General features: G+C 64.6%; 53 protein-coding genes (1 of these 53 running past the window's edge). 37 read left to right on the top strand and 16 right to left on the bottom strand.

Translation table 11 applies throughout. The annotated features are described in order from the left end of the window. The 8 genes from dnaE to ispD all read left to right on the top strand — a co-directional run. On the top strand, positions 1 to 1,003 hold the 3' portion of the coding sequence (gene dnaE / locus BZL41_RS24400) for a DNA polymerase III subunit alpha (RefSeq protein WP_095601654.1). The gene continues 2,519 nt to the left of window position 1, outside the view; 1,003 of the gene's 3,522 nt are visible here — the last part of the coding sequence; its start codon lies off the left edge, out of view; the stop codon is at positions 1,001 to 1,003. A gap of 127 nt (positions 1,004 to 1,130) precedes the next feature. Next, positions 1,131 to 2,081: an acetyl-CoA carboxylase carboxyltransferase subunit alpha gene (locus BZL41_RS24395; protein ID WP_095601653.1), complete on the top strand. Its 951-nt coding sequence runs from the start codon at positions 1,131 to 1,133 to the stop codon at positions 2,079 to 2,081. Between the two features lie 100 nt (positions 2,082 to 2,181). After that, entirely contained in the window at positions 2,182 to 3,498 is a 1,317-nt protein-coding gene (gene tilS, locus BZL41_RS24390) for a tRNA lysidine(34) synthetase TilS (RefSeq protein ID WP_095601652.1), read from the top strand. A 158-nt stretch (positions 3,499 to 3,656) separates the two neighbouring features. Then, positions 3,657 to 5,288: a CTP synthase gene (locus BZL41_RS24385; RefSeq protein WP_095601651.1), complete on the top strand. Its 1,632-nt coding sequence runs from the start codon at positions 3,657 to 3,659 to the stop codon at positions 5,286 to 5,288. Beyond that, a complete protein-coding gene (gene kdsA, locus BZL41_RS24380; RefSeq protein ID WP_095601650.1) occupies positions 5,285 to 6,130 on the top strand; it encodes a 3-deoxy-8-phosphooctulonate synthase in 846 nt (281 codons plus the stop codon). Before BZL41_RS24385 ends, kdsA begins: the two co-directional genes overlap by 4 nt. A 153-nt stretch (positions 6,131 to 6,283) precedes the next feature. Continuing rightward, positions 6,284 to 7,573, top strand: coding sequence for a phosphopyruvate hydratase (gene eno, locus BZL41_RS24375; protein WP_095601649.1), 1,290 nt, complete (start codon positions 6,284 to 6,286; stop codon positions 7,571 to 7,573). 139 nt (positions 7,574 to 7,712) lie between these two features. Beyond that, positions 7,713 to 7,994, top strand: a complete 282-nt coding sequence (gene ftsB, locus BZL41_RS24370; RefSeq protein WP_095601648.1) for a cell division protein FtsB — start codon at positions 7,713 to 7,715, stop codon at positions 7,992 to 7,994. Beyond that, positions 7,991 to 8,698: a 2-C-methyl-D-erythritol 4-phosphate cytidylyltransferase gene (gene ispD, locus BZL41_RS24365; RefSeq protein WP_095601647.1), complete on the top strand. Its 708-nt coding sequence runs from the start codon at positions 7,991 to 7,993 to the stop codon at positions 8,696 to 8,698. The genes ftsB and ispD overlap by 4 nt, the downstream gene beginning before the upstream one ends. Before the next feature lie 14 nt (positions 8,699 to 8,712). On the opposite strand, the gene BZL41_RS24360 is transcribed toward ispD, so the two are convergent. The 3 genes from BZL41_RS24360 to BZL41_RS24350 form a co-directional block, all read right to left on the bottom strand. After that, entirely contained in the window at positions 8,713 to 9,873 is a 1,161-nt protein-coding gene (locus BZL41_RS24360) for a hypothetical protein (protein WP_095601646.1), read from the bottom strand. A gap of 55 nt (positions 9,874 to 9,928) precedes the next feature. Continuing rightward, positions 9,929 to 10,243, bottom strand: a complete 315-nt coding sequence (locus tag BZL41_RS24355; protein WP_095601645.1) for an HPF/RaiA family ribosome-associated protein — start codon at positions 10,241 to 10,243, stop codon at positions 9,929 to 9,931. Positions 10,244 to 10,358: 115 nt separating this feature from the next. After that, complete coding sequence (locus tag BZL41_RS24350; RefSeq protein ID WP_095601715.1) at positions 10,359 to 11,246, bottom strand: LysR family transcriptional regulator; 888 nt, start codon at positions 11,244 to 11,246, stop codon at positions 10,359 to 10,361. 107 nt (positions 11,247 to 11,353) lie between these two features. Between BZL41_RS24350 and BZL41_RS24345 the strand changes: the two genes are divergently transcribed. From BZL41_RS24345 to rpoS, 9 genes are all read left to right on the top strand, one after another. Continuing rightward, positions 11,354 to 12,466, top strand: a complete 1,113-nt coding sequence (locus tag BZL41_RS24345) for an S-(hydroxymethyl)glutathione dehydrogenase/class III alcohol dehydrogenase (RefSeq protein WP_095601644.1) — start codon at positions 11,354 to 11,356, stop codon at positions 12,464 to 12,466. A 78-nt stretch (positions 12,467 to 12,544) separates the two neighbouring features. Then, positions 12,545 to 13,393 carry an S-formylglutathione hydrolase gene (fghA, locus tag BZL41_RS24340; RefSeq protein ID WP_095601643.1) on the top strand — a complete coding sequence of 283 codons (849 nt, stop codon included), beginning with the start codon at positions 12,545 to 12,547 and terminating at the stop codon, positions 13,391 to 13,393. A 122-nt stretch (positions 13,394 to 13,515) separates the two neighbouring features. Then, positions 13,516 to 13,989 carry a 2-C-methyl-D-erythritol 2,4-cyclodiphosphate synthase gene (ispF, locus tag BZL41_RS24335; protein WP_095601642.1) on the top strand — a complete coding sequence of 158 codons (474 nt, stop codon included), beginning with the start codon at positions 13,516 to 13,518 and terminating at the stop codon, positions 13,987 to 13,989. Then, a complete protein-coding gene (truD, locus tag BZL41_RS24330; RefSeq protein ID WP_095601641.1) occupies positions 13,986 to 15,044 on the top strand; it encodes a tRNA pseudouridine(13) synthase TruD in 1,059 nt (352 codons plus the stop codon). The genes ispF and truD overlap by 4 nt, the downstream gene beginning before the upstream one ends. Next, positions 15,032 to 15,781, top strand: a complete 750-nt coding sequence (surE, locus tag BZL41_RS24325; protein ID WP_095601640.1) for a 5'/3'-nucleotidase SurE — start codon at positions 15,032 to 15,034, stop codon at positions 15,779 to 15,781. The genes truD and surE overlap by 13 nt, the downstream gene beginning before the upstream one ends. Positions 15,782 to 15,822: 41 nt before the next feature. Next, positions 15,823 to 16,458 (top strand): protein-L-isoaspartate(D-aspartate) O-methyltransferase, encoded by a 636-nt coding sequence (locus BZL41_RS24320; RefSeq protein ID WP_174706205.1) that lies wholly within the window; start codon positions 15,823 to 15,825, stop codon positions 16,456 to 16,458. An 18-nt stretch (positions 16,459 to 16,476) separates the two neighbouring features. Further along, the gene (locus BZL41_RS24315) at positions 16,477 to 17,415 is read left to right on the top strand and encodes a DUF368 domain-containing protein (protein ID WP_095601638.1); all 939 of its coding nucleotides are present in this window, start codon (positions 16,477 to 16,479) and stop codon (positions 17,413 to 17,415) included. Positions 17,416 to 17,447: 32 nt separating this feature from the next. After that, the gene (locus BZL41_RS24310) at positions 17,448 to 18,305 is read left to right on the top strand and encodes a peptidoglycan DD-metalloendopeptidase family protein (protein ID WP_256578237.1); all 858 of its coding nucleotides are present in this window, start codon (positions 17,448 to 17,450) and stop codon (positions 18,303 to 18,305) included. A gap of 102 nt (positions 18,306 to 18,407) precedes the next feature. Beyond that, entirely contained in the window at positions 18,408 to 19,412 is a 1,005-nt protein-coding gene (gene rpoS, locus BZL41_RS24305) for an RNA polymerase sigma factor RpoS (protein ID WP_095601637.1), read from the top strand. Between the two features lie 724 nt (positions 19,413 to 20,136). On the opposite strand, the gene fdxA is transcribed toward rpoS, so the two are convergent. Together fdxA and mutS are read right to left on the bottom strand one after the other, a co-directional pair. Continuing rightward, complete coding sequence (fdxA, locus tag BZL41_RS24300; protein WP_084337039.1) at positions 20,137 to 20,460, bottom strand: ferredoxin FdxA; 324 nt, start codon at positions 20,458 to 20,460, stop codon at positions 20,137 to 20,139. Between the two features lie 139 nt (positions 20,461 to 20,599). Further along, on the bottom strand, positions 20,600 to 23,173 hold the full coding sequence (gene mutS, locus BZL41_RS24295; protein WP_174706204.1) for a DNA mismatch repair protein MutS: 2,574 nt from the start codon (positions 23,171 to 23,173) through the stop codon (positions 20,600 to 20,602). 118 nt (positions 23,174 to 23,291) lie between these two features. Here mutS and BZL41_RS24290 point away from each other — a divergent pair, with 118 nt between their 5' ends. From BZL41_RS24290 to nahK, 12 genes are all read left to right on the top strand, one after another. Further along, the gene (locus BZL41_RS24290) at positions 23,292 to 23,795 is read left to right on the top strand and encodes a CinA family protein (protein ID WP_095601635.1); all 504 of its coding nucleotides are present in this window, start codon (positions 23,292 to 23,294) and stop codon (positions 23,793 to 23,795) included. Between the two features lie 86 nt (positions 23,796 to 23,881). Further along, positions 23,882 to 24,925, top strand: a complete 1,044-nt coding sequence (recA, locus tag BZL41_RS24285; RefSeq protein WP_095601634.1) for a recombinase RecA — start codon at positions 23,882 to 23,884, stop codon at positions 24,923 to 24,925. An 8-nt stretch (positions 24,926 to 24,933) separates the two neighbouring features. Beyond that, on the top strand, positions 24,934 to 25,404 hold the full coding sequence (gene recX, locus BZL41_RS24280) for a recombination regulator RecX (protein WP_095601633.1): 471 nt from the start codon (positions 24,934 to 24,936) through the stop codon (positions 25,402 to 25,404). Positions 25,405 to 25,740: 336 nt separating this feature from the next. After that, positions 25,741 to 26,736, top strand: a complete 996-nt coding sequence (locus tag BZL41_RS24275; RefSeq protein ID WP_084335012.1) for a peptidase U32 family protein — start codon at positions 25,741 to 25,743, stop codon at positions 26,734 to 26,736. Positions 26,737 to 26,746: 10 nt separating this feature from the next. After that, positions 26,747 to 27,637, top strand: a complete 891-nt coding sequence (locus BZL41_RS24270; RefSeq protein ID WP_095601632.1) for a U32 family peptidase — start codon at positions 26,747 to 26,749, stop codon at positions 27,635 to 27,637. Continuing rightward, positions 27,631 to 28,104, top strand: a complete 474-nt coding sequence (locus BZL41_RS24265; RefSeq protein ID WP_095601631.1) for an SCP2 domain-containing protein — start codon at positions 27,631 to 27,633, stop codon at positions 28,102 to 28,104. Before BZL41_RS24270 ends, BZL41_RS24265 begins: the two co-directional genes overlap by 7 nt. Positions 28,105 to 28,194: 90 nt before the next feature. Beyond that, positions 28,195 to 28,809 carry a DUF2238 domain-containing protein gene (locus BZL41_RS24260; RefSeq protein WP_256578236.1) on the top strand — a complete coding sequence of 205 codons (615 nt, stop codon included), beginning with the start codon at positions 28,195 to 28,197 and terminating at the stop codon, positions 28,807 to 28,809. A gap of 19 nt (positions 28,810 to 28,828) precedes the next feature. Continuing rightward, positions 28,829 to 29,812 (top strand): magnesium transporter, encoded by a 984-nt coding sequence (locus BZL41_RS24255; RefSeq protein WP_095601630.1) that lies wholly within the window; start codon positions 28,829 to 28,831, stop codon positions 29,810 to 29,812. Positions 29,813 to 29,898: 86 nt separating this feature from the next. After that, positions 29,899 to 32,433, top strand: a complete 2,535-nt coding sequence (gene pqqF, locus BZL41_RS24250) for a pyrroloquinoline quinone biosynthesis protein PqqF (protein ID WP_168191065.1) — start codon at positions 29,899 to 29,901, stop codon at positions 32,431 to 32,433. Between the two features lie 539 nt (positions 32,434 to 32,972). Then, the gene (locus BZL41_RS24245; RefSeq protein ID WP_084335004.1) at positions 32,973 to 34,151 is read left to right on the top strand and encodes a porin; all 1,179 of its coding nucleotides are present in this window, start codon (positions 32,973 to 32,975) and stop codon (positions 34,149 to 34,151) included. 370 nt (positions 34,152 to 34,521) lie between these two features. Then, positions 34,522 to 35,685, top strand: coding sequence for a nitric oxide-sensing protein NosP (nosP, locus tag BZL41_RS24240; protein ID WP_095601628.1), 1,164 nt, complete (start codon positions 34,522 to 34,524; stop codon positions 35,683 to 35,685). Continuing rightward, positions 35,615 to 38,254, top strand: coding sequence for a hybrid sensor histidine kinase/response regulator NahK/ErcS' (nahK, locus tag BZL41_RS24235; RefSeq protein WP_095601627.1), 2,640 nt, complete (start codon positions 35,615 to 35,617; stop codon positions 38,252 to 38,254). Before nosP ends, nahK begins: the two co-directional genes overlap by 71 nt. A 93-nt stretch (positions 38,255 to 38,347) precedes the next feature. Here nahK and agmR read toward each other — a convergent pair whose 3' ends face one another. The 6 genes from agmR to BZL41_RS24205 form a co-directional block, all read right to left on the bottom strand. Further along, positions 38,348 to 39,013, bottom strand: a complete 666-nt coding sequence (gene agmR, locus BZL41_RS24230; RefSeq protein WP_095601626.1) for a response regulator AgmR — start codon at positions 39,011 to 39,013, stop codon at positions 38,348 to 38,350. Positions 39,014 to 39,123: 110 nt separating this feature from the next. Next, positions 39,124 to 39,669, bottom strand: a complete 546-nt coding sequence (locus BZL41_RS24225; protein WP_095601712.1) for a PQQ-dependent catabolism-associated CXXCW motif protein — start codon at positions 39,667 to 39,669, stop codon at positions 39,124 to 39,126. 317 nt (positions 39,670 to 39,986) lie between these two features. Continuing rightward, positions 39,987 to 40,823, bottom strand: coding sequence for an ABC transporter permease (locus BZL41_RS24220; protein ID WP_095601625.1), 837 nt, complete (start codon positions 40,821 to 40,823; stop codon positions 39,987 to 39,989). Continuing rightward, positions 40,820 to 41,539 carry an ABC transporter ATP-binding protein gene (locus BZL41_RS24215; protein ID WP_095601624.1) on the bottom strand — a complete coding sequence of 240 codons (720 nt, stop codon included), beginning with the start codon at positions 41,537 to 41,539 and terminating at the stop codon, positions 40,820 to 40,822. Before BZL41_RS24215 ends, BZL41_RS24220 begins: the two co-directional genes overlap by 4 nt. Continuing rightward, the gene (locus BZL41_RS24210; RefSeq protein WP_095601623.1) at positions 41,536 to 42,507 is read right to left on the bottom strand and encodes a YVTN family beta-propeller repeat protein; all 972 of its coding nucleotides are present in this window, start codon (positions 42,505 to 42,507) and stop codon (positions 41,536 to 41,538) included. Before BZL41_RS24210 ends, BZL41_RS24215 begins: the two co-directional genes overlap by 4 nt. A gap of 31 nt (positions 42,508 to 42,538) precedes the next feature. Next, the gene (locus tag BZL41_RS24205) at positions 42,539 to 43,735 is read right to left on the bottom strand and encodes an ABC transporter substrate-binding protein (RefSeq protein ID WP_095601622.1); all 1,197 of its coding nucleotides are present in this window, start codon (positions 43,733 to 43,735) and stop codon (positions 42,539 to 42,541) included. A gap of 158 nt (positions 43,736 to 43,893) precedes the next feature. On the opposite strand from BZL41_RS24205, the gene BZL41_RS24200 reads away from it, so the two are divergent. From BZL41_RS24200 to BZL41_RS24190, 3 genes are read left to right on the top strand one after another with little or no spacing between them, the layout of a single operon-like run. Next, positions 43,894 to 44,331, top strand: a complete 438-nt coding sequence (locus tag BZL41_RS24200; RefSeq protein WP_095601621.1) for a copper-binding protein — start codon at positions 43,894 to 43,896, stop codon at positions 44,329 to 44,331. A gap of 11 nt (positions 44,332 to 44,342) precedes the next feature. Next, entirely contained in the window at positions 44,343 to 45,599 is a 1,257-nt protein-coding gene (locus BZL41_RS24195; protein WP_095601620.1) for a HAMP domain-containing sensor histidine kinase, read from the top strand. Beyond that, complete coding sequence (locus tag BZL41_RS24190) at positions 45,596 to 46,258, top strand: response regulator transcription factor (protein ID WP_095601619.1); 663 nt, start codon at positions 45,596 to 45,598, stop codon at positions 46,256 to 46,258. Before BZL41_RS24195 ends, BZL41_RS24190 begins: the two co-directional genes overlap by 4 nt. A gap of 53 nt (positions 46,259 to 46,311) precedes the next feature. Here BZL41_RS24190 and BZL41_RS24185 read toward each other — a convergent pair whose 3' ends face one another. Both BZL41_RS24185 and exaA read right to left on the bottom strand, forming a co-directional pair. Beyond that, positions 46,312 to 46,950 (bottom strand): pentapeptide repeat-containing protein, encoded by a 639-nt coding sequence (locus BZL41_RS24185; RefSeq protein WP_095601618.1) that lies wholly within the window; start codon positions 46,948 to 46,950, stop codon positions 46,312 to 46,314. A 65-nt stretch (positions 46,951 to 47,015) separates the two neighbouring features. Next, positions 47,016 to 48,887 carry a quinoprotein ethanol dehydrogenase gene (exaA, locus tag BZL41_RS24180; protein WP_095601617.1) on the bottom strand — a complete coding sequence of 624 codons (1,872 nt, stop codon included), beginning with the start codon at positions 48,885 to 48,887 and terminating at the stop codon, positions 47,016 to 47,018. 282 nt (positions 48,888 to 49,169) lie between these two features. Between exaA and pedF the strand changes: the two genes are divergently transcribed. The 4 genes from pedF (at position 49,170) to BZL41_RS24160 (ending at position 52,367) form a co-directional block, all read left to right on the top strand. Further along, on the top strand, positions 49,170 to 49,607 hold the full coding sequence (pedF, locus tag BZL41_RS24175) for a cytochrome c-550 PedF (RefSeq protein WP_095601616.1): 438 nt from the start codon (positions 49,170 to 49,172) through the stop codon (positions 49,605 to 49,607). Between the two features lie 4 nt (positions 49,608 to 49,611). Further along, a complete protein-coding gene (locus tag BZL41_RS24170) occupies positions 49,612 to 50,493 on the top strand; it encodes an ABC transporter substrate-binding protein (RefSeq protein WP_095601615.1) in 882 nt (293 codons plus the stop codon). Positions 50,494 to 50,555: 62 nt separating this feature from the next. Beyond that, the gene (locus BZL41_RS24165; protein WP_095601614.1) at positions 50,556 to 51,305 is read left to right on the top strand and encodes a quinoprotein dehydrogenase-associated SoxYZ-like carrier; all 750 of its coding nucleotides are present in this window, start codon (positions 50,556 to 50,558) and stop codon (positions 51,303 to 51,305) included. Between the two features lie 132 nt (positions 51,306 to 51,437). Next, positions 51,438 to 52,367 (top strand): quinoprotein relay system zinc metallohydrolase 1, encoded by a 930-nt coding sequence (locus tag BZL41_RS24160; RefSeq protein ID WP_095601613.1) that lies wholly within the window; start codon positions 51,438 to 51,440, stop codon positions 52,365 to 52,367. Between the two features lie 9 nt (positions 52,368 to 52,376). Here BZL41_RS24160 and BZL41_RS24155 read toward each other — a convergent pair whose 3' ends face one another. Both BZL41_RS24155 and BZL41_RS24150 read right to left on the bottom strand, forming a co-directional pair. Then, positions 52,377 to 52,724, bottom strand: coding sequence for a YciI family protein (locus BZL41_RS24155; protein ID WP_095601612.1), 348 nt, complete (start codon positions 52,722 to 52,724; stop codon positions 52,377 to 52,379). Between the two features lie 62 nt (positions 52,725 to 52,786). Continuing rightward, complete coding sequence (locus tag BZL41_RS24150; RefSeq protein WP_095601611.1) at positions 52,787 to 54,019, bottom strand: ABC transporter substrate-binding protein; 1,233 nt, start codon at positions 54,017 to 54,019, stop codon at positions 52,787 to 52,789. A 280-nt stretch (positions 54,020 to 54,299) separates the two neighbouring features. Here BZL41_RS24150 and BZL41_RS24145 point away from each other — a divergent pair, with 280 nt between their 5' ends. Next, positions 54,300 to 56,075: a PQQ-dependent methanol/ethanol family dehydrogenase gene (locus BZL41_RS24145; protein ID WP_095601610.1), complete on the top strand. Its 1,776-nt coding sequence runs from the start codon at positions 54,300 to 54,302 to the stop codon at positions 56,073 to 56,075. Between the two features lie 165 nt (positions 56,076 to 56,240). Here the strand turns inward: BZL41_RS24145 and BZL41_RS28705 are convergent. Continuing rightward, on the bottom strand, positions 56,241 to 56,462 hold a 222-nt coding region (locus BZL41_RS28705; RefSeq protein WP_095601609.1), incomplete at its 5' end, for a hypothetical protein.

Here is a 56,462-nt window from a genome sequence, read left to right as displayed (position 1 = left end):
GGGGGTGGGCGAGGGGCCGGTCGAGGCCATCGTCGAATGCCGTGCCGAAGGCGGGCCGTTCAAGGATCTGTTCGATTTCTGCAATCGCGTCGACCTCAAACGCATCAACAAACGCACCCTGGAAGCGCTGATCCGCGGCGGCGCGCTCGACCGCCTCGGCCCGTACTTCTCCGACGAAGCCAAGGCCTACCAGGCCAACATCGACCGTAACCGCGCGGTGCTGCTGGCGGCCATGGAAGAGGCGATCCAGGCGGCGGAACAGACCGCCCGCAGCCACGACAGCGGCCATATGGACCTGTTCGGTGGCCTGTTCGCCGAGCCGGAGGCCGATGTCTACGCCAACCACCGCAACGCCAAGGAGCTGTCGCTCAAAGAACGCCTCAAGGGCGAGAAGGACACCCTGGGGCTCTACCTCACGGGCCATCCCATCGACGAATACGAAGGCGAGGTGAGGCGTTTCGCCCGGCAGCGCATCGTCGAACTCAAGCCGGCGCGCGATACCCAGACGGTCGCCGGGCTGATCGTCAACCTGCGGGTGATGAGGAACAAGAAGGGCGACAAGATGGGCTTCATTACTCTGGACGACCGCTCCGGGCGTATCGAGGCCTCGCTGTTCGCCGATGCCTTTGCCAGTGCCCAGGCTCTCTTGCAGAACGATGCCCTGGTGGTGGTCGAGGGCGAAGTCAGCAACGACGATTTCTCCGGTGGCTTGCGTCTGCGCGCGAAGCGCGTGATGAGTCTGGAGGAGGCGCGTACCGGCTTGGCCGAGAGCCTGCGCCTGAAGGTCGCCAGCGAAGCGCTGAAGGGCGACCGTCTGCGTTGGCTGGCCGATCTGTGCAGCCGCCATCGCGGTGCCTGTCCGATCACGCTGGACTACACCGGCCCCGATGCGCGGGCCTTGTTGCAGTTCGGCGAAAGCTGGCGGATCGACCCGGCCGACAACCTGATTCAGGCGTTGCGTGACCAGTTCGGGCGAGACAACGTCTTTTTGCACTACCGCTAGCGACCAGTCCGAGACAGGACTTCGCCCAGCATATTTTTGTTCGACCTGAACGCGCCTCTCCCGTAAGGTAAGGCGCAAATGGAAACAGCCGCCCGGCCACTTGGCCGTCGACGCAAGACGGATGCCTATGAACCCGAATTTTCTGGACTTCGAACAGCCGATCGCCGACCTGCAAGCCAAGATCGAAGAGTTGCGCCTGGTCGGCAACGACAATGCGCTGAACATCAGCGACGAGATTGCCCGCTTGCAGGAGAAGAGCAAGTCTCTGACCGAAAGCATCTTCGGCAACCTGACCAGCTGGCAGATCGCCCAGATGGCGCGCCATCCGAAGCGCCCCTATACCCTCGACTACATCGAGCACATCTTCACCGAGTTCGAAGAACTGCACGGCGATCGGCATTTTTCCGACGATGCCGCCATCGTCGGCGGGACCGCGCGTCTGAACGGGCAGCCGGTCATGGTCATCGGTCATCAGAAAGGCCGTGATGTCCGCGAGAAGGTCCGCCGCAACTTCGGCATGCCGCGTCCTGAGGGTTACCGCAAGGCCTGCCGCCTGATGGAAATGGCCGAGCGCTTCAAGATGCCAATCCTCACCTTCATTGACACCCCCGGCGCCTATCCGGGCATCGATGCGGAAGAGCGCGGCCAGAGCGAGGCCATCGCCTGGAACCTGCGTGTGATGGCGCGCCTGAAGACTCCGATCATCGCCACCGTGATTGGCGAAGGCGGTTCCGGCGGTGCATTGGCCATCGGTGTCTGCGACCAGTTGAACATGCTGCAGTACTCCACCTATTCGGTGATCTCGCCGGAAGGTTGCGCCTCCATCCTGTGGAAAACCGCCGAGAAGGCGCCGGAAGCCGCCGAAGCCATGGGTATCACCGCCGAGCGCCTGAAAGGTCTGGGCATCGTCGACAAGGTGATCCCCGAGCCGCTGGGCGGTGCCCATCGCGATCCGGCCAGCGCATCGGAAAGCATCCGCCAGGAGCTGACCGCCCAGTTGGACAAACTGCGCAAGCTGGGCACCGATGAGCTGCTGGCCCGTCGTTATGATCGCCTGATGAGCTACGGGGTGGCCTGACGGCCACAGCGACAAGCCGCAAGCCATAATAAGCTGCAAGCCAGAAGCTGAGGTTTAGCTTTAAGCTTGAGGCTTGCCGCTTGAAGCTTGCAGCTTCCTTATGACCCTCGAAGACCGCCTGTTTACCTGCCTTGAGCCCTGGCGCGAGGCGCCCGCCTGGCACATCGCCCTGTCCGGCGGTCTCGACTCCAGCGTTCTACTGCATCTATTGGCACGCCTTTCCAACCGAGAGGCGCTGCCACCGCTCTCCGCCATCCATATTCATCATGGCCTGCAGCCTGTCGCCGACGCTTGGCCGGAACACTGCCGGCAGGTTTGCGCCGCGTTGGGCATTCCACTGCAGGTTCGTCATGTGCAGGTGGCGTCGGGCGCCAGCCTGGAGCGGGCGGCACGTGAGGCGCGTTACGCCGCACTGGCCGCCGAGCTGGGGGCGGGGGACGTGCTATTGACCGCCCAACACCGCGACGATCAGGCGGAAACCTTGCTGTTCCGTCTTTTGCGTGGCGCCGGTGTGCGTGGGCTGGCCGGTATGCCATCGAGTCGTCGGCTGGGGCGGGGATGGCTGGTGCGTCCGCTGCTGGATGTGTCACGGCGCGAGCTGGAGGCTTATGCACAAGCAGAAGGGCTGAACTGGGTCGAGGACCCCTCCAATCAAGATGACCGCATGGCGCGCAACTATCTGCGCAATCGGGTCATGCCGCTGCTGGCCGCTCGCTGGCCGCAGGCACAGAACAATCTGGCCCGCAGTGCTGTACATCTACGCGAGGCTCAGGAGCTGTTGGATGACCTGGCCCGGCAGGACCTGGCGGCGGCCCGGCAGGACCCGGCTCCCTTTCCCTGGTTGCCGTTGCCCTCCCTGGCACTGGCGCCGCTGGTTAGTCTGTCGCCGGCCCGTCAGCGCAATGCGATGCGTCATTGGCTGGCGCCGTTGACTCCATTGCCGGACAGCGATCACTGGGCGGGCTGGGTCGATTTGCTGCGGGCTTCTGTGGACGCCGGGCCGATCTGGAGGCTGGCGGGTGGCGAGCTGCGGCGATCCGACGGACGGTTGTGGTGGCTCACCGGTGACTGGCTTCGGCCGGCCCCTCCTGCTCAGGAATGGCATGACCCGTCCGCTCCCCTGCGGCTGCCGGGCAACGGCCGTCTGCTTCTGGAGGGCCAGGTGCCGTCCGGATCGCTACGGGTTCGCTACCGCCAGGGCGGAGAAGTCCTCGCATTGCCGGGGCGAGGGCATCGCGACCTCAAGCGGCTGCTGAATGAGCGAGGCGTGCCGGTCTTCATCCGCGGCCGTTTGCCGCTCCTCTATCGAGGCGACGAGTTGCTCGCCGTGGCCAATCTTCCGGGCCTGGACGGGCCTGCCGACACGTCTTGGCGGTTGGTCTGGGAACCGCCGTCGGATGATCATGGTTTGAGCTGAGGCACCCTTTCGAGTAGACTACGCTCCCGTCTTACTACAGCTTCTGCGGATACCCTTCGGGTGCCCGTGGGAGTTTGCTATTGCCGCCTCGTGCGCAATCGCTCCTTCGCTTTCCCCGGCGGCGCTGACCGCTTAAACGCAGACTTCTAGGGTTTTTCATGACGCGCTACATCTTCGTCACGGGTGGTGTTGTTTCTTCATTGGGGAAAGGCATCGCCTCGGCATCATTGGCGGCCATCCTGGAGGCGCGGGGCCTGAAGGTCACCATGCTCAAGCTGGACCCTTACATCAACGTCGATCCGGGCACCATGAGCCCGTTCCAGCATGGTGAAGTGTTCGTCACCCACGACGGCGCCGAGACCGACCTGGACCTGGGGCACTACGAGCGGTTCATCCGCACGACCATGACCCAGAACAACAACTTCACCACCGGCCGCGTCTACGAAGACGTGCTGCGCAAGGAGCGCCGTGGCGACTACCTGGGCGCGACCATTCAGGTGATTCCGCACATCACCGACGAGATCAAGCGCCGCATCATCAAGGGCGCCGGCGATGCGGACGTGGCGTTGGTGGAAATCGGCGGCACCGTGGGTGATATCGAATCCCAGCCGTTCCTCGAGGCGATCCGCCAGTTGCGCGTGGAAGTCGGCGCCCGCCGCGCCATGCTGATGCACCTGACGCTGGTGCCGTACATCGCCACTGCCGGCGAGACAAAGACCAAGCCGACCCAGCACTCGGTGAAGGAACTGCGCTCTATCGGCCTGCAACCCGACGTGCTGATCTGCCGTTCCGACCATCCGATCGACAACTCCTCGCGCCGCAAGATCGCCCTCTTCACCAACGTCGAAGAGCGTGCGGTAATCGCCCTGGAAGACGTCGACACCATCTATCGCATCCCGTCGGTGCTGCACGCCCAGGGCCTGGATGACTTCGTCGTCGAGCGCTTCGGCCTGGAGTGCAACGGCGCCGACCTCTCCGAGTGGGATCGCGTGGTCGATGCCAAGCTGCATCCGGAGAAGGAAGTCACCATTGCCATGGTCGGTAAGTACATGGAGCTGCTGGACGCCTATAAGTCGTTGATCGAGGCAATGAGCCACGCCGGCATCCAGAACCGCACCAAGGTCAACCTGCGCTACATCGACTCGGAAGACATCGAGAACCAGGGCACCGGCTTGCTCGAAGGCGTCGATGCCATTTTGGTTCCGGGCGGTTTCGGCCTGCGCGGCGTTGAAGGCAAGATCACCACGGTGAAATACGCCCGCGAGAATAAGATTCCCTACCTGGGCATCTGCCTCGGCATGCAGGTGGCGGTGATCGAGTTCGCCCGCGACGTACTGGGCTGGACCGATGCCAATTCCACCGAGTTCGACAAGTCATCGACTCATCCGGTGGTCGGTCTGATCACCGAATGGCAGGACGCGACCGGCGCCGTTGAAACCCGCAGCGAGAACTCCGACCTGGGCGGCACCATGCGCCTCGGTGGTCAGGAGTGCCAGCTCGAGCCCGGTTCGCTGGTGCACGACTGCTACGGCAAGGACGTGATCGTCGAGCGTCACCGTCATCGCTACGAAGTGAACAACAACCTGCTGCCGCAACTGATCCAGGCGGGGCTGAAGATCACCGGTCGTTCCGGCGACGGCGCGCTGGTCGAAGTGGTCGAGGCGCCGGATCATCCCTGGTTCGTCGCGTGCCAGTTCCACCCCGAATTCACGTCCACCCCGCGCGACGGCCACCCGCTGTTCAGCGGCTTCGTCAACGCGGCACTGGCACAGAAGGCCCGTAAGGCATGACTCAGAAAATCATCCGCGTCGGCGGCATCGAGATCGCCAACGACAAACCCATGGTGCTGTTCGGCGGCATGAATGTCCTCGAATCGCGTGACCTTGCCCTGAAGGTCTGCGAGGAGTATGTCCGGGTCACCGAGAAACTCGGCATCCCCTACGTCTTCAAGGCCAGCTTCGACAAGGCCAACCGCTCTTCGATCAACTCCTTCCGTGGCCCTGGCCTGGAAGAGGGCATGAAAATCTTCGAAGAAGTGAAGAAGACTTTTGGCGTGCCGGTCATCACCGACGTTCACGAACCCTACCAGGCCGCACCGGTGGCCGAGGTCTGCGACATCATCCAGTTGCCGGCCTTCCTGTCCCGCCAGACCGACTTGGTGGTGGCCATGGCCAAGACCGGCGCGGTGATCAACATCAAGAAGGCTCAATTCCTCGCCCCGCAGGAAATGAAGCACATCCTGGCCAAGTGCGAGGAAGCCGGTAACGAGCAACTTATTCTCTGCGAGCGCGGCTCCTCCTTCGGTTACAACAACCTGGTCGTCGACATGCTCGGCTTCGGCATCATGAAGCAGTTCGAATACCCGGTTTTCTTCGATGTTACCCATGCCCTACAGATGCCGGGTGGTCGTGCCGACTCCGCCGGAGGGCGCCGTGCCCAGGTCACCGATCTGGCCAAGGCCGGCATCAGCCAAGGATTGGCCGGTTTGTTCCTTGAAGCCCACCCGGACCCGGACAAGGCCAAGTGCGATGGTCCATGCGCGCTTCGTCTGGACAAGCTGGAGCCCTTCCTCTCCCAGCTCAAGCAACTGGACGATCTGGTGAAGAGTTTTCCGCCGATCGAGACTGCCTGAACGGCTCACGATCCGTTAAAGTGCCGCACGGACACATTCTGACTTCCGAGTCAGGTGAGGGGCGGAATTGAACCGCTCCCGCTTATGGGTGTCTGTGCCGGCAGGCTGCGTGTCTGCTGCAGCGTTTTCGTCAACCTTGGAGTGCTAACAACAATGGCAAAGATCGTCGACATCAAAGGTCGTGAGGTTCTCGACTCCCGTGGCAACCCCACCGTGGAAGCCGATGTGATCCTCGACAACGGCATCATCGGCAGCGCCTGCGCGCCGTCCGGTGCTTCCACCGGCTCCCGCGAGGCGCTGGAGCTGCGTGATGGCGACAAGAGCCGTTACCTGGGCAAGGGCGTACTCAAGGCCGTGGCCAACATCAATGGTCCGATCCGCGATCTGCTGCTGGGCAAGGACCCGGTCGAGCAGAAGGCACTGGACCAGGCGATGATCGAACTGGACGGCACCGAGAACAAGGCCAAGCTGGGCGCCAACGCTATCCTCGCCGTCTCCCTGGCCGCCGCCAAGGCTGCCGCTCAGGCCAAGGGCGTGCCGCTGTATGCGCATATCGCCGATCTAAACGGTACTCCGGGCCAGTACTCCATGCCGGTGCCGATGATGAACATCATCAACGGCGGCGAGCATGCCGACAACAACGTCGATATCCAGGAGTTCATGGTCCAGCCGGTGGGCGCCAAGACCTTCGCCGATGCATTGCGCATGGGCGCCGAGATCTTCCACCACCTGAAAGCCGTGCTGAAGGCCCGTGGCCTTAACACTGCGGTGGGCGACGAAGGCGGCTTCGCGCCGAACCTAGCCTCCAACGAAGACGCCCTGGCTGCCATCGCCGAGGCCGTCGAGAAGGCCGGCTACACGCTGGGCACCGACGTGACCCTGGCGCTGGACTGCGCTTCCTCCGAGTTCTTCACGGACGGCAAGTACGACTTGGCCGGCGAAGGCAAGGCGTTCGACGCCGCTGGTTTCGCCGACTACTTGGCTGGCCTGACCCAGCGCTACCCGATCATCTCCATCGAAGACGGCATGGATGAGTCCGACTGGGCTGGCTGGAAAGGCCTGACCGACAAGATCGGCGAGAAGGTGCAACTGGTCGGCGACGATCTGTTCGTGACCAACACCAAGATTCTCAAGGAAGGCATCGAGAAGGGCATCGCCAACTCGATCCTGATCAAGTTCAACCAGATCGGTTCGCTGACCGAGACCCTGGAAGCCATCCAGATGGCCAAGGCCGCCGGCTACACCGCGGTGATCTCGCACCGCTCCGGCGAAACCGAGGACAGCACCATCGCCGACCTGGCCGTAGGCACCGCCGCCGGTCAGATCAAGACCGGCTCCCTGTGCCGCTCCGACCGCGTGTCGAAGTACAACCAACTGCTGCGTATCGAGGAGCAACTGGCTGGCAAGGCGCCGTACCGTGGTCGCGCCGAGTTCCGTGGCTGATACCGCTGTACCCGGCCAGGCCGTGCTGGATCACTCTCGGCCTGCCTGGTCTTCGCTCGCAACGTTTTCAGCGAGCGGTCGATAAATGGTAAAAGGGGCAGCACTGGCTGCCCCTTTTCATATGGATAGATTCGTTTCGATGCCCAAAGCCCCTTACTGGTTGTTCGTCGTGCTGGTGCTGATCCTGGCGGGTCTGCAATATCGCCTCTGGGTCGGCGACGGCAGCCTGGCCCAGGTGACCGAGCTGAAGCGGCAGATCGCCGAGCAGAAGGGCGAGAACGAGCGGCTGATCGAGCGTAACCGCATTCTCGAAGCGGAAGTGCTGGAGCTGAAGAAGGGCATGGAAACCGTAGAAGAGCGTGCCCGCCACGAACTGGGCATGGTCAAGGAAGGCGAAACCCTCTACCAGTTGGCCGAATGAAGACATTTCCTTTCTGGGCCGTGGTCCCGGCCGCCGGAATCGGTAGCCGGATGCGTGCCGACCGTCCCAAACAATACCTGCAACTGGCTGGCCGCACGATTCTCGAACACAGCCTGTATTGCCTGCTCGACCACCCCGGGCTCCAGGGGCTGGTGGTCAGCCTGGCGACGGACGATCCGTACTGGCCCGACCTGGCCTGCTCGAAGGATTCGCGCATCCAACGCGCCGCCGGCGGCCGCGAACGCGCCGACTCCGTGCTCAATGCCTTGCTGTACCTCGAAGCGCTGGGAGTGGCGGCGGACGACTGGGTACTGGTGCACGACGCCGCTCGCCCCAACCTTGCGCGGTCCGACCTCGACCGCCTGCTGGATGAATTGGCCGACGATCCGGTGGGCGGCCTGCTCGCCGTGCCCGCGCGGGACACCCTCAAGCGGGTGGGAGCGGACGGTCGGGTGGTGGAAACCGTCGACCGCAGCCTGATCTGGCAGGCTTACACGCCACAGATGTTCCGCCTCGGGCCGCTACGTGCGGCGCTCGCCGGAGCACTCGCCGCCGGGGCGACGGTCACCGACGAGGCGTCCGCCATGGAGTGGGCAGGCCAGTCACCGCGCCTGGTGGAAGGGCGCTCCGATAACCTCAAGGTCACCCGGCCCGAAGATCTGCAGTGGCTGGCGCAGCGCTGGCATGACCAGGGCCGGGACTGAGCGCCCGTCCGCACTCAGAAGCGGTAGATAGCCGCCACACCCGTCTTGCTCGGCATGCGCTCGGGCGGAACCACCAGCACCTCGCCGCCATGCTTCAGGGTGCACTCCATCAGGTCATCGAGCAGATCGTCCACATTCGGGTCTTCCGACTTGGCCGGCTGGCTGTCGCCGGTTTCCGGGTCGAGCCTGCCCGGCAGATGGCGGTCGGCTTCCACCAGCAGCATCGATACCCGGTTCTCGATGGTGGCATGGCCGATTTCCACCGGGTCGTCGGAGCCCAGCCCGTGTCCGACGGACTCTCCGTATTCTTCGATGAAGCCCTCCAGCCGCTTCTGGAATTGCGGCTGCATGACCTTCCAGCTCTGCTCGCGCAACTGGTCGACATTCAAAGCGCCGGGGTTGAGGTCGATGCCGTGGGGCAGCAGGTACGGGTTATGGCTGATCCGGTGGAAGTGGCCTTTGTATTCCGGCAGTGCGGCCAATATCAGCGGCAGCCCGGATGGTCGCGAGTGGCACTCGGTGATCGCCTTGTCCACAGCCAGGAAGTAACGGTCGCGGTCCATATCGATGTCGTCCTGCTTGCCACTGGGACCATGGCGCATGGCGCGGCCGCGTTCGCCGGGGCCGCTGAAACCTTCGGTCAGGCCGCTCTGGTTCTTGTCGGTCATCTCGGTGCCCAGGGCGTCTTCCAGCGTGCGCGGGACGGCGTCTGCCAGTTCCACTTCGTCCAACGCATCGCGGCTGCCCTCGAACAGGCGGACCTTGTTACGGTCCAGGCACAGCACCTGATAGCGCTCGGCGGATTGGTTGATACGCACCAGCGGCTTCAGGTGGAAGCTCTGCGCGACCACGGCCAGGGCCGGCACCCGGCGTTGCAGGCGGAACACGCGGAACAGGTCAGGGCCGCCGAACACCGCCAGGCCTTCGAGGTTGTGGGTCCAGAACTCTTCGTTCTCCTGCAACTCACGGAACGGCTGTAGCAGGGCGGCGATGGACTCTTCGGAATGCGTCTTCTCCAGGGACCGTTGCAGTTCCTCGACCAGATTGCGGAAGCGGATCGGGTCCTGTTGACGATCCGGGAAGGCGCGGTGGGTCGGTTGATAAAGCGTCAGGCACGGAGCCTGGTGATCGGCCAGCAGCTGGATGAGCAGATCGCGATTGATGGGAGCGTTCATGCGGGTCCTCCAGTGAACTGTTGTCGTCGGGATTTCCTTCGGCGAATGTTTGGCGTCAGAGGTTGCGGGATTTGTCGACTACCCGGGTGAGGGCGGAGCCGAGCTTCTCGGTGGCGCCGTCGAGGGCGAGGTTCAGGGATTCGGCATGGTGGGTGACGGAAACCGTATCGCGTCCCTTGATGTGTGCTTCGATTTGGCAGCGCTTGTCGGTCGCGCCGCCTTTCTGGCTGTTCTCGTCGTTGAAGTGCACTTCGATGCGGGTCAGGTGGTCGTCGAAACGCTTCAGCTTGTTGGTCAGATGAGCCTGGACCCTGTCGGCGAATTCCGCGGAGCCATCGATATGGTTATCGCTGTTCACCAGCACTTGCATGGCGTTGTCCTCCTGTTGGCGGGCGTCGACTATCGCGCCTCATGAAATTTCGACGAGGCGAACAGGAGCGGGTTCCCCCTTGCAAGACCCGTGGTAGAGCAGCGCAGCGGCGAAGTCAGGCGTATTCGGGGCGCTGCGCCAGGCCCTGCCTGAGCGCCTCGATCAACAGGCGGACCTTGGGCAGCGGGTAGCGCTTCTGTGGATAGACGGCCCAGACCGCCGTGTTCGGTGGTTGGTTGGCCTCCAGCAGCGAGACCAGCGCACCCCGGCGCAACGGTTCGAGGACATAGTAGTCCGGCAACTGACACAGGCCGAACCCCCGCAGCGCCGCATCCAGCACGGCTTCGCCGCTGTTGCAGCGCCAGTTGCCGCTGGGCTTGAAAGGATGTTCGCGGCCGTCCTGCTGGAACATCCAGGTGTCGCCGGTGCCGATCAGGCAGTTGTGCCGAGCCAGTTCCGAGAGCGTGTGCGGTCGACCATAGCGCTCGAGATAGCTGGGCGCCGCACACAGGTACATGGCCCGGGGCGCGATGCGCGTGGCCACCAGGCGCGAATCGCTGAGCCGGCCCAGGCGGATGGCGAGGTCGTAACCTTCCTGGACGAGGTCCAGGGTGCGGTTGGACAACTCGATTTCGACCCGCAGCTGCGGGTGCGCGGCCATGAACTCATTCACCAGTGGCACGATGAAGCGCTCTCCATAGGCCACCGCCGCGGTCATCCGCAACAGGCCGGTGGGGGCGCTGTGCAGATCGCTGATGGCGAGAAAGGCTTCGTCGCGTTCCTCCACCAGCCGCTGGCAGCGGGCGAAAAAGGTGTGGCCGGCTTCGGTCAGCGAGACCTTGCGCGTGGTGCGATAGAGCAGGCGCGCTTGCAGGCGTTCTTCCAGGCGGGCGATCTGCCGGCTGACATGGGACGAGGAAACCCGCAGCCGCTCGGCAGCGCGCAGGAAGCTGCCGCACTCGGCCACGGCGACGAATTCATCCAGCCCTTCCCAGCGGCTCACAGTCATGATTATCCCTGTATGGCAATAATGTTTTCTCGGTTTGTGCATTATCCCTTTTGGGGCGTGAATTACACTCCTGGCTTTCTCACATCACCGGGAACACTGCCATGATTAAGTCGCGCGCCGCCGTCGCCTTCGAAGCCAACAAACCGCTGCAGATTGTCGAGGTGGATGTGGAGCCGCCGAAGGCCGGCGAAGTGTTGGTGCGCATCGTCGCCACCGGTGTCTGCCACACCGACGCCTACACCCTGTCCGGCCAGGACAGCGAAGGCGTCTTCCCCTGCATCCTCGGCCACGAGGGTGGGGGTATCGTCGAAGCGGTGGGTGAGGGCGTGACATCGCTGCAGGTCGGCGACCACGTGATCCCGCTATATACGGCCGAATGCCGCCAGTGCAAGTTCTGCAAATCCGGCAAGACAAACCTCTGCCAGGCGGTGCGCGCCACCCAGGGCAAGGGCCTGATGCCGGACGGCACCACCCGTTTCTCCTACCAGGGCCAGCCGGTCTACCACTACATGGGCTGCTCGACGTTCTCCGAGTACACCGTGCTGCCGGAAATCTCCCTGGCCAAGATTCCGAAAGAAGCGCCGCTGGACAAGGTCTGCCTGCTGGGCTGCGGCGTGACCACCGGCATCGGCGCGGTACTGAACACGGCCAAGGTGGAGGAGGGCGCGACCGTCGCCATCTTCGGTCTGGGCGGTATCGGTCTGGCGGCGATCATCGGCGCCAAGATGGCCAAGGCCAGCCGCATCATCGCCGTCGATATCAACCCGGCCAAGTTCGATGTCGCCCGCGAGCTGGGCGCCACCGACTTCGTCAACCCGAAGGAGCACGACAAGCCGATCCAGGAAGTCATCGTCGACATGACCGACGGCGGCGTGGACTACAGCTTCGAGTGCGTCGGCAACGTGCAACTGATGCGCGCGGCGCTGGAGTGCTGCCACAAGGGTTGGGGCGAATCGACCATCATCGGCGTGGCCCCGGCCGGCGCCGAGATCAGCACCCGTCCGTTCCAACTGGTCACCGGGCGCGTCTGGCGCGGCTCGGCGTTCGGTGGGGTCAAGGGGCGCACGGAGCTGCCGGGTTATGTGGAAAAGGCCCAGGCAGGCGAAATCCCGCTGGACACCTTCATCACTCACAACCTGCCGCTGGACGAGATCAACGAGGCCTTCGATCTGATGCATGAAGGCAAGAGCATCCGTACCGTCATCCATTTCTGATCGCGACAGGCTGCGAGCTGCGAGTGGCGAATCGCTTGCTGCTTATGGCTTGCAGCTTGAAGCTCCCCGGAGGGGCTTATGACTCTCGAGATCGTCTCCAGCAATAAAAGCTTCGGCGGCTGGCACAAGCGCTATCGGCATCGTTCCAGCGTGCTGGGCTGCGACATGGTGTTCGCCGTCTACCTGCCGCCGCAGGCCGAGCAGGGCTCCTGCCTGCCGGTGCTGTACTGGTTGTCTGGACTGACCTGCACCGACGAGAACTTCATGCAGAAGGCCGGCGCCCAGCGGATGGCCGCCGAGCTGGGCTTGGTCATCGTCGCACCGGATACCAGCCCGCGAGGACCGGAAGTGCCGGCCGATCCCGACGGGGCCTGGGACTTCGGCCTGGGGGCAGGGTTCTACCTGAACGCCACCCAGGAACCCTGGGCTCGCCACTATCGGATGCACGACTACGTGGTGGAAGAACTGCCGGCACTGATCGAGGCCAACTTCCCGGTTTCCGATCGCCGTGGCATCAGCGGCCACTCCATGGGTGGCCACGGCGCTCTGGTCTGCGCATTGCGCAACCCCGGGCGCTATCAATCGCTGTCGGCTTTCTCGCCGATCAGCAATCCGATCAACTGCCCATGGGGCGAGAAGGCGTTCTCCCGTTATCTCGGCGAAGACCGCTCGCGCTGGCGCGAATGGGACGCCTGCGTCCTGCTCGCCGAGGCGAAGGAAAAGCTGCCGATCCTGGTGGACCAGGGGGATCGTGACGACTTCCTGGCCAACCAGCTCAAGCCGGAGACCTTGCAGGCCGCTGCAACGGCTGCCGGGCATCCGTTGACACTGCGCATGCAGCCGGGCTATGACCACAGCTACTACTTCATTGCCAGTTTCATCGAAGACCACCTTCGGCATCATGCGGCCGCTTTGCGGCAGCGATAAGTTCAAGCCACAAGCTGCAAGTAAAAGCTTGGCGGGAACATGCTTGCAGCTTGCGGGGCGGCCACTCGCCTTGCAGCTTTCAGTTAGAATCACGCCCTGACTTTTGCAGGGCGTCGTTCTTTATGCGTATTGGTCATGGCTACGATGTGCACCGTTTCGGCGAGGGGGACTTCGTCACCCTCGGCGGTGTGCGCATTCCCCACCGATTCGGGCTGATCGCCCATTCCGACGGCGATGTGCTGCTGCATGCCTTGAGCGACGCGTTGCTCGGCGCCGCGGCGCTGGGCGATATCGGCAAGCACTTCCCGGATACCGATCCCCGCTTCAAGGGTGCGGACAGCCGTGCCTTGCTGCGTCATGTGCTCGGGCTGGTCCAGGCCAAGGGCTGGAGGGTCGGCAACGTCGACGCCACCATCGTGGCCCAGGCACCGAAAATGGCGCCGCATATCGACCGCATGCGAGTGCTGATCGCCGAGGACCTGCAGCTCGACCTCGACCAGGTCAACGTCAAGGCCACTACCACTGAGAAGCTGGGCTTCACCGGCCGGGAAGAGGGCATCGCCGTGCATGCGGTGGCGCTGTTAGTGCCGCTATGAACGAATACGAACTGCTGGGCCCGCGTGCCCATGGCGAGCCCTGCGGGCAGGCGGTACTGAAGGCGGTGGCGGAAGATTTCCAGGTCGATGAGGTCCTGGATATCCCGCTGTCGGGCCAGGGCGAGCACCTCTGGCTGTGGGTGGAGAAGCGTGGACTGAATACTGAGGAAGCCGCCAAACGGCTGGCGCGTGCCGCAGGTGTACCGTTGCGAACTATCAGCTATGCCGGCCTCAAGGACCGCCAGGCGTTGACCCGCCAATGGTTCAGCCTTCACCTACCGGGCAAGGCCGACCCGGATCTCTCCGCTGCCGAAAGCGATAGCCTGCGGATTCTCCAGGCTACCCGGCACTCGCGGAAGTTGCAGCGCGGCGCTCACTCGGCCAACGGATTCACGCTGCGGCTGACCCAACTGGCAGCCGATCGTGAGGCCCTGGACGCTCGCCTGGAAAGCATCCGGCAACACGGCGTACCGAACTATTTCGGCCTTCAGCGCTTCGGCCATGGCGGCGGCAACGTCGATGATGCCCTGCAATTTGCCGAGCGCGGCGAACTGCCGACTCAGCGTAACCTGCGCTCACGGTTGCTTTCGGCAGCGCGCAGCTATCTGTTCAATCGGGTACTGGCCGAGCGTGTCGCCGATGGCAGTTGGAATCGGGCACAGGTCGGCGATCTGCTGGCGTTCACCGATAGCCGCAGTTTCTTTCCGGCCAGCGAGGCCGAGTGCAGCGATCCACGGCTGGAGCAGCTCGACCTGCACCCGACCGGGCCGCTCTGGGGCAAGGGCGAGTCGCCTGCCGGGGGCGTCGTCCGGGCCTTCGAACAGCGCGTCGCGGCGGGGAAGGAAAAGTTGGCCGACTGGTTAGCCGGAGCGGACATGGCGCACGAACGGCGCATCCTGCGCCTCCCCATCGGCGCCCTGGCGTGGCATTATCCCCGGCCTGACATTTTGCAACTGGAATTCGTCCTGCCGGCTGGATGCTTCGCCACTGCCGTGGTGCGCGAGCTTGTCGATCTGCTGCCGGCGGGGCAGACGGACAACCCATGCGTATTCTGATCGCCAACGACGACGGGGTGTATGCGCCCGGCCTCGCCGCGCTGTATGACGCATTGGCGGATTACGCCGAATGCGTGGTGGTCGCTCCCATTCAGGATATGAGCGGCGCCAGCAGTTCGCTGACCCTGGATCGGCCGCTGCATCCCCAGTACCTGCCGAACGGTTTCATCGGCATCAACGGCACGCCGACCGACTGTGTGCACCTGGGCCTCAACGGCCTGCTCGAACAGACGCCGGACATGGTCGTCTCGGGCATCAACCTCGGTGCCAACCTGGGTGACGACGTGCTTTATTCGGGCACGGTCGCCGCCGCCATCGAAGGTCGTTTCACCGGCCGCGCAGCGTTCGCCTTCTCGTTGCTGTCGCGCCTGCCGGAGAACCTGCCCACTGCCGCGCACATCGCCCGGACCCTGGTCGAAAACCACGAGAAGCTTGACCTGCCGCCGCGCACCGTGCTCAGCGTGAACATTCCCAACCTGCCGCTGGACCATATTCGCGGTATCCAACTGACCCGTCTGGGACACCGTGCGCGTGCCAAGGCGCCGGCCAAAGTGGTCAACCCGCGCGGCAAGGAAGACTATTGGATCTCCGTCGCCGGGGATGCCGAGGACGCCGGGCCGGGCACCGATTTTCACGCGGTCATGCAGGGCTATGTGTCGATCACGCCCCTGCAGCTCGACCGGACATTCCACGAGGCTTTCAACGGCCTCGACAGTTGGCTGGAGGACTTGCTGTGATGAGCCGCGAGCAAGACGATCTGCTGCGCCGCGGTATCGGCATGACGTCGCAGCGCACCCGTGAACGCCTGATTCAGCGCCTGTACGAAGAGGGCTTGTCGAACGCCCGGGTGCTCGAAGTGATCCGGCGTACCCCGCGGCATCTATTCGTCGACGAAGCCCTGGCCCATCGCGCCTACGAAGACACCGCCCTGCCCATCGGGCATAACCAGACCATCTCCCAGCCCTACATGGTGGCGCGCATGAGCGAGCTGTTGCTCGCTGCGGGCCCGCTGGACAAGGTGCTGGAGATCGGCACTGGTTCCGGCTACCAGACGGCCGTGCTGGCGCAACTGGTCGAGCGGGTCTTCTCGGTCGAGCGCATCCAGGCGTTGCAGGACCGTGCGAAGGAGCGCCTGAGCGAACTCAATCTGCGCAATGTGGTCTTTCGTTGGGGCGATGGATGGGAGGGCTGGTCGGCTCTCGCGCCGTACAACGGCATCATCGTGACTGCCGCCGCCGCCGAGGTTCCGCAGGCGTTGCTCGACCAACTGGCTCCGGGTGGCCGGCTGGTGATCCCGGTGGGGACCGGCGACGTCCAGCAACTGATGCTGATCGTTCGGGAAGAGAACGGTTTCTCTCGCCACATGCTCGATGCCGTGCGTTTCGTGCCGCTGCTCAACGGCCCTCTGGGCTGATCCTGACTGGAAGGATCCGTGAAGAAGTACTTTCTGCTTTATGCCAAAGGCATCGCCATGGGCGCGGCCGATGTAGTGCCGGGCGTCTCCGGCGGAACCGTGGCCTTCATCACGGGCATCTACGACGAACTGCTGGGCTCCATCGCCAGAGTGCCGAATGCCCTGGCGCATCTCGTGCGAGGCCGTGTCGCCGCTGCCTGGCGGGAGGCCAATCTGACTTTCCTGCTGATCCTGTTCAGCGGCATCCTCACCAGCATCTTCAGCCTGGCGCGGGTGATCACTTATCTCCTGGAAACGCATCCGATCCCGGTCTGGGCGTTTTTCTTCGGGCTGATCCTGGTCTCCAGTCATCTGGTGGCGCGAGAAATCCAGCGTTGGAACTGGACCCGTGTACTCAGCTTCGCGCTCGGCGGCGCCTTTGCCTACTGGATCACCGTTGCGGCACCGATGCAGTGGGGCGACGACCCCATGAGCCTGTTCTTCGCCGGGGCGGTGGCCATCTGTGCGATGATCCTGCCCGGTATTTCCGGCAGCTTCATTCTGCTGCTGATCGGTCTCTACCAAGTCGTGCTGGGCGCGGTGAAGGCGCTCGACCTGTCCGTGCTGGCCTTGTTCGCGGGTGGCTGTGTGGTCGGCCTGCTGAGCTTCTCGCGCCTGCTCAACTGGCTGCTGGCGCGCTATCGTGATTTGACACTGGCATTCCTGACGGGATTGATGCTGGGTTCTTTAAACAAGGTATGGCCCTGGAAGAAGACTCTGGTCTGGCAGACCGACAGCCACGGCCAGCCAGTGCCGGTGGTGCAGGAGAACCTGTTGCCCGGGCATTTCGCCCAGATCAGCGGGCAGGACCCGCAACTGCTCTTCGCGATCCTGCTGGCCGTGGCCGGCATCGTATTGGTGCTGGGCCTTGAGTGGTTCGCCGGGCGTCGTCAGTCGCTGGCAGGCTCGACCGAATGATGAGACCTGGACAGAACGAGAGGGAGAGGCGGGTGACAGTCACAGGAACCCTGCAGCGCGTACGTAGCCGGCAAGGGCATCTGCTGCTCGGACTCATCGTGTCGTTGGCGGCCGGGTGCTCCAGTACGCCGCCGGGCGGTGTACAGGTGGTCGACCGCAACGGGCAGCAGGCGAGCCAGCGCCAACCGGTGACCAGCGGCCACTACGTGGTGCGACGTGGCGATTCCCTGTATTCCATCGCGTTCCGCTTCGGCTGGGACTGGAAAGCCCTGGCCGCGCACAATGGCATCAACCCCCCCTATGTGATCTACCCAGGTCAGAAGATCAACTTCGGCGGGCGACCTGCTTCCGCACCGCCGGTCGTGGCGAGCCAGCCCACGAAAACGCCGCCACCAACCGCGACCAGACCTCCAGCCGGTACGCCACCGGCCACCCCGCCGACAGCCAAACCACCGCAGGCTTCGCCACCTGTCGCGCAGACCCCGGCGACCACCCCTGTCGAACCCGTGACCCGCTCTGCGACGGGCTGGGCGTGGCCTGCCAACGGCCCCTTGATAGGTCGTTTTTCCTCAAACGGTAGTTTGAATAAAGGCATTGATATCGGGGGTGAATTAGGCCAGCCTGTTTTAGCTGCGTCTGCTGGTTCAGTGGTGTACGCCGGGAGTGGTTTACGGGGCTACGGCGAGTTGGTAATCATCAAGCACAGCGATACCTACGTAAGCGCCTACGGTCACAACCGCAGGCTGTTGGTACGGGAGGGACAGCAGGTCAAGGCCGGTCAGATCATTGCCGAAATGGGTTCCACGGGAACCGACCGGGTGAAGCTCCACTTCGAGATTCGCCGTCAGGGCAAACCTGTAGACCCTCTGCAATATCTGCCTCGTCGCTGATCCGCAGTCAGCCCGTTCTTCACGTAGGAAGTACGGGCTCGGGTGCGCCAGGGAATATGGTCCGCCAGAGCTTGTTGTCGAACTCAGCACAGGACAACAACAATGGCACTCGACAAAGAAGCGCCGGAGTTTGACGTCGATGACGAAGTGCTCCTCATGGAGCCAGGCATCGCTCTGGAGGACGTGTTGAGCGAGGAGAACGAGTTTGCCTCCCTCGCCACCAAGTCCAAACATTCGACCGCTCTGAAGCAGCATAAATACATCGATTACACGCGGGCGCTCGACGCGACCCAGCTGTATCTCAACGAAATCGGCTTTTCCCCCCTGCTTACTCCCCAGGAAGAAGTGCACTTCGCGCGTCTCGCGCAGAAGGGCGATCCGGCCGGGCGCAAGCGCATGATCGAGAGCAACCTGCGGCTGGTGGTGAAAATCGCCCGGCGCTACGTCAATCGAGGATTGTCGTTGCTCGATCTGATCGAAGAAGGCAACCTCGGTCTCATTCGCGCGGTGGAGAAGTTCGACCCGGAGCGCGGTTTTCGTTTCTCCACCTACGCCACCTGGTGGATTCGCCAGACCATCGAGCGGGCGATCATGAATCAGACCCGGACCATCCGGCTACCGATCCATGTGGTCAAGGAGCTGAACGTCTACCTGCGCGCGGCACGCGAGCTGACTCACAAGCTCGATCACGAGCCGTCCGCCGAAGAAATCGCCAACCTGCTGGAGAAGCCAGTCGACGAGGTCAAGCGGATGCTTGGGCTCAACGAGCGGGTGACCTCGGTGGACGTTTCCCTTGGGCCGGACTCGGACAAGACCCTGCTCGACACCCTCACCGATGAAAGACCTACCGATCCGTGTGAACTGCTGCAGGACGACGACCTGTCGCAGAGCATCGATCAATGGCTGTCGGAACTGACCGACAAGCAGCGCGAAGTGGTGGTGCGACGCTTCGGCCTGCGTGGTCACGAGAGTTGCACGCTGGAGGAAGTCGGCCAGGAAATCGGTCTGACCCGCGAGCGGGTTCGGCAGATCCAGGTCGAGGCACTCAAGCGCCTCAGGGAAATTCTCGAGAAAAATGGCCTTTCCAGCGACGCACTGTTTCAGTAGCGCCGCGTTATCGCCAACCGTCTTGCAGGCCTTGGGCCTGCCGACAGGCTGAATGAGCGCCCCGACTGGTTCGGGGCGTTCTTTTTGGTCATCTCTGTTAGCTGCTGGGGGCCCGCCAGCGCGACCTTGCCTCTGTGCGAGGCAAACCCTTCTCCCCCCACACTCCCTCTCCTAAAGGTAAGAGGGAGTCGTGACGCCCCGGCGCAGCGAGGGAACTCCGGCGTAGCCGGGCGGGAACGCCTGGTTCGAACGGAAGCCCTATGGAGCGATTGGGCGATTTTGCGATTCTTCTTGTAAGCCATGGCTTACATGTGTTGTAAGCAATTGCTGGAATAGCTAGACAGAAAGTAGCTGTTTTATCGAGATGATTTTAGGCAAGTATTTGAATTAATTGGGTTTTATTTTTTAGTCGGAGACTCCGTGGAGTTTTGGCGAAGGTATTCCCTCACTTGCCGCTCTCCGGCAGATCGCTAATATCACACCTGTGCCGACGGACTGGCGCGGGTTGGCAAGGATGTCGACCGGGACATCGCGGGATGCGATTCATCAGGATGATGAGCAAGGAAATCAAGGAATAGGGACAAAAGAGTGGGCGGGGTTTACCCCGCCCCTTTTTTTTGCCTGCGTTTTTATAAACCGCTCGCGATCCGGCGCCAGGCTATCTGAAACGGTGCGTCTGAAAAGCAGAAGGCCCGCGTGAGCGGGCCTTCTCGGTCGAGCTGAATCAGCGCTCGAGATACTGCAGCTTGTCCTTGACGCCATCCCACTCCTCGGCGTCCGGCAGCGCATCCTTCTTCTCGGTGATGTTCGGCCAAACCTCGGCCAGGTCGGCGTTCAGCTCGATAAATTCCTGCATGTCCTCAGGCACCTCATCTTCGGAGAAGATGGCCTGGGCCGGGCATTCGGGCTCGCAGAGCGCGCAGTCGATGCACTCGTCCGGGTGGATGACCAGGAAATTCGGGCCTTCGTAGAAGCAGTCCACCGGACAGACTTCCACGCAGTCGGTGTACTTGCACTTGATGCAGTTGTCGGTGACGACGAAGGTCATTTTTTAATTCTCTCCTCAGGCGGCGGCTGGGAGCCCGATGACGGACTCCTCGGCTCGGGAAGTGTTGGCCTCGGCACCAGGCTAAAGGCCGGGACCTCCCAAAAGCGCGCGCGATTCTAACAGCTTGTGCGGGCGCGCGTTAGATTCGCGTCTTCCATGTATATAACAGTTCGAGGGCTTTCCGCGGCGTTAAATCATCCGGATTGATCTTCATCAATTCCTCCAGGACGGGGTGCGGCAGGCTGGCGAACAGGTCGCTCTGCATCGGCGGTGTCGGTTGGCCCGGTTCGGCGCGCGGCGTTTCGTGGGGCAGGCTGGTGGTTTCCAGGCGGGCCAGATGCTCACGGGCGCGCTGAATGACCGCACCCGGTACGCCGGCCAGTTGCGCCACTGCCAAGCCGTAGCTCTGGCTGGCCGGCCCAGGTAGCACGTGATGCAGGAAGACGATGCGCTCGTTGTGCTCGGTGGCGTTCAGGTGCATGTTGGCCACCACCGGTTCGCTTTCCGGCAGCACCGTCAGCTCGAAATAATGTGTCGCGAACAGGGTGTAGGCGCGCAGCTTGGCCAAGTGCTCGGCGGCGGCCCAGGCCAGGGACAGTCCGTCGAACGTGCTGGTGCCGCGGCCGACTTCGTCCATCAGCACCAGGCTGCGGTCGGTGGCGTTGTGCAGAATGTTCGCCGTCTCGCTCATCTCCACCATGAAGGTGGAGCGTCCGCCGGCCAGGTCGTCGCTGGAGCCGATGCGGGTGAAGATGCGATCCACCAGCGAGAGTTCGCAGCCGGCCGCCGGCACGAAGCTGCCGATGTGGGCGAGCAGGACGATCAGCGCGGTCTGGCGCATATAGGTCGACTTACCGCCCATGTTCGGGCCGGTGATGATCAACATGCGCGTGGCATCGTCCAGCGTCAGGTCGTTGGCGACGAAGGGGGTGTCCAGCACCTGTTCCACCACCGGGTGACGGCCCTGGCTGATGCGTAGGCAAGGCTCGTTGACGAAGCGCGGGCGGTTCAGGTCCAGGTTCAGTGAGCGTTCGGCCAGGTTAGCCAGGACGTCCAGTTCGGCCAGCGCGGCGGCGGTGTCCTGCAACGGCGCCAATTGGCCGATGAGCAGTTCGATCAGCTCTTCATAGAGCTGTTTCTCCCGTGCCAGCGCGCGGCTCTGTGCCGACAGCGCCTTGTCCTCGAAAGCCTTGAGTTCCGGCGTGATGAAACGCTCGGCGCCTTTCAGCGTCTGCCGGCGGATGTAGTCGGCCGGTGCCTGTTCCGCCTGGACACGGGGCAGCTCGATGTAATAGCCGTGGATACGGTTGTAGCCGACCTTGAGGTTGGGCAGTCCGGTGCGGGTTTTTTCCCGTGCTTCCAGGTCCATCAGGAACTGTCCGGCGTTCTCGCTCAGGGACAGCAGTTCGTCCAGTTCGGGATCGTAGCCGCGCTTGAGCACACCACCGTCGCGGATCACCGCAGGTGGATTGTCGATGATGGCCTTGGCCAGCAGTTCAGCCAGCTCCGGATAGGTGCGGATGCTCGACGCCAGTTGCGTCAGGTGCGGCGCCACCAGATCGGCCATGGCGTCTTGCAAGGCCGGCAGCGCCGCCAGCGCATCGCGCAGCCGTGCGAGGTCGCGTGGACGGGCGTTGCGCAGACCGATGCGGGCGAGAATCCGCTCGACGTCGCCGATTTCCTTCAACTGCGGCTGCAGTTTCTCGAAGCGGTAATGCTCGAGCAAGCAGGTGATCGAGTCCTGCCGCGCTTCGAGCACGGCGCGGTCGCGCAGCGGACGATTCAGCCAGCGGGTCAGCAGGCGGCTGCCCATGGCGGTCTGGCAGCGGTCCATGACCGACAGCAGCGTATTGTCGCGCCCGCCGGACAGATTGGTGTCCAGCTCGAGGTTGCGACGGCTGGCGCCGTCGAGGATGACGGTATCGTCGAGACGTTCATGGCGCAAGCTGCGCAGGTGCGGCAGGGCGGTACGCTGGGTTTCCTTGGCATAGCCGAGCAGGCAGCCGGCGGCGCCAATGGCCAGGGTCAGGTTCTCGCAGACGAAGCCCTTCAGGTCCTGGGTGCCGAACTGCTGGCAGAGGCTCTTGCGCGCGCTGTCGCGGTCGAAGTCCCAGGGCGCACGGCGGCGAGCGCCGCGGCGTTTCTCGGCTGGCAAACCTTGGGGCCAGTCGTCGGGGATCAGCAGTTCGGCGGGATTGAGGCGCTCCAGCTCGGCCAGCAGATTCTCCCAACCCTGGATTTCCTGGACGCTGAAACGGCCGCTGGTGATGTCCAGCACGGCCAGGCCGAACAGGCGTTCGTCACCCAGCACGGCGGCCAGCAGGTTGTCGCGCCGTTCATCGAGCAGGGCTTCGTCGCTGACGGTGCCGGGAGTGATGATACGCACCACCTGACGCTCCACCGGGCCCTTGCTAGTGGCCGGGTCGCCGATCTGCTCGCAAATCACCACGGACTCGCCCAGCTTGACCAGCTTGGCCAGGTAGCCTTCGGCGGAATGGAAGGGAATGCCCGCCATCGGGATGGATTTCCCCGCCGACTGGCCACGGGCGGTCAGGGTAATGTCAAGGAGCTTCGCGGCTTTCTTGGCGTCTTCATAGAACAGTTCGTAGAAGTCGCCCATGCGGTAGAACATCAGCTGGTCCGGATGCTGGTTCTTCAGCTTCCAGTACTGCTGCATCATCGGTGTGTGGTCGGAAAGGTCGCTCTGACTCATGGCCTGGCCTTGCGCACAAAAGCGGCTAGTGTACGGTATCCAACCGCCCGGCTTTAAGCGTTGATTCCCGTTTGCGATGCGTTGGGGCTGCCGGGCATGCCTCTGGACAGGAGAACCCATGGAAGACGACATCACACGGCTCGCTGCCCATCTCGGCGAGCGTTTGCTGGCCTGCGGCGCGCAGGTGACCACCGCAGAATCCTGCACCGGTGGTGGCATCGCCGAGGCCATCACGCGTATTTCCGGCAGCTCCGCCTGGTTCGAGGCGGGCTACGTGACCTATTCCAATGCCCAGAAGACCACCCAGCTCGGCGTACCGGCCGATCTCTTCCCGCGGGTCGGGGCGGTCAGCCGAGACGTGGTGGAAACCATGGCGCGCGGTGCGCAGGCGCGCAGCGGGGCGCGTTTCGCCGTGGCGGTGAGCGGTATTGCCGGGCCGGATGGCGGTTCGGCGGAAAAACCGGTGGGTACGGTCTGGCTGGCCTGGGCCGACGGCGAGCAGGTGTTCGCCGAGCGCCGTCTGTTCGGCGGAGACCGCGCCGCCGTCCGCCGACAAACGGTAGAGGCCGCCCTTGAGGGGCTGCTACGACTGTCCGTCGGAGAAAATCCGCGACAGGGGTAGGCGAGCGACTTGCCCTATGGAATAATACTGGCTACTTATACAGTTGTTGGTGGCCAGACGGCCCTCTTGAATACGCGAGGACTTCGATGGACGAGAACAAGAAGCGCGCTTTGGCGGCGGCCCTGGGCCAGATCGAGAAGCAGTTCGGCAAAGGCGCGGTGATGCGCATGGGCGACCATGATCGCCAGTCGATCCCGGCCATTTCCACCGGTTCCCTGGGCCTGGATATCGCGCTGGGCATTGGCGGTCTGCCGAAGGGCCGCATCGTCGAGATCTACGGCCCGGAGTCCTCCGGTAAAACCACCTTGACCCTGTCGGTCATCGCCGAAGCACAGAAGCAGGGCGCTACCTGTGCCTTCGTCGACGCCGAACACGCCCTCGACCCGGATTACGCCGGCAAGCTCGGCGTCAACGTCGACGATCTGCTGGTCTCGCAGCCGGATACCGGCGAACAGGCCCTGGAAATCACCGACATGCTGGTGCGTTCCAATGCGGTGGACGTGATCATCGTCGACTCCGTGGCCGCGCTGGTGCCGAAGGCCGAGATCGAAGGCGAGATGGGCGACTCCCACGTCGGCCTCCAGGCCCGCCTGATGTCTCAGGCGCTGCGCAAGATCACCGGCAACATCAAGAACGCCAACTGCCTGGTCATCTTCATCAACCAGATCCGCATGAAGATCGGCGTGATGTTCGGCAACCCGGAAACCACCACCGGTGGTAACGCCCTGAAGTTCTACGCTTCCGTCCGCCTGGATATCCGTCGTACCGGTGCGGTGAAGGAAGGCGAGGAAGTGGTTGGCAGCGAAACCCGCGTCAAGGTCGTGAAGAACAAGGTGGCACCGCCGTTCCGTCAGGCCGAGTTCCAGATCCTCTACGGCAAGGGCATCTACCGCAACGGCGAGATCATCGATCTGGGCGTGCAGCTCGGCCTGCTGGAGAAGTCCGGTGCCTGGTATAGCTACCAGGGCAACAAAATCGGCCAGGGCAAGGCGAATGCTGCCAAGTACCTGGAAGACAACCCGGAAGTCGGCAGCACCATCGAGAAAGCCATCCGTGACAAGTTGCTGGTCAGCGGTAACACCGCCAAATCGGGTGCGACCCAGGACGACCTGGCCGACGTCGACGTCTGATCCCGCGGATGCCCGTTATCCTCGACAGCCCCGCCGCGGTGCGGCGGGCCGCCATGGATCTGCTGGCGCAACGTGAGCACGGTCCGGTCGAGCTGACCCGCAAGTTGCGTCGGCGCGGTGCCCCCTCCGAACTGATCGACAGCGTCCTCGACCGCCTGGCGGAAGAGGGATTGCTTTCCGAATTCCGTTATCTCGAAAGCTTTGTCGCCAGCCGGGCGCGATCCGGCTACGGCCCGGTGCGCATCCGTGAGGAACTGGCGCAACGGGGCCTGCCCCGCGATGCCATTGAGCAGGCGCTGCGCGAGTCCGGCCAGGATTGGTACGAATTGCTCGAAGACATCTGGCGGCGCAAATTCGGCGGCCAACTGCCGAGCGATGCCCGAGCGCGGGGCCAGCAAGGACGTTTCCTGGCGTACCGGGGGTACCCGTTGGATTTGATCAATCGCCTGCTGCGCGGGGCGGGGTCTGCAGATATTTAGGTTGTTTCGCTAATTCTATTTCCCGCAGTTGCAAAGCCTGAAGGAGCGTCGCCCAAGCGGCGGGCGAATAAATTCACCCCTACGCAGGCGGCACGGCAAAGGAGGTCTGTCTGGCTAGGTTATTCGCCCTGACAGCCCACCGGGCTGCCCTCTGACCCCTTCGCATCCCACTGCTCTCAGGCAAGAACCTCTAGCTACCTTGCGTTTCAGCGCATGGCCCCCATCGCGACACTCTGTCGCGGCGATCACCCCGTAATGCCCTTGATCTCGGTCAAGGGCGTTGCGGGACCGACTCCTTAGAGTTCCGTCGATTCAGACGCCGCAATAGGAGTACGCATGCAACTGGTTTGCCCGGCGGGAAGTTTGCCCGCGCTCAAGGCGGCCGTCCGCCAGGGTGCCGATGCTATCTACGTCGGCTTTCGCGACGATACTAACGCCCGCCATTTCGCCGGGCTCAATCTGGACGAGAAACAACTGGAGTCCGGCCTGTCCCTGATTCGCCAGCACGGGCGACATCTTTATATGGCGGTGAACACCTATGCCCGGCCGGATGGTTGGAGTCGCTGGCAGCGTGCCGTGGACCAAGCCGCCGATCTCGGTGTGGATGCGTTGATCGCCGCTGATTCCGGGGTGCTGGCCTACGCCAGCCGGCGTCATCCCGATCTCAATCTGCACCTGTCGGTGCAAGGCTCGGCCACCAACGCCGCGGCGCTGAGCTTCTATCATGAGCGCTACGGCATTCGCCGTGCCGTACTGCCCCGTGTGCTGTCGCTGGCCCAGGTGCGCCAAGTGGCAACCAAGAGTCCCGTGCCGGTGGAAGTCTTTGCCTTCGGCAGCCTGTGCATCATGGCCGAGGGCCGTTGTCATCTGTCTTCCTATATCACCGGCGAATCGCCGAACCTGTGCGGCGTCTGCTCGCCGGCCAAGGCGGTGCGTTGGAGCGAGGAGCCCGAAGGGCTGACGTCGCGCCTCAACGATGTGCTGATCGACCGCTACGGCGAAGGCGAGGCAGCCGGTTATCCGACCCTCTGCAAGGGCCGCTTCCAGGTGAACGGCCAGCGCTTCCATGCCCTTGAGGAGCCCACCAGCCTGAATACCCTGGACTTGATTCCCGAGCTGGTCCAGATCGGCGTGGCGGCGGTGAAGATCGAAGGGCGCCAGCGCAGCCCGGCTTATGTGGAGCGGGTCACCCAGGTCTGGCGCGAGGCGCTGGACGCCTATCGCCGGGCACCTTCGGTCTTCAGTGTGCAGCCGCAATGGCGGCGGGCGCTGGAAGGCCTTTCCGAAGGCAGCCAGACCACCCTGGGCGCCTATCACCGTTCCTGGCAGTGAGGATTCATCGATGAAGCTCAGTCTTGGGCCTGTGCTGTTTTATTGGGATCGGATGCGGCTGATGGATTTTTACGCCGACATGGCGTCCCAGCCGCTGGATGTGATCTATCTCGGCGAGACCGTCTGCTCGAAGCGTCGCGCGTTGTCGCTGGATGATTGGCTGGGGCTGGCCCGCGAGCTGAAGGAGTGCAGCGGCGCCGAGCTGGTGCTGTCCGGGCTGGCGCTGATCGAGGCAGCGTCCGAGTTGTCCAGCCTGCGTCGGTTGTGCGAGAACGGCGAACTGAAGGTGGAGGCCAACGACATGGGCGCGGTGCATTACCTCGCCGAGCGCGGCGTGCCCTTCGTTGCCGGGCCGGCGTTGAACCTCTACAACGCTTATGCAGTCGCCGAGCTGATGGCTTGCGGCATGACCCGCTGGGTTCCGCCGGTGGAATGCTCCGGCGCTCTGATCAAGGCAGTCGGCGAGCAGCTCGACGAACTCGGCATGAACCGGCCGGAGATCGAAGTGTTCGCCTACGGCCATCTGCCGCTGGCCTACTCGGCGCGCTGCTTCACCGCAAGGGCGGAGAACCGCCCGAAGGACGATTGCGAATTCTGCTGCCAGAACTACCCGGAGGGCATTCCGCTACTCAGCCAGGAAGGCCAGGCCCTGTTCACTCTCAATGGCATCCAGACCATGTCCGCGGCGGTGAGCAACCTGCTCGCCGACTACCCGTCGGTGCAGGCAGCCGGGGCCGACCTGCTGCGTCTCAGCCCGCGAGCCGAAGGCATGGCGGAGTGCATCCAGCGCTTCGATGCGGTCCGCCGCGGAGACGCGCCGCCGCTCGCGGTAGAGGGTTGCAACGGCTACTGGCATGGCCGCCCGGGAATGCTGCGGGCAGAGGAGGCCGGATTATGCTGAAGCCCACTCCGATGCTTCTCGGCCTTGGCGACCGTTTGCTGCCACTGGCCTCCCGCGTGCCCTTCAAGCTACAGCGACTGGCCCTGGAAAAAGGGCTCAACCGGATATTCGCCGGTCCTCTGAAAGAGGGCGCCTTCGACATGCTGGAGGGGCGTTGGCTGCGCCTGCATATCCGTGACCTCGGCCTGAGCTGGTGCCTGACCCGCAGCCGCACCGGCCTGTGCATCGCCGCACGCGAGCAGGCGGATGCCAGCATCAGTGGCGACTGGCGCGAATTCCTGCTGCTGGCCAGCCGTCAGGAAGACCCGGACACCCTGTTCTTCCGCCGACGGCTGTCCATCGAGGGCGATACCGAGCTGGGCCTGGCGGTGAAAAACCTGATCGACAGCCTCGACCCCGAACTCCTGCCTTCCTGGCTATGGCGCGGGCTGGAAGCGGCCGGGAAGGGCGTGGTGGCGGCGAGCTGAGCCGTTTCGACCATCACCGGCTAGGCTTGCTGGAGGGGCCCGCGGCGATAACGCGGGCCTCATTTCGAATGGCCGCGCCGAGGACATGACGTGATCGAAAAACCGGGTTCCCGCCTGCAGTTGTTCCTGATTCTTTCGATTCTCCTGCTGGTCTGGCTTTGGGCCGCCATCGCCCCGCTCAGCCGTGAGGACTGGCTGCTGGAGAACCTGCTGGTGTTCTTCTTCGGCGCGCTGCTGCTGGCGACCTACCGGCGCTTCACCTTCTCCCTGCCGTCCTACTGGCTGTTCACCCTGTTCATGGTCATGCACCTCTACGGCTCGCACTACACCTATGCCGAAACCCCGCTCGGCTACTGGCTGCGCGATCTGTTCGGCACCCAGCGCAATCATTACGACCGGGTGGTGCACTTCTCCTTCGGTCTGCTGCTGATCTATCCCTTGCGCGAGATATTGCAACGCTCGGCCAGATTGACCGGCCGATGGCTGGCGATTCTCAGTCTGTCGGTGGTGATGGCGATGAGCGCTTTCTACGAACAGGTGGAGATGGCCGCCGCGTTGATCGTCAATCCCGAACTGGGCTCGGCCTTCCTCGGGACGCAAGGGGACGAGTGGGACGCTCAGAAGGATGCCGGACTGGCGATGCTCGGAGGCTTGGTGACCTTGCTGATCCTGCGCCTTGGGCGAGGCATGAGGGGCCTGACATAAGCACATCCGGAGGACATCCATGCCATCCGAGACGTTTATCGATACGACATTGCTCCCCTTCGAGACCGCCGCCCAACTCGCCACCCTGGAGGTGCCGCTGGCGGCGCCGGGGCAGACGGCGGGTGAGGTACGGCATGCCCTGACGACCCGGCGATATGAGAGTGTCAGCCATATCGTGGTCTGTGAGGGGCGCCGTTTTCTCGGGCTGGTGCGTATCGAGAACCTGCTCGCCGCCGGCGACGCCACAGTCCTGACCGAACTGATGGATGACCAGGCACCCGTAGTGGCACCGGGGGTGGATCAGGAAGTCGCGGCCTGGCGAGCCGTGAGCAACCAGGAGTCTGCGCTGACCGTGGTCGACCGGGAGGGTGATCTGGTCGGTCTGATTCCTCCGCACCGGCTGCTCGAAGTCTTGCTGGCGGAGCACGAAGAAGACCTGTCGCGGCTCGGCGGTTTCATCAAGAGCGCCGCCATGGCGCGGATATCCAGCGAGGAGCCGGTGGAGCGGCGTTTCCGCCATCGGTTGCCTTGGCTGCTGGTAGGGTTGGCCGGCGCCTTTCTGGCAGCCGATTTCGTCGGCTGGTTCGAGGCGCAACTGCAAGAGCGGATCGTTCTCGCTTTCTTCATTCCTGGCATCGTCTATCTCGCGGATGCGGTGGGAACCCAGACCGAGACGGTGGTGGTGCGCGGGTTGTCCATCGGCGTGACGATGCGGAGGATGGCCCGGCGCGAGCTGCTGGTGGGGCTGGCGATCGGCCTGCCCCTGGCGCTCATCGCCGGGCCTCTGGTCTTGCTGCGCTGGGGTGCCTTCGATGTGGCCTTGTGCATCGGCCTGTCTGTGCTGGCCGCCTGTTCCACCGCGACCTTGTCCGCCATGCTGCTGCCCTGGCTATTGGATCGGCTGTCCATCGATCCGGCGTTCGGAAGCGGGCCCTTGGCCACGGTCATTCAGGACCTGCTGTCCATCCTCATCTATTTCGCCATCGCCCGTGCGGTGATGTAGATACGCCGTCGGCTCGGCCCAAAGAACTATTGCCAGCCCGACAGCCCCTCTGGATGCTACCTCCGACAACCGACAGCGAACGACCCATGACCGCCAAGACCGACCCGCCTGTCCAACTCACGCTGCCCAACGGGCTGCGCGTGGCCTTGCTGCACGACCCCGCGCTGGTCCAGGCAGCGGCGGTGGTGCGGGTGGCGGCTGGTGGACATGACGCGCCCGTCGAATATCCGGGACTGGCGCATTTCCTCGAACATCTGCTGTTCCTCGACAGCGTGGCCTTTCCCGCCGATCAAGGGCTGATGGCCTATGTCCAGCGCTGCGCCGGGCAGGTCAACGCCAGCACCCGCGAACGCGACAGCTATTACTTTTTTGAAGTGCCGGTGGCGGACCTGGACGGCGGTCTGGCGCGCCTCTGTGACATGCTCGCCCATCCCCGGTTGGCGCTGGAGGCGCAGTTGCGCGAGCGGGAGGTACTGGAGGCTGAGTTCCAGGCACGCAGTCGCGATACGGATACCCTCTGCGATGCCGCCCTGGCCCAGGTGATGCAGCCCGCCGACCATCCCTTCCTCGGTTTCCATGCGGGGCATCGTGGCACGTTGCCGGTGGAGCAATCCGCCTTCCAGAACGCCTTGGCGGGCTTTCACCAACGCTTCTACCAAGCCGGGCAGATGCTGCTGGTGCTGGCCAGTCCGCAACCGCTCGAACAGTTGCGTGAGTTGGCGGAGCGACATGGCGGACGTCTACCGGCCGGTGCCTATGTTCCGCAATCGGCGCCGCCCGCCTTGCGCCTGCCGACCTCCACGGGCCTGCGTGTCGAAGCACAGCCGGGCCGTCTGAGCCTGTATGGCCTGCTCGACGATCTCCCCGACACGGCTGGCGAGGCGTTGGATTTTCTCGGCGAGTGCCTGGCCGGCGAAGAGGCCGGCGGCCTGTCCGAATGGCTGCGTGCCCGGGCGGGTTGTGACAGCCTGCACCTGCGTGTGCCCTATCGTTACGCCGGTCAAGCCGTGGTAGCTGTCGAGTTCACAGTGGGCGAGGCGGGTGCGGCTAACGCGGGGGCCTGTGTCCCGGCCTTCTTCGATTGGCTGGATTTCTTCGCCGCCGCCGATTGGCACGACCTGCGCCGCGATTACGACCGCAGCGTGGCGATGCGCGAGCGGGTGTCGCCGCCATTGGCACGCGCACGCGCCTGGGCCGAGCGGCTGGGGCCGCGCGATGGTGATGTCGAGGGCGGAGGGGTGTCGGAATCGGGGCTGCTGGCCCTGCGAGCGATCCTGATGCAACTGTGTCGCCGGCAGCGGGTAGAACTGCTGACCGTTGCCGCTGTATCAAGCATGCCCGCAGGACGGGGATTCCCGGTCAAGACGGTGCAGGCACCCTTGCTGCCTAATGTTCAGGAGCAATGCGGACCCTGGCGTCTGCCCCCAGCCAATCCATTCCTCTCCCTGCCCGGGGCATCCTCCGGCCCGCAGATGGCCATTCCCGAGGCCTTCCTCTGGAAGGAGTGCAATCCACCGTTTCCCGGGCAGGCTGCCGTATTTCTGCGCTGGCGTTTTCCAGAGCAACCGGCAGACGATGAGCTGCACCACGCCCTGGCTGCGGCGCTGCAACCTGTCGTCCGGGCTGCACGGCAGGCAGCGGTGGAGGTGCGCTTCGACGGGCAGGGCGACGATTGGGTGCTGAGCTTGTACGGGCTGGCGTCACCGCAGCCGACGGTCCTCGATGCTGCATTGAAATGCCTGTCGGCGCCGTCCGCCGATGCCTGGGCACGGGGGATTCAGCGACGCGACACCGAGCGTCGTCGTGCAGCCGGCGAACTGCTGATCCGCCGGTTATTGAACGAGCTGGCCGACGCCTTCGAAACGCCCACCGAGACGGACGCCATCGACGCGGGCAACTGGCAGGCCGCTCTGGCTCGCTGCTGGCGGACGGCTCGCTGGGGCGGGTTGGCCCTGGGCTACGCAGGCGCGGACCGGCAGCGTCTGGAGCAGGTGCTTTCGCAGGTTCCCGGCGAGCCGTCGCGGGCGGCTGCGCAAGCGCTAGCCCCGGAGGTGCGCTACCGTTGGCGCGATGCGGCGATTCCGGCAGGGGAGTGCGGGCTATTGCTGTTCTGCCCATTGCCGGATGCCCGCGCGGAGACCGAAGCGGCCTGGCGTCTGCTTGGACGCTGCCTCGAGCCGGCGTTCTACCGGCGCCTGCGCAGCGAGTTGCAACTGGGCTACGCGATCTTTTCCGGGTTTCGTTCGGTGGGGCGGCTACGGGGATTGCTGTTCGCAGTGCAGTCGCCGGACGCGACGGCGGAGCAAATCCTGTCCCATATCGAAACCTTTCTCGACGACCAGGCAGCGGTGCTCGCCGCCCTGGAAGTAACGGCCCTGCGGGAAATGAGCGTCGATCTGGCCGATCGCCTGAGTCGTTTCCCCAGTCTGCGTGCTGCAGCGGATTGGCATTGGCAGGCCCATTTGGGGAAGACTTCCGTCGATCACCTGGAGCACCTGTGCAGGGCGCTACGAACGCTCGACCGCAGCACCTTGCTCGCTCATTATCAGGCCTTGCGCGAGGCCCAGGGCGGTTGGCGCGTATTGGCCAATGCCGCGCCGGTGGATAGTCGCTGGCAGTGAGTCAACCGAAGGAGGGCGAATGAATTCGCCCCTGCAGGACAAGCCAGGGCGGCCGCTTCTGTGGGAGCGAATTCATTCGCGATAATCAATCCGACTCTTCGCGGATGAATCCGCTCCCACAAGTTATGTACTACGCTGAACCGCTTTTCGTAAGAGCCAGCTCTGCTGGCGAAGCTTTGGCGTGGCTTCATTCGCGAGCAGAGCTCGCTCCTACAAAATGCTGGGGCGCATTTCCGCCCGCACTCTCCCTCAAGCCTACTTAGGTCTTATTTCTTACCGCGGCTGTTTCCGGTCGTGGCCCCTTCCTTCGCCCCGACGCTATAACCGGACAGGCTATCCAGAGCCTGCCGTGAAGACTTTACGACCTAAGCCTTGCTCCTCCCGGGCAGTGGGATTAATGCTCGGCGCGTTGCGATCCGAGCCCCGGCCAAAGTACTAGCCGGTTGCCTCCATGGCAGCGTATGGCACCACCCGACCCCTTTCGATAATCGCTCCCGTCACGACTGGCATGGCAGTCGTCCTACTCAGCGGAGAGCGAAATGAACAAGAACAACATCGCGCGCAGCGGATTCCTACCCCTCGCCCTGGCGAGCGCCGTGGCGCTGACCATTGCGCAACCGGCCATGGCGGAAATCGTCCTGTACGATCAGAACGACACCACCTTCTCCACCGATGGCTACATCAATGCGTTCTACGTGAACAGCGACGTGGACCGTGATGGCGAGCAGTTCGACCGTCGCCAGTCGCGGGTGAAGATGGGCTTCCTGCCGAACTGGATCGGTTTCAACATGGGCAAGCAGGTCGGCGATCTGAAGCTGGGCGGCCGGTCGTCCTTCTGGGTCACCATCAACGACAGCGAGCAGAACGGCACCGACACCGCCATCGACGTCCGTCAGTTCTACGGCACCGTCGCCAGCGACTGGGGCGAAGTGCTGGTAGGTAAGGACTTCGGCCTGTTCGCCCGCTCCAACATCCTCCTCGACGAACTGCTCGCCGGCTACGGCCAGGTCAGCGACACCCTCGGCCTGGTGGACGGCGGCGGCGTGTCCTTCGGCAACATCGGTAGCGGCTACCCCTATCCGTTCCCGACCTCGCAGATCACCTACCGCTCTCCGGTGATGGATGGCCTGCGCATCGCGGTCGGCATCATGGACCCGGTGGACACCAACGACGACAGCGCCACCGGCAAGGCCTACCAGGAAAACCCGCGTTTCGAATCCGAAATCACCTACCAGTTCGACCTGGCCGGTGCGCAGATTTATTCCTGGATCAACGGCGGCTACCAGACTTCCGACAACACCGACTCCACCGTCGATGAAGTCACCTCCAAGGGCCTCGGCTACGGCGTGCAGGCCAAGATGGGCGCGGTGTCCCTGACCGCCTCGGGCTTCCAGGCCAAGGGCATCAACCCGTTCTTCACCAACAACGCCGGCGAAGCCACGCTGCGCGAGGTGGACAGCGACGGCTACCTGCTGCAGGGCTCCTACCGCTTTGGCAAGAACCGCGTGGCGTTGTCCTACGGCAAGACCAAGGACGACGGCAACGGCCTGGGCGTCGCCGCCGACTACGAGACTCGTGGTATCGCCTTCTTCCACGACGTGAACGACAACCTCAAGCTGGTGGCCGAATACAACCAGTTCGAGATCGATGCGGCGGAGGGAAGTGGGCTGAACGAGGACACCGATACCTTCGCGGTGGGGGCCGTGTTGTCCTGGTAACGATTGCGCAAGGGTGGGGCGGGCCCGGTGAGAGTTGGGCCCGCTCTTTTTTTAAAAGCGGGTGCTAAAGCCGAAGTCAGCCAGCGCACCAACCAACGCTCACACAAACTTGCCAGACCGGTATCAAGGACGATTTCCCCCGAAAAAGCCACGAACCATGGGGAGACGTTCAGCCCACACATTGCAAACTGGGCTAAACCAAGGCTTCAGCCAGGCACGAAAGCGCCTTGGCCGCTGTTCGCCACCAGCTCTCGCCAATCACCACCCCCTACCTTGGGATGCCCCCCGCCACTACCCAAGTAGGATACGGCCCTCCAAAACCCCTCCGTAGAATCAACCTGTAATCAGTGGGGTTATAGGCGGGGCGAACATGCAAGAAGGTCTGGCAGACGGCGTCGTCACCGCGATGTCCAGCGCACGGGAAGCCGAGGTGGTCGCCCAGGATCTGGCGCGCCAGTTGATCCACCCACACCTCGGTTTCGTGCTGTTCTTCTGCTCCGCCGAATACGATCTGGAAGCCCTGGGCGATGCCCTGGAGCAGTATTTCGGCGGCATCAACGTGATCGGTTGTACCACCGCCGGGGAGATCACGCCGCTGGGCTACGGCCGGGGCTGCGTCAGTGCGGTGGGGTTCGATCACCGCAGCTTTTCCATCGCCAGCGCGCTGATCGACGAGATGGAGCGCTTCAGCCTGCTCGATGCGCAGCAATTGGTGGAGCGTCTGGTCAACGATTGCCGGGGCAATTCTCTGGCGCCGATCAAGGGCCACAGCTTCGCCCTGACCCTGCTCGATGGCCTCTCCAGCCGTGAGGAGGTGGTGCTCGCCGCGCTCAGTGCCGCGTTCGGCAGCATCCCGCATTTCGGCGGCTCGGCCGGCGACGATAACCACCTGACCCACACTCACGTGTACTACGGCGGGCGCTTCCATGCCGGGGCGGCGGTGGTGGTGCTGGTCAACACCTGGCTGGAATTCGAGGTGTTTTCCACCCACCACATCCTGCCGCGCGCGGAGAAGCTGGTGGTGACCCGCGCCGACAGCGCGACGCGGCGGGTCTACGAGTTGAACGCCGAACCGGCGGCGCTGGAGTACGCCCAGCAGATCGGCGTGGCGGTGGAAGACTTGGACCTGCGCCTGTTCGCCGCCCACCCGCTGGCGGTGCGGATCAACGAGCAGTACTACGTGCGCTCCGTGCAGCGGGTCAACGATGACCTCAGTCTGACTTTTTATTGCGCGGTGGAGAACGGCATTGTCCTCACCGCCATGACTCCCGGGCCGCTGTTGCCCAACCTGCAGGCGCAGTTCGAGCGCCTGGAAAGCCGCCTTGGTCCGCCGTTGCTGACCATCGGCTGCGACTGTTTCCTGCGTCGCCTGGAAGTGGAAGCCGACGGTAGCGTGGAGCGGACCGCGGAGTTTCTTCGACGCCAACGGGTGATCGGTTTCAACACCTACGGAGAACAGTTCAATGGCATGCATATCAACCAGACCTTCACCGGCGTCGTCATCGGACGACCCGGTGGAAGCGTATGTCGTTGACCTGGAAGCGCGGCTGGCCGCGCTGGAAAGCGACAACCGCAAGCTGCGCCGGATTAACGCCGCGCTGATCGAACGGGTCGAATCCAGCGCCTCGCGCGGCGACGACAGCTACGCCGCCTTCCAGCACTCGGTAGTGCTGGCCGAGCAGGTGCGCGAGCGCACCGATGCGCTGAACCAGGCGATGGCCGAGCTGAAGGCCAGCAACCAGTTGCTCAGCGACGCCCGCCTGCGCGCCGAGACCGCCCACCAGCACCTGATCGATGCCATCGAGAGCATCTCCGACGCCTTCGTGCTGTTCGACAAGGAGCAGCGCATCGTCCTCTTTAACAGCCGCTTCAAATCATTCTGGGCGCGCACCCGCGCACGCATCGGCGCCGGCACCCGTTTGTCGGAGATCAAGCGGTTGGCCGAGAGCACCGGGCTGATCGTCGAGGAGCACCGCAGCAACGGCGACGACGAGCACCTGATCTACCGCCTGCACGACGGGCGTTGGGTGCAGGTCAGCGAACGGCCGACCCGCGAGGGCGGGCTGGTGATCCTCTACACCGACATCACCGAAGTGAAGATCAGCGAAACCGCCCGCCGCGAGCAGGCCCTGGCGCAGAAGTCGCACCTGCTGCAACGGGCGGTGGACAACCTGTCCCAGGGCGTGGCCATGGTCGGCATCGACGGCGCGCTGGAGCTGTGGAACCGCCGCTTCCTCGAACTCTGCGGGCTGGCGCCGATCGGTGCGCACCGGCCGTTCGCCGAGGTGATGGCGGAAAGCGAACTGCAACTGCTCACCCCGGACAGCCGCGATGCCAACGGTCGGCCGATCCGCGAGGTGGAGCAGCGCCTGTTCGACGGCCGCATGCTGGAAATCCGCACCCACGCGTTGCCCACCGGCGGCTTCGTCAACACCTTCACCGACATCACCGAGCGCTACCGCCACGCCGAGGCGCTGCGCGAGAGCGAGCGCTGGATTCGCCTGATTACCGACCACGTGCCGGCGCTGATCGCCTACCTGTCCGCCGACCTGGTCTACGAATTCACCAACAAGGTCTACGAGGAGTGGTACCGCTGGCCGCGCGGCGCCATGCTCGGCCAGAGCCTGCGCGAAGTGCACAGCGAAGAGCACTGCCGGCGCCTGGAGCCCTACATCGAGCGGGCGCTGTCTGGGGAGAGCATCACCTTCGAGGTGGCTGAGACCAACCTCACTGGCCAGGAACGCTACATGCTGCGCTCCTACGTACCGAACCGCCTGGCCAACGGCGAGGTGGTGGGCATCTTCGTGCTGATCCGCGACATCACCGAGCGCCGCCGCACCGCCGAGGCACTGCACCAGGCCTACCAGAACCTGGAGCAACGGGTACGCGAGCGCACCGCCGAGCTGACCACGGTCAACGACCAGTTGCGCCGCGAGATCGACGAGCGCGCCCAGATGGAATCGCGCCTGCGCGAGGCCAAGCGCGAGGCGGAGCAGGCCAACCTGTCGAAGACCAAGTTCCTCGCCGCGGTCAGCCATGACCTGCTGCAACCCCTGAACGCCGCGCGGCTGTTCACCAGCGCCCTGCTGGAACAGCGCGAGCCGACCGCCAGTGCCGGGCTGATCCGCAACGTCAGCAACTCCCTGGAAGATGTGGAAAACCTGCTCGGCACCCTGGTGGACATCTCCAAGCTGGACGCCGGGGTGATCAAGCCGGACATCGCTTCCTTCGCGGTCAGCGAACTGCTCGACAACCTCGCCGCCGAGTTCCGCCAGCTCGCCGCCAGCGAAGGGCTTCGACTGGACTTCATCCCCAGCTCGGCACTGGTGCGCAGCGATACCCAGTTGCTCGCGCGAATCCTGCGTAACTTGCTGACCAACGCCATCCGCTACACCCGCCAGGGACGCATCCTGCTCGGCTGCCGGCGCGTGCGCCAGAGCCTGTCCATCGAGGTCTGGGACACCGGCATCGGCATCCCCGCGGACAAGCTCGGCGAGATATTCCAGGAGTTCAAGCGCGGCGAGGGCGCGCGGCCCAACCAGGATCGCGGCCTCGGCCTCGGGCTGGCCATCGTCGAGAAGATTGCCCGCATGCTCGGCCACCGCATCCGCGTCGCCTCGCAACCGGGCAAGGGTTCGATGTTCGCCATCGAGGTGCCGTTGGCCAAGCGTGCGGCACGGGTACGTCAGGCGCCGGACACGCCCGAATTGCTGGTGGAGCGCCTGCGCGGGGCGCGGGTCTGGGTGGTGGATAACGATGCAGCAATCTGCTCCGGCATGCGCACGTTGCTGGAGGGCTGGGGCTGCCAGGTGGTGACCGCATTGTCCGAGGAGGACTTGGCGCGGCAGGTGGACAACTTCCATGACGAGGCCGACCTGTTGATCGCCGACTACCACCTGGACAACGACCTCAACGGTGTCGACGTGGTCGCCTCGATCAATGCCCGCCGCGCAGCGCCGCTACCGGCGCTGATGATCACCGCCAACTACAGCAACGAACTGAAGCAGCAGATGCGCGAGCTGGGCCACACCCTGATGCACAAGCCGGTGCGGCCGATGAAATTGAAGACGGCGATGAGTCACCTGTTGGAGAAGCACGGCTGAGAAGCCGTCTGCGCCCCTCTCAAGGGAGAGGGGCGGGGGAGAGGGCCAAAAAAACACCGCGAAAAGCTGGCTCGCCCTTCTCCGAGAGCAGATTCAGCGGCGCAGGTAGGCGGCGAAGTCGATGTCGCCGGCGGAGAGGATCGCCTGCACCCGGTTGTGCACGTTGAGCTTGCGCAGGATCGCCGAGACGTGGGCCTTCACCGTGGTTTCGGCGATGTCCAGGTTGTAGGCGATCTGCTTGTTCGACTCGCCCTTGGTCATCCGCTCCAGCACCAGGAGTTGCTTGCGGGTCAGCGCCTGCAGCAGTTCCGGCGGGATACTGCTTTCCTCGTGGTGGCTGCGGCGAGGCGAGTTCTTCTGGGTGCGGATGATGTCCGACGGCAGGTAGACGTTGCCGTTGAGGATCTGCTCGATGGCCTCGGTCATCTGTGCACGCGGCGAGGATTTGGTGATGAAGCCCACCGCGCCGTAGGTGATGGCTTGCAGCACGATCTGCTTGTCCTGCTCGGCGGAGACGATCACCACCGGAATGGTGGGCGCCTCGTTGCGCAGGTTGATCAGGCCGTTGAGGCCATGCATGCCGGGCATGTTCAGGTCGAGCAGGATGAGATCGAGATCGTCGTGTTCCTCGGTCAGGGCCAGGGCGCTGTCGAGGTCAGCGGTTTCCATTATTTCGCTGCCGGGGAAGCCGTCGCTGATGACGTTATGGATGGCTTCACGAAACAGCGGATGGTCGTCGGCTATCAGAATCTTGTACACGGCCGTTCACCTCGGTTCTTGTCGTTATAAGTTTGGCAAATCAAGCAACTCATCGTTCGGGGTGGCAGGCCCCGTTCCGTTCCTTCGGCTCTTGTCTCTCCAGGCTCCTCTTACGGGTACGGTGCCGGCTCGGCGGCTTGCAGCGGCAGGCCGGCCTGCTGCCAGGCGTCGATACCGTCACGGTACCAGTAGAGCGATTCGTAGCCCAGCGCGCGAGCGCGCCGGATGCTGTTCCAGGACAACCAGCAGTCGGATCGGCAATAAAAAACGATGGCGCGGCGCTTGTCGCCTGCGGTCGCGGCTGCCAGGTGGCGGTTCAGGTAGTTCTGCCAGGAGGGTTCCAGCACGCCGTCGCCGGTGTTCGGCAGCCACAGGCTGCCGGGGATGTTGCGGTGCGGCTCGTCCTCGACGAAGCGGCCGTGCAGCCAGGGCAGGCGGTAGACGTCCACCAGCAGCGGCTTCGGCTGGCGCTCCAGCAGCGCTTGCAGGGCAGGGGTATCGAGGGTGACGGCACCATCGGCCTGGGCCGGAGTCGGGCTGCGGTAGCGGTCGATACGGTAGCCGTCGGCTGAAAACAGCGACGGCTCCGGCGTGGCCGCCATGGCCAGGGAGGCGAACCCCAGAAGCGCCAACAGCGTAGCGAGCATCTTCGACATCATGGCTGACCCGAGCCTTTCGATGCAGTCATTACAAAGAAGTGGCAATGCTTTGGGAATCCTACGATGGAGGGGAAAACAGGTACCAAAGTAGTAGATCGGCGTGGGAGGTGGTTCACGTAACGGCGGGAGCGGGCCTATTCATCCACCTCTCCGCCCGGCCATCTCTGTGGGAGCGAGTTCATTCGATTGACCAGGCATGGCCGTCATCCCATCGCGAATGAATTCGCTCCCACAAGGCCCCCACACAGTGGGATGTCATGCCTGTAGCCCTGGATAAGCCTTGGCGCAATCCGGGAGTGCGGGGCTGCGTGCCCTCAGGCGGCGCGGCGCAGGGCGGCGTGCTGGGGGTTGAAGCTGAGCACGGCGAGGACGGTGAACACCAGGGTCAGGCCCAGGCATACCGCCAGGGCCAGGCCGTTGAGGCGTTCGTAGAGGGCGAAGCGCACCAGTTCCACCGCATGGCTGAAGGGGTTGAGCGCGCAGATCCAGTACAGCCACTCGCTGGCCTCGCGCATTTTCCACAGCGGGTAGAGCGCCGACGACAGGAAGAACAGCGGAAAGATGACGAAATTCATCACCCCGGCGAAGTTCTCCAGTTGGCGGATGCCGTTGGACAGCAGCAGCCCCAGGGCGCTGAGCAGCAGCGCCACCAGCAGCAGCGCCGGCAGGGCCGCAAGCAGGCCGGCGACGGGCGGCTGCACCCCGTAGAGCCACGCGATGGCGAGGAAGGCGTAAACCTGCAGCAGCGAGATCAGCGCCGTCGCCAGCAGCTTGCCGCAGAGCAGGAAGCCACGCGGCAGCGGGCTGGTGAGCAGCACGCGCATACTGCCCATCTCGCGGTCGTAGACCATCGACAGCGAGCCCTGCATACCGTTGAACAGCAGGATCATGCAGGCCAGGCCGGGGACGATGTAGGTCTCGTAGGTGATGTAGGTGTCGTAGGGCTCGATGATGGCGATGCCCAGGGCGGCGCGGAAACCGGCGGCGAACACCAGCAGCCAGAGCAGCGGGCGGACCAGGGCGCTGAGAAAGCGCGAGCGCTGCTGGACGAAGCGCAGCCACTCGCGGATCACGATGCCGCGCAGGCATTCCCAGTAGGCGCCAGGGCCCAGGCGGGATGCGGCAGTGAACGCGGATTCCGGAGTGCTCATGCTGCCTCCCGCCGGGTCAGGCGTTCGAAGGTGGCGGCCAGGTCGTCGCCGCCCAGGTCGGCGGCGCGGCCTTGGGCCACCAGGCGGCCCCGGTCGAGAATCAGCAGGTCGTCGTCGGCCTGTACCTCGTCCAGCAGGTGGGTGGTCCAGAGCACGCTCAGCCCTTCGTCGCGGCACAGTTGGCGGACGTGCCGGTTGAGTGCCAGGCGGCTGGCCGGGTCGAGGCCGACGCTGGCCTCGTCGAGCAGCAGCAGGCGCGGCTTGTGCAGCAGCGCGCGGGCGATCTCCACACGGCGACGGTGGCCGCCGTTGAGCAGGCGCACCTTGTCGCGGCGGCGTTCGGTCAGGGACTGCCGGGCCAGCTCCTCGTCGATCCGCGCCGCCGCCAGCCGCCGCGGCATGCCATGCAGGGCGGCGTGGTAGCGCAGGTTCTGCTCGACGCTGAGATCGAGGTCGAGGGTGCTCTGCTGGAACACCACGCCGAGCTGGCGCAGCGCCAGGCGCGGCTGCTGGCGCAGGGAACAGCCATAGACGCTGACGTCGCCTTCTTGCAGGTCGTAGAGGCGGGTGAGCAGGGCGATCAGGGTGGACTTGCCAGCGCCGTTGGGGCCGAGCAGGGCGGTGAAATGGCCGGGCGGGACGCTGAAGGAAACGTCCTCCAGTACCGGCCGGGTGGCATAGCGAAAGCCGACGCCATGCAGCTCCAGGGCGCTCATGGCTTCACCACCACGCCCCAGGGATAGCGGCCCACCTTGATCGACTTGGTCACCTTGAGCTTCTCCACATCGATCACCGAGACATCCCCGCTGACGCCGTTGGTGGTCAACAGCAGGCGCTCGTCCGGGGAGAACGCCATGTGCCACACGCGCCGGCCCACCAGTAGGTAGTCGAGCACCTCGTAGGTCTTCGCATCCACCACCGCCACGTGGTTGGCCGGGCCGAGGGCGACGAAGGCGTACTTGCCGTCCGAGGTCAGCTTGATGCCCACCGGCTGCACCTTGTCCGGGTGGATGCCCTTGATCTGGAAGTTCAGTTTCTTCAGCACCTGCCGGCTCGCCACGTCGACCACGCTGACGGTGCCGCCGATCTCCGCCGAGGCCCAGAGCAGAGTGCCGTCCTTGCTGAATTCGACATGCCGCGGGCGCTGGTCGATCAGGGTGTTGTCCACCAACCGATGGGTGGTGGTATCGATCCAATGCAGCATGTTGGTGGTTTCGCTGGTGTTCACCGCCCACTTGCCGTCCGGGCTGACGGCCATGCCTTCCGGCTCGACGCCGACGTCGATCTGTGCCAGCACCTCTTCGCTGTCCACGTCCACCACGGTGACCAGTGCATCGTCCTCGTTGGAGATGTACAGCCACTTGTTGTTGGGGTGCAGGGCGAACTGTTCCGGGTCGGCGCCGGAGGGCAGTTCCTTGACGATCTTGCCGCTGGCCAGGTCGAGCACCTGCACGCGGTCGGAATCGCTGGCGCAGATGTAGAGCAGCTTGTTGTCGTGGGACAGCGCCAGGCCGCGCGGGCGCATGCCGACCTCCAGGGCGCCGGTGACTTCCATGCGCTCCAGGTCGATGACGCTGAGGGTGTTGTCCTTCTCGTTGGACACGTAGGCGGTGGCGGCCAGGGCCGGGCCGGCGGCGACCAGCAGGGCGGTGGCGAGGAGGCGGGTCGGCAGGGCAGTGGGCATGGCGTTTTCTCTTGTCGTTATGGGGGCGGCGTCACAGGCTCGCGTCGCTCAACCGACAGCGGCTTTCCGGGGCGTCGAGGCCCAGGGTGTCCAGCTCGCTGCTGGGGTGGAGGAAGCCATCCTGCGGCGAGGTGGAGACCAGCGCCCGTGGGTGGACCAGCGGAATCGGCTGGCGGAGCTGGCCGTCCCAGGCGCGGTAGCTGAGCTTGCGCCCCTTGAAGCCGTCGATCGGCAGGTCGGCGGAGAGGGCCAGGCTGCGGATCGCCGCCGGTGCGCTGTCGCGCAGGCGGGTCACGGCGGTGGCGATGCTGCGCACGGCGATCCAGGCGGCGAAGTCGCGGTCGTTCATCCAGCGCCCGGCCTGTTCCTCGAAGCGCTTCTGCAACTGGGCGGCACCGTAGGTTTCCACGGTCTTGTGCCAGCCGGTCGGGGTCAGCCCCTGGGTGCCGGCCACCGGGCGCGGGTACCAGGTCTGGTAGGGCACATATTCGCCGAAGTCGCCCCGCTCGTCGGCCACCAGCACCACGTCGTACTCGGCGGTCTGGGTGAACAGCGGCATCTCGGCCTGGGCGCTGCGGCGCTGGTCGTTATCGAAGGTCCAGGGCTTTTCCGCGACGATTTTGTGGCCGAAGCGCTTGGTTGCGCGGCGCAGGGCGTCGGCATAGGCCTTGTCGTCGGCGGTGGTGCCGACGATCAGCAGCCAGCGGTTCCACTTGCGCACGGCGAGGAACTGGGCCAGGGCGTCGGCCAGCATGGCGCGGCTGGGCAGGGTATGCAGCACGTTGGCCGGGCAGGCGTCGAGGCGCAGGCCGTCGTCGGCGCTGCCGGCGTTGAACAGCAGGCTGTCCGGCAGCGCGGCGGCGAGCTGGCGCAGGCTGTCGGCCGGGGCATTCACCACGAACAGGCGCAAGCCGTCGGCATGCAGCCGGCGCGCCTCATCCAGCAGAGCCTCGGGGCTGGGGCTGTCCGCCACCTGGAGAGCATAGTGGTGCTTGAGGAAGCGGCCGGTGCTGTTGCTGTCGGTGATCGCCAGCTCGGCGCCGCGCAGGCCGGCATCGCCGGGCTCGGGGATGACGTTGGACAGCAGCGGGCCGGGATCGGGGCGGTAGGCCAGGTAGCCGATGCGTACCTGCAACTCGCTTTCCGCAGCCTGGCTGTGGGTGGCGAGCAGGGCGGCGCTGGCGATGGCGAGCAGGTAGGCCAGGCCGTGGATCGCGAGCAGGCGCATGGGCAATTCCTCCAGGGTTGCTGCCAGCATAGGGAAGCCCGGAGGTGGCGGGAAATATGAAGAAAGTACCAGTTGGCCGGTACCAAGGTAGTAGGTTGTCCGGGACGTTGCGCCCCTAGGATGGTCCCGTGCATCCATAACAAGAAAAGGGACCCGCCATGCAACTGTTCAAAGCGTTGCTCCTGCCGCTGCTACTCATCGCCAGCCTGATCGGTTTCGACAAGGTCCACGCCGCCGGCGACCTGACCCGCCGCACCCAGCCGCTGCCGGACCTGGTGCTGGGCTCGGACGACAGCGATTACTTCATGTCGCAGAACGAGTATTCGCTGGAGACCGGCAAGGCCTACCAGCTCAAGGTCATCTCCAATGGGCAGAAGGAATGCGCCTTCCAGGCACCGGAATTCGCGGTGTCGATCTTCCTGCGCAAGGTCGAGGCCGGTGGGGTGGAGATCAAGGCGATGACTCTCACCGAACTGGAGTTCGAAGACGCCGGACAGGCGGAAATCTTCTTCGTGCCGATCAAGCCGGGCAGCTTCCCGTTCTACTGCAAGGGATTGGAAGCCAAGGGCATGTCCGGACGCTTCGTGGTCCGCTGATCGGCTGCGCCATGTCCACGCTTGGCCGCATCGGTCTCTGGGTGACGCTGTTCTTCGCGGCGGTGGCGCTGGTGTGCCTGATCGTGCTGCTGCGCCAAGCGCGTCACGACGTGCAGCGCGAGCTCGATGCCGCCCAGGCAGTGGTGGCGCAACTGCGCGTGCTGGCTCTGCGCGACGCCGCCGCGCTGCAGCCCGATCTCACCGAGGGGCTGCGGCATGTCCGGGCCCACTGGCTGAATGCCTCCGATGCGATACCGCAAACGCCCGAGCCAGACTGGTTGACGGCCTGGCTGTACGGTGGATCGATGAGTGGCGAGACCCTGGCGCTGGCCGATGGACGGCGGCTATGGGTGAGCGTGGAGCCGCGCGACGAAGTCGATGAGGTGCGCGATTCGCTGGTCCAGTTGCTGGCGTTATTCGCCCTGGCCCTGGTGGTCAGCCTACTGGCGATCCGCTGGGCGGTGCGCCGCGGATTGCGGGTGCTGGCCGAGCTGCTCGGCGCTCTGGAGCAGGTGTCCCGGGGCCGGCTGGAGGTGCGCCTGGCTGGCCATGGCCAGCCGGAAACGCGCCTGTTGGCCGATCACTTCAACCGTATGGCCGGCGCCCTGCAACAGGCCCGCGCCGATAACAGCGAGCTGACCCAGGCCCTGCTGGCCTTGCAGGAGCGCGAGCGGACCCATCTGGCGCAGGCCCTCCACGACGACCTCGGCCAGTACGTCGCCGGGATTCGCGCCCAGGCCTGCCTGGCTAATGCCCTGAGCGGCCAGCCCCAGGCCCAGCGCAATGCGTTGATCGGCCTGGAGCGCAACTGCGGCCTGTTGCAGGAAGGGTTTCGTGCCCTGACCCGCGAGTTGTATCCGGTGATGCTCGAACACCTGAGCCTGGACGCGGCGATCCGCCAGCTCGGCGAGCAGTGGCAGGCGACCCAGGGCATCGATTGCCGGATGCGCCTGAGCCGCCATCTTCCCGAACTGCCGCTGGCGTCGAGGGCGCATCTCTACCGCCTGTTGCAGGAGGCGCTGACCAATGTCGCCCGGCACGCCCGGGCCGGACGCGTTTTCATCCGCCTGCAACCGGGGGCGGGGCACTTGCGCCTGTGGGTGCGCGACGACGGTCGCGGTGCCGCCGGGCCGGTGCGGGCCGGGATCGGCCTGCGCTCGATGATCGAGCGCGCCCGCTGCCTGGGCGGCGAATTGAAGGTGCTCAGCCGCCCCGGTCGTGGCTGGGCGATCCGACTGGACATCCCGATGCTGGAGGCGAGCCGATGAAAATTCTCCTGGTAGACGACCATGCCGTGGTCCGGCAGGGCTACGCGAGCCTGCTCCGTACCCTGCTTCCGCACGTTCAGGTGAGCGAAGCGGGCAGCGGCGAGGAAGCGCTGCGGCAGACCCAGGCGGACATTCCCAGCCTGGTGATCATGGACATCGGGCTGCCCGGCATCAGTGGACTGGAGACCACCCGCCGGCTGCACCAGCGCCTGCCGCAATTGCGCGTGCTGTTCTTCAGCATGCACGACGAACTGCCGTTGGTACGCCAAGCCCTGGACAGTGGCGCAGCGGGCTACATCACCAAGAACTCGCCGCCGGACGTGCTGGTGGAGGCGGTGCGGCGCATCCTCGCCGGCTATCCCTACATCGAACAGCCCTTGGCCACGCAGCTCGCCTGTCACGCCACCCAGGGCGAAGACAGCGACCCGCGCCTGCGCGGCATCACCCAGCGCGAATTCGAAATCTTCGTGATGCTCGCCAAGGGCCTGCCGGCCCGGCAGATCGCCGAGAAGCTGTGCATCAGCGCCAAGACTGTCTCCAACTACCTGACCCTGCTCAAGAGCAAGCTTCAGGTCAGCTCCCATGCGGAGCTGGTGCACCTGGCGATCGATACCGGCGTGCTGCGCCTGGGGGAACGGGAGATGCGCCCGGCGTCGTGAGGAGGCGCCAAACCCGGCTCCCCTGTGCGGTGTCAGACCTGCAAAGGGCTCCCTCACTTCTCCCAATCGACCGGACACGCCGTGCAGCCTTCCATGTTGGTGTTCTGGAACGTCGCGTAGTGCCGGCGGGCACCAGTGAGGATGGCGTTTTCCAGGTTGGTGTCGTTGAGCTTGGCTTCCTGCAGGTTGGCGTCGGTGAGGTTCGCACCTTTCAGGTCGGCCTTGCTTAACCAGGTCATTTCGAGACTGGCGGCCACCAGCCGGGCATCGTGAAACGTGGCGCCGCTCAGGCGTGCGGATTCGAGATCGGCGCCGGTGAGGTCGGCGCGGTCAAAGTGGCTGGCCTGGGCGAACAGGCCCCAGCCCCGGATGGCCATCAGACTGGCGCCGCGCAGATCGGCCAGGCGCAGGTTGGTCTGCTGGAGGCTGGCGCGGTTGAGATTGGCGCCCTGCAGGTTGGCCTTTTCCAGATTGGCCAAGTCGAGGCGACTGTGGCGAAGGTCGGCACCGCGCAGGTCGGCACCGGAGAGGTCGATCCTGCGCAGGTCGAGGTGGCTGAGATCGGCGTTACGCAAATCGGCGCCCGGGCAATGGCTTTCCGCTTCCAGGCGGCAGCCGCCGATGACCGGCATCTCGTCGTCGGCGAAAGCGTTGCCGCCCATCAGCAGGGCAACTAGCAGTAGGCGAAGCATGGCGGGATTCCTGTGGATAACGGCAAGGGCCGCGCCCCCGGCGGAACAGAGGCGCGGCGTGGCGATCAGCGGCTGGCGCTGGCCTTGTCCCAGCTCGGCAGCTTGAATACCCAGAACGAGCCGCCCTGGGCCACCGGCTTGGTCAGCTCGGCCATGTCGCCGCCCCACAGGGGCACGGCGCCGCCGTAGCCGACGGTCACGCCGAGGTACTGCTCGCCGTCCTGCTCCCAGGTGATCGGCGGTGAGATGATTCCGCTGCCGGTCTGGAACTTCCATAGCTCCTTGCCGGTTTTCGCGTCGAAGGCCTTGAAGTAGCCGTCGCCGGTGCCGGTGAACACCAGGTTGCCCTTGGTCGCCAGCACGCCGGCCCAGAGCGGCAGGCGCTCCTTGTGTTCCCAGGCGACCTTGCCGGTGGCCGGGTTCATCGCCCGCAGGATGCCGACGTGATCGTCGTACATGCGCTTGATGCGGAAGCCTTGGCCGAGGTAGGCGGCGCCTTTCTTGTAGGTGACCTCCTCGGTCCAGTAGTCCTCCTTCCAGTGGTTGGCCGGCACGTAGAACAGCCCGGTGTCCTGGCTGTAGGCCATGGGGTTCCAGTTCTTGCCGCCGAGGAAGGGCGGCGAGACCTCCACCGCCTTGCCGTGCTTCTCGCCGGGTTCGGGTTTCGGCGGGCGCTGGCCTTCGATTTCCACCGGGCGGCCGGTTTCCAGGTCGATATGGCTGGCCCAGGTGATGTTGTCGACGAAGGGGAAGGCGTTGACCAGTTTGCCGTTGCTGCGGTCCACCACGTAGAAAAAGCCGTTGCGGTCGGCGTGGGCGGTGGCCTTGAGGGTCTTGCCGTTCTTGTCCTTGTAGTCGAACAGCACCAGCTCGTTGTTGCCGGAGAAGTCCCAAGCATCGTTGGGGGTGTGCTGGTAGAACCATTTCACTTCGCCGGTGCTGGCATCGACGCCGACTTGGCCGGAGGTGTAGAGGCTGTCGTAGTCGGCCGGCTTGCCGTCCTTGGCGGTGCGTGCCCAGCCGTTCCAGGGCGCAGGGTTGCCGGCGCCGACGACGAGGGTGTTGGTTTCGGCATCGAAGCTGGCGCTCTGCCACGGGGCGCCGCCGCCATGGCTCCAGGCTTCCGCCTTGCCGGTGGGCGAGTTGGGATCGTCCGGCCAGGACGGCGCCTTGATGTCGCCGGTGGGTGTACTGTCCTTGCCGTTCAGACGGCCCATATGACCTTCGACGAACGGCCGCATCCAGATCTCCTCGCCGGTTTCCGGGTCGCGGGCGAACAACTGGCCGACCACGCCGAACTCGTCGCCGGAGCTGCCATGGATCAGCAGCACCTTGCCGGTCTTGCCGTCCTTCACGATGGTCGGTGCGCCGGTCATGGTGTAGCCGGCCGCATGGTCGGCGAACTTCTTGTTCCACACCACTTTGCCGGTGTCCTTGTCGAGGGCGACGATGCGCGCGTCGAGGGTGCCGAAATAGATCTTGTTGCCATAGATGGCGGCGCCGCGGTTGACCACGTCGCAGCAGGGGCGGATGTCCGAGGGCAGGCGGTGGGCATAGCTCCACAGGCGCTTGCCGGTACGCGCGTCGAGGGCGAATACCCGCGAGTAGGAGCCGGTGACGTAGATGACGCCGTCGTGGACCAGGGCCTGGGATTCCTGGCCGCGCTGCTTCTCGTCGCCGAAGGAAAAGGACCAGGCCGGCGTCAGCTTGAACACGTTGTTGGCGTTCACCTGGTCGAGTGGGCTGTAACGCTGGGCGTGGGTGCCCAGGCCGTATTGCAGGACGTCCTGCGGCGTCGCGTGGTCGTTGGCGATGTCCTCCCAGGCGACCGGCTTGGCGCTGGCGAACGGTGCGGCGGCGAGACCGCCGGCGAGCGCCAGGCCATGGATGAGGCCGGCGAGCGGATGCGGGCGGCGAGGGTACTGTCTTGTTGTCATGTGTGCGGTTCCCCATGTCGATTCGGCCGGGCGCCCGGTGGCGTCCGGCGAATCGATACTGCTCGCCGCCTCCTCGAGCCGATACGGAAAAGCTCCCGCGAAGAGCGGGAAAGATTCCCGGATGGCTCATCCCTTGGCCTTGGTCGTACGCCCTACTACCAAGGGAGTAGTCGCTGAAAACCAAAGCAGGATACTGGGATAACGCCGCCCTTCCTAAGATTCGATTCAACGCGCTCCGCCGGGGCGCCTGGCCTTGCACAGCATTACGAAGAGGGTGAAGTTATGAACAAGAACATCGCATGGCGTGCACTGATCGGCGCAGGGATTCTGAGCGCTTCCGGGTTGGTGATGGGTCATGGCGACGTCACCCCGCAGGCGGTCAACACTTCCGACCTGGAGCAACTGGGCACCGAGTGGCGCGACGAGAACCCTTACCGCGAACCCTACGAGAAGCACGCCAAGGCCGTCGAGATCGGTACTTCCGCCTACAACCAGAACTGCGCCCGTTGCCATGGCCTGGAAGCCATCTCCGGCGGCATCGCCCCTGACCTGCGTTATCTCGAAGCCGGCCTCGAAGGCGACGAGTGGTTCAAGGAGCGGGTGATCAACGGTGCGGTGCGCGACGGCGCCGTGTACATGCCGCGGATGGCCGATTACCTGAGCCAGGAAGCGCTCTGGGCGATCCGTACCTACCTGGAAAGCGTCGCCGTCTCGGAGTAGGCCCATGCGCCTGTTCGTCCTGCTGTTCAGCCTGCTGCTCGCCGGGCAGCAGGCCCTGGCACAGATTCGCCCGTATGACGACATCGTCGCCTCGGGCGTACTCAAGGTCGCGGTGTACCAGGACTTCCCCCCTTACAGCTACAAGCAGGACGGTCAGCCGCGCGGAGTCGACGTCGCCGTGGCCGGGGCGCTTGCCGAGGGCCTTGGGCTGAAGCTGGAGCTGCTCTGGATGGAGCCCGGCGAAAAGCTCGACGACGACCTGCGCAACTACATCTGGAAGGGCCACTACCTGCGCCCGAACGAGCACGCGGACCTGATGATGCGCGTGCCCTACGACCGAGACTTCACCTTCAAGCGCAACGAACTGGGCGAGCTGATCAACGAGCGGGTAGCCATGTTCGGCCCCTACCAGCGCGAGTGCTGGCAGGTGGTCTACGACACCCGCCGGCTGAAGGACGTGCCGAGCATCGCGGTGTTCCAGTACCACCCTATCGGGGTGGAGCTGGAGAGCGTGCCCTCGTTCTATCTGTCGTCCGTGATGGGCGGCCGGCTCAGCGGCCATACCCAGCATTTCCGTACCCCTACCGAAGCCTTCGCCGCCATGCGCGCGGCCAAGGTGGATGCGGTGATGGGCCTGCGCGGCGAGCTGGACTGGCTGCTCAGCCATTCCGGCGACGCGAAGCTGAAGGCGGCGGAAAACGCCTACCCGGACATGGGCCGGCAGGTATGGGACATCGGCATGGCGGTACACGAAAGCAACCGCCAGTTGGCCTACGCGGTGGAGGAGGTGCTCGAAGGGCTGATCCTCGACGGCAAGGTCAAGAAACTCTACGAGGCCGAAGGGCTGCGTTACGAGCTGCCGGGTCTTTATCAGGACGTTCAGTGAGTCGGGGTGGAATGTCCCAACCCGAGTCGAGGGCGCGTCACCCACTCTGAGGGGAGTCGGCGATGGATATGCGTAGCCTGCTGCTGCTGGCCCTGCTAGGCCTGTCGGGACACCTGCCCGCCGAGGGCAAGGACCCGTTGCAGTCGGCCATGTGGGACTTCTACCACCGCCGTCTGCTGGATGGGGCGCCCGTGGTCTTCGATCAGCGGGTGCGCCTGGAAGTGCCGCCGTTCGCCGAAGATGCGCGGCAGGTGCCGATCCACATCGACGCCAGCGCCCTCGACGGCGAGGTGGTGAAGATCATGGCCTGGGCCGAGCTGAACCCCATCCCGCACATTTTTACCTTCCATCCCGGGCCACGCCTGCGCCCGTTGCTGGCGATCCGCATCCGTGTCGAGCAGGCCACGCCGATCCGTGCCGCGGTGCTGACCCGCGACGGAGTCTGGCATGTCGCTTCGGCGCGGGTCGATGCCGCCGGCGGCGGCTGTACCGCACCCAGTGTGGTGCGCGCCCAGGAGGGTTGGGAGGATCGCCTCGGCCAGGTGCTGGGCGGGCGTTTCCCGCGCGGCGAATTCGACCGGTTGCGCCTGGAAGTCTCCCATCCGATGGACAACGGCCTAGTTGGCGGCATTCCCGAGTTCTACCTCGACCAGGCCGAGCTGCGTTCGGCAGACGGCAGCGTGCTGGGCCGGCTCGAGCTGTTCCCGGCGGTGTCCGAGAACCCCTCGCTGACCTTCGAAGTACGCGGCGACGAGCCGACGCGGCTGTGGTTGCGCGACAACAGCGGTAACGAGTTCGAAGCCGATTTCTAGAAAGCCCAAGAAGCTCCAGATCAGAAGGAGACGCCATGAACCTGTCCCGCTTCATCCCGTTGCTGGTCCCTGTGCTGGGTCTCGTAGCGGCGGTCAGCCTGCCCTTCGTCATGTCATTGCAGGGATAGCACCATGCGCCCGCTGATCCTTACCTTGCTGCTCTGTTTCACCCTGCCGGCATGGGCGGAACTCGAGTACCGCCTGGAGCCCCGGCAGATCGCCGAGGACACCTGGCTGCTGGAGGGCAGCACGGACAACTTCGCCCAGGCCAACGGCGGCAACATCGTCAACATCGGCTTCATCGTCACCGGGGCCGGCGTGGTAGTGATCGACACCGGTCCCTCGCGGCGCTACGGCGAGGCCCTGCGCCAAGCCATCGCCAAGGTCACCGACAAGCCGGTCGAGCGTGTGCTGCTGACCCATCACCATCCGGACCATGTGCTGGGCAACCAGGCGTTCACCGACGTGCCGATCCAGGCCCTGGCTGGCACCGCCGAACTGTTGCGCCAGCAGGGCAACGCCATGGCCGACAACATGTACCGCCTGGTCGGCGACTGGATGCGCGGCACCGAGGTGGTGCTGCCCGGCGAAACGGTCGAGCCCGGCGTTCTGGAGGTCGGCGGACATCGGCTGCATCTGCTCGGTCTGGGTGGCCACACCGGCGCCGACCTGGCGATCCTCGACGAGACCACCGGCGTGCTGTTCGCCGGCGACCTGGTGTTCTACCAGCGTGCCCTGACCACGCCGAACAGCCCCGGCCTGGATGTCTGGCTCGACGACCTGAAGGTCCTCGAGCAACTGCCCTGGACCCTGATCGTCCCCGGTCACGGGCCGGTGGCGCGCAACGACGCACCCTTCGCCCAGATGCGCGACTACCTGGGCTGGCTCGACGGCGTGATGCGCCAGGGGGCGCAGAAGGGCGCCGACATGAACGAGTTGATGCAGGTGCCGATCCCCGAGCGTTTCGCCGGGGTCAGCTTGACCCGCTACGAACTGATCCGCAGCGTCAGCCACCTGTACCCGCGCTATGCCGCCGAGCGGCTGCGGCGAGTGGATCGCTGACGGGCGGCCTCAGCCGACCTCCAGCTCCCGCACCGGCCGCACTTCCACGCAGCCAACCCGCGCCGCCGGGATCTTCGCGGCAATCTCCAGGGCCTGTTCGCGGTCGTCCGCTTCCACCAGGTAGAAGCCGGCGAGCTGCTCCTTGGTTTCGGCGAACGGGCCGTCGAAGTAACTCGCCTTGCCGTTGCGCACCCGCACCGTGGTGGCGGTGTCGACCGGTTGCAGGGCTTCGGCGGCGATCATCCGGCCGCTGGCCTGCACCGACTGGGCATAGGCCAGGCATTCTTCGTCGCGGGGGCTTTCCGGCAGGGTGTGCAGCAGTTTTTCGTCGCTGTAGACGAGGCAGAGGTATTTCATGGCGCGTCTCCTTGTAATCGAGGCGGTGCCGTCCGGACACCGCGCTCCCCACTATAGGCGACTCACTGCAGACTGAGCATATCGCCACGCTCCTGTTGCCAGTCTTCCAAAGTGGGCGCGGCCTGTTCGCCGGTCATGCGGTGGATGATGCTGAAGTAGTCCTGCTTGTACGGATCGCGCATCACCTCGTCGCGTGCCTTCACCTTCACCGCATAGATGCTCTGCACGTTCTGATGGTCGAAGGCCCGCCACTCCTGGCCGTCCTTGAGCAATTGATAGCGATGGTTCTCCAGGGCCGCGATCAGCGCCTCGCTGTCCAGGCTGCCGCTGCGGCGCACCGCATCGGCCCACTGACGGACGATGTCGTAGGCCGAGGCGGCGGCGCTGCCGGGGTATTCCTGGTGGGCCTTGACGAACGCCTCGACGAAGCGCTGCCCCTCGCTGCTCTTTTCCAGTTCCGGCACGCGCCAGGTCCAGGCCTCGGTGCCGATCACACCCTCCATCACACGCGGCCCGGCCTGCTGGACGATGCTCTTGCTCAGGTTCGGCACGATGATTTGCATGCGCGAGCCGAGGCCGAGGTTGCGCGCCAGGCGGATGCTGTGCAGCAGGTCTTCGCCCAGCAGCATGACCACCAGCACATCGGCCTCGCTCTCGGCGGCGCGCTGTATCGCCTTGACGTAATCCTCGCGACGCGCGTTGTGCGAGGGGATGCGCGTATAGCCATGGCGGGCGCGGTCCTGGCTGCCGGTGGCGGCGCGCAGGGCACTCTCCATGCTGCGGCCCCAGGCGTCGTCCCGGACGATGTAGTGGTAGCGCCGCCTCGGCATGTGCCAGGACAGGTATTCGCCAAGCACCTGGGCGCTCATCCAGGCGCTGTTCGATTCGCGGAACAGGTAGCGGTGGCCTTCGCGCCCGGTGACCTCGTTGGCGTAGCTGAGGGTGGCGAAATAGAGCATGCCCAGGGCATGGGCGCGCTTGCCGGCGGCGATCGCCTCTTCGCTGGTGGCGCCGCCGAAGACCATCCGTGCGCCCAACTGGGCGAACTTGTCCACGTTGCGTTCGGCGGTCTCCTCGCGGGAGGCGGAATTCAGGCTGAGCAGCTCCAGCGGCCGGCCGAGCACGCCGCCCTCGCGGTTGATGGCCTCGATGGCCAGCAGGGCGCCGCGCTTGAGTTCCACACCCTCGGCCTTGTACGGGCCGGTGCGGGGGAAGTTGAGGCCGATCCGGATCGGCTCCGCCGCCTGCGCGGCCAGGCCGAACAACAGGACCATCAGGAAAATGAGTCGGTGCATGGCAGGTCTCCTTCGCCAGTCGATGCGGTTCTTTTAAGCCGCGGCGCCGGGCCTGGATATGCTCTTTTGCGCGCAAAGACCTGCGACTTAAGTCGCCGTCGTGCTTTCGGCATCCTGCTCAAGCGCCCGAGGGGCGGGCCTTGCAGCGAGGTATTGCTACCAAGTGATGAGAAAAATCCGTACTGCGTTCAATTGTTGGCCGGGCGGGCCGAACCAAGAATTTCCGACAGACCGGGAAAACTTCCCGGCCAATAACAATGAACCCGCAGAGGTAGCCGCAATGAAGCACACCGGTCTTCGCAAGCCCTTCGCCCTGACGGCACTGTGCGCCGCCATGGCGATGTCCAGCCTGTCGGCCATGGCCGTCACCGACGAGGAAATCCTCAACGACGCCAAAACCCCCGATCAGGTCGTGACCAACGGCCTGGGCCTGCAAGGGCAGCGCTACAGCACCCTGGACACCTTGAACGCCAACAACGTGACCCAACTGCGGCCGGTCTGGGGCTTCTCCTTCGGCGGTGAGAAACAACGCGGCCAGCAGGCCCAGCCGATGGTGAAGGACGGTGTGATGTACCTCACTGCCTCCTACTCCCGCGTGTTCGCCGTGGACGCGCGCACCGGCAAGGAACTCTGGCAGTACGACGCCCGCCTGCCCGACGGCATCATGCCCTGCTGCGACGTGATCAACCGCGGTGTCGCCCTCTACGGCGACCTGGTGATCTTCGGCACCCTGGACGCCAAGCTGGTCGCCCTGAACAAGGACACCGGCAAGGTGGTCTGGAAGAAAACCGTCGCCGACTACAAGGCTGGCTACTCCATCACCGCCGCCCCGCTGGTGGTGAAGGGCAAGCTGATTACCGGCGTGTCCGGCGGCGAATTCGGCGTGGTCGGCAAGATCGAGGCCTACGATCCGAAGAACGGCGAACTGCTCTGGACCCGCCCGACCGTGGAAGGCCACATGGGCTACGTCTACAAGAACGGCAAGGCGGTCGAGAATGGCATCTCCGGCGGCGAAGCCGGCAAGAGCTGGCCGGGCGACCTGTGGAAGACCGGCGGCGCGGCGCCCTGGCTGGGCGGCTACTACGATCCGGAAACCGATTCCCTGCTGTTCGGCACTGGCAACCCGGCGCCGTGGAACTCGCACCTGCGCCCCGGCGACAACCTGTTCTCCTCCTCGCGCCTGGCGCTGAACCCGGACGACGGCTCGATCAAGTGGCACTTCCAGTCCACTCCGCACGACGGCTGGGACTTCGACGGCGTGAACGAGCTGATCTCCTTCAACTACGAAGAAGGCGGCAAGACCGTCAAGGCCGCCGCCACCGCCGACCGCAACGGCTTCTTCTACGTGCTCGACCGCACCAACGGCAAGTTCATCCGTGGTTTCCCGTTCGTCGACAAGATCACCTGGGCCAAGGGCCTGGATAAGAACGGCCGGCCGATCTACAACGAGGAAAACCGTCCGCACGCTCCGGGCGATACCGCCCAGGCCAAGTCCGTGTTCGTCGCCCCGTCCTTCCTCGGCGGCAAGAACTGGATGCCCATGGCCTACAGCCAGGACACCGGCCTGTTCTACGTCCCCTCCAACGAGTGGGGCATGGACATCTGGAACGAAGGCGTCGCCTACAAGAAAGGCGCGGCCTACCTCGGCGCGGGCTTCACCATCCACCCGCTGAACGAGGATTACATCGGCGTCCTGCGCGCCATCGATCCGAAGACCGGCAAGGAAGTCTGGCGCTACAAGAACTACGCACCGCTGTGGGGCGGAGTGCTGGCCACCAAGGGCAACCTGGTCTTCACCGGCAACCCGGAAGGCTTCCTGATGGCCTTCGACGCCAAGACCGGCAAGAAACTCTACGAGTTCAACACCGGTTCCGGCGTGATCGGCTCGCCCATCACCTGGGAAATGGACGGCGAGCAGTACGTCTCCGTCCTCTCCGGCTGGGGCGGCGCGGTCCCCCTGTGGGGAGGCGAAGTGGCCAAGCGCATCAAGGACTTCAACCAGGGCGGCATGGTCTGGACCTTCAAGCTGCCGAAGGACATGGTCGCCAAGCGGTGAGTTGAACGCGGTGGAAGAAGGCCGGCTGGATAGCCGGCCTTTTTCTTTTTATGCGAATGCGGGAGCGTACTTGACGACTTTGAAGACGAGCTCAACCCGTGCCGTGTTAGGAATACAATCTACGGTGAGTACTCACCTGAGCTACTTGTTGCCGAGTAGAAGATTTCAATCGCTCGGCAACCGTTCGAACGCCGCCGCATACAACCCCGCTGCGTCACCCAGCAGCAGACGGAACGCCGCGAACACCTCGCCGTTGTCCAACTGCGGCTCGTTGCAATACAGCACCAGCGCCAACTGCTGCGCCGCGTTCAAACGTTCCTGCCCGGCTTCGAATAGCTCGTCCGAGCTGAGGCGGGTATTGGTGTAAAGCACGGGGCGGGTGGTCGT

This window comes from Pseudomonas sp. PIC25 (assembly GCF_002286785.1).
Lineage (GTDB): Bacteria > Pseudomonadota > Gammaproteobacteria > Pseudomonadales > Pseudomonadaceae > Pseudomonas_M.
The sequence above is the reverse complement of the archived record's forward strand: the minus strand, read 5'-3'. Positions and strand labels throughout refer to the sequence as shown.

Bases quoted from the DNA above. Each gene is read 5' to 3' on its own strand.
- BZL41_RS24220 (WP_095601625.1), bottom strand. From the start codon at position 40,823: ATGAGCACTCCGGAATCCGCGTTCACTGCCGCATCCCGCCTGGGCCCT.
- BZL41_RS24170 (WP_095601615.1), top strand. From the start codon at position 49,612: ATGCGCCTGTTCGTCCTGCTGTTCAGCCTGCTGCTCGCCGGGCAGCAG.
- BZL41_RS24205 (WP_095601622.1), bottom strand. From the start codon at position 43,735: ATGCGCCTGCTCGCGATCCACGGCCTGGCCTACCTGCTCGCCATCGCC.
- BZL41_RS24345 (WP_095601644.1), top strand. From the start codon at position 11,354: ATGATTAAGTCGCGCGCCGCCGTCGCCTTCGAAGCCAACAAACCGCTG.
- BZL41_RS24155 (WP_095601612.1), bottom strand. From the start codon at position 52,724: ATGAAATACCTCTGCCTCGTCTACAGCGACGAAAAACTGCTGCACACC.
- ispF (WP_095601642.1), top strand. From the start codon at position 13,516: ATGCGTATTGGTCATGGCTACGATGTGCACCGTTTCGGCGAGGGGGAC.
- eno (WP_095601649.1), top strand. From the start codon at position 6,284: ATGGCAAAGATCGTCGACATCAAAGGTCGTGAGGTTCTCGACTCCCGT.
- tilS (WP_095601652.1), top strand. From the start codon at position 2,182: ATGACCCTCGAAGACCGCCTGTTTACCTGCCTTGAGCCCTGGCGCGAG.
- BZL41_RS24210 (WP_095601623.1), bottom strand. From the start codon at position 42,507: ATGCCCACTGCCCTGCCGACCCGCCTCCTCGCCACCGCCCTGCTGGTC.
- kdsA (WP_095601650.1), top strand. From the start codon at position 5,285: ATGACTCAGAAAATCATCCGCGTCGGCGGCATCGAGATCGCCAACGAC.
- BZL41_RS24185 (WP_095601618.1), bottom strand. From the start codon at position 46,950: ATGCTTCGCCTACTGCTAGTTGCCCTGCTGATGGGCGGCAACGCTTTC.
- rpoS (WP_095601637.1), top strand. From the start codon at position 18,408: ATGGCACTCGACAAAGAAGCGCCGGAGTTTGACGTCGATGACGAAGTG.
- fghA (WP_095601643.1), top strand. From the start codon at position 12,545: ATGACTCTCGAGATCGTCTCCAGCAATAAAAGCTTCGGCGGCTGGCAC.
- BZL41_RS24200 (WP_095601621.1), top strand. From the start codon at position 43,894: ATGCAACTGTTCAAAGCGTTGCTCCTGCCGCTGCTACTCATCGCCAGC.
- nosP (WP_095601628.1), top strand. From the start codon at position 34,522: ATGCAAGAAGGTCTGGCAGACGGCGTCGTCACCGCGATGTCCAGCGCA.
- BZL41_RS24320 (WP_174706205.1), top strand. From the start codon at position 15,823: ATGACGTCGCAGCGCACCCGTGAACGCCTGATTCAGCGCCTGTACGAA.
- BZL41_RS24360 (WP_095601646.1), bottom strand. From the start codon at position 9,873: ATGAACGCTCCCATCAATCGCGATCTGCTCATCCAGCTGCTGGCCGAT.
- pedF (WP_095601616.1), top strand. From the start codon at position 49,170: ATGAACAAGAACATCGCATGGCGTGCACTGATCGGCGCAGGGATTCTG.
- nahK (WP_095601627.1), top strand. From the start codon at position 35,615: ATGGCATGCATATCAACCAGACCTTCACCGGCGTCGTCATCGGACGAC.
- truD (WP_095601641.1), top strand. From the start codon at position 13,986: ATGAACGAATACGAACTGCTGGGCCCGCGTGCCCATGGCGAGCCCTGC.
- recX (WP_095601633.1), top strand. From the start codon at position 24,934: ATGCCCGTTATCCTCGACAGCCCCGCCGCGGTGCGGCGGGCCGCCATG.
- BZL41_RS24225 (WP_095601712.1), bottom strand. From the start codon at position 39,669: ATGTCGAAGATGCTCGCTACGCTGTTGGCGCTTCTGGGGTTCGCCTCC.
- BZL41_RS24355 (WP_095601645.1), bottom strand. From the start codon at position 10,243: ATGCAAGTGCTGGTGAACAGCGATAACCATATCGATGGCTCCGCGGAA.
- BZL41_RS24165 (WP_095601614.1), top strand. From the start codon at position 50,556: ATGGATATGCGTAGCCTGCTGCTGCTGGCCCTGCTAGGCCTGTCGGGA.
- exaA (WP_095601617.1), bottom strand. From the start codon at position 48,887: ATGACAACAAGACAGTACCCTCGCCGCCCGCATCCGCTCGCCGGCCTC.
- BZL41_RS24290 (WP_095601635.1), top strand. From the start codon at position 23,292: ATGGAAGACGACATCACACGGCTCGCTGCCCATCTCGGCGAGCGTTTG.
- BZL41_RS24245 (WP_084335004.1), top strand. From the start codon at position 32,973: ATGAACAAGAACAACATCGCGCGCAGCGGATTCCTACCCCTCGCCCTG.
- BZL41_RS24160 (WP_095601613.1), top strand. From the start codon at position 51,438: ATGCGCCCGCTGATCCTTACCTTGCTGCTCTGTTTCACCCTGCCGGCA.
- BZL41_RS24195 (WP_095601620.1), top strand. From the start codon at position 44,343: ATGTCCACGCTTGGCCGCATCGGTCTCTGGGTGACGCTGTTCTTCGCG.
- BZL41_RS24145 (WP_095601610.1), top strand. From the start codon at position 54,300: ATGAAGCACACCGGTCTTCGCAAGCCCTTCGCCCTGACGGCACTGTGC.
- BZL41_RS24190 (WP_095601619.1), top strand. From the start codon at position 45,596: ATGAAAATTCTCCTGGTAGACGACCATGCCGTGGTCCGGCAGGGCTAC.
- BZL41_RS24275 (WP_084335012.1), top strand. From the start codon at position 25,741: ATGCAACTGGTTTGCCCGGCGGGAAGTTTGCCCGCGCTCAAGGCGGCC.
- ispD (WP_095601647.1), top strand. From the start codon at position 7,991: ATGAAGACATTTCCTTTCTGGGCCGTGGTCCCGGCCGCCGGAATCGGT.
- BZL41_RS24395 (WP_095601653.1), top strand. From the start codon at position 1,131: ATGAACCCGAATTTTCTGGACTTCGAACAGCCGATCGCCGACCTGCAA.
- BZL41_RS24270 (WP_095601632.1), top strand. From the start codon at position 26,747: ATGAAGCTCAGTCTTGGGCCTGTGCTGTTTTATTGGGATCGGATGCGG.
- BZL41_RS24385 (WP_095601651.1), top strand. From the start codon at position 3,657: ATGACGCGCTACATCTTCGTCACGGGTGGTGTTGTTTCTTCATTGGGG.
- pqqF (WP_168191065.1), top strand. From the start codon at position 29,899: ATGACCGCCAAGACCGACCCGCCTGTCCAACTCACGCTGCCCAACGGG.
- surE (WP_095601640.1), top strand. From the start codon at position 15,032: ATGCGTATTCTGATCGCCAACGACGACGGGGTGTATGCGCCCGGCCTC.
- BZL41_RS24150 (WP_095601611.1), bottom strand. From the start codon at position 54,019: ATGCACCGACTCATTTTCCTGATGGTCCTGTTGTTCGGCCTGGCCGCG.
- mutS (WP_174706204.1), bottom strand. From the start codon at position 23,173: ATGAGTCAGAGCGACCTTTCCGACCACACACCGATGATGCAGCAGTAC.
- BZL41_RS24255 (WP_095601630.1), top strand. From the start codon at position 28,829: ATGCCATCCGAGACGTTTATCGATACGACATTGCTCCCCTTCGAGACC.
- ftsB (WP_095601648.1), top strand. From the start codon at position 7,713: ATGCCCAAAGCCCCTTACTGGTTGTTCGTCGTGCTGGTGCTGATCCTG.
- recA (WP_095601634.1), top strand. From the start codon at position 23,882: ATGGACGAGAACAAGAAGCGCGCTTTGGCGGCGGCCCTGGGCCAGATC.
- BZL41_RS24215 (WP_095601624.1), bottom strand. From the start codon at position 41,539: ATGAGCGCCCTGGAGCTGCATGGCGTCGGCTTTCGCTATGCCACCCGG.
- fdxA (WP_084337039.1), bottom strand. From the start codon at position 20,460: ATGACCTTCGTCGTCACCGACAACTGCATCAAGTGCAAGTACACCGAC.
- BZL41_RS24265 (WP_095601631.1), top strand. From the start codon at position 27,631: ATGCTGAAGCCCACTCCGATGCTTCTCGGCCTTGGCGACCGTTTGCTG.